Here is a 56,499-nt window from a genome sequence, read left to right as displayed (position 1 = left end):
GAAAGATTCAAGTGCCTTTTTCAGTAATTCTCCTGCATACGGAGCCTTGAGATACTCATCAATGAGCTTCTCTTCATAGGGATAATCATCAAAAAAGAATGGATAAGCCAGATCATAAAGCTGTGAAAGTGTGTTGACCTTTTCTCTGCATATAGATATCACTTTCAGTGCGTACTCTTTCTCTATTTGAGGCACCTTTTTGCCGGTGAACTGAGTCCATTCGACAAACTCTTCCCAAAGTCTCTCAACTTCCATAGTTCTCATGTGCTTACCGTTTACCCACTCGAGTTTCTGAGGATCAAAGACAACTCCCTTGTTGGATATACTCGATGGATCAAAGCTTTCAAGCTTGGTTTTTACATCAAAGATTTCTTCTTCTCCAACACTCCAACCGAGTAGAGCAAGGTAATTCATCAGTCCTTTGTTCAGTATGCCAATGCCTCTGAAATGTTCGACGGAAGTTGCACCGTGTCTTTTGCTCAAAGGTGTTCTGTCAAATCCAAGAATCAGCGGTATGTGCATGAACTTGGGATATTCCCAGCCAAAAGCGTCGTAAAGCATCACCTGCTTTGGAGTGTTAGACAGATGGTCTTCACCCCTGAACACGTGTGTGATACCCATCAAGTGGTCATCGATTACGACAGCGTAGTTGTAAGTTGGAAAACCATCAGACTTTATCATCACAAAATCTTCGATCGTTGAATTCTGAAACTCCATGTCACCTTTTAGAAGATCGTAGAATCTTGTGATTCCCTCTGGCACTTTGAACGAAACAGTTATATCGTGCCCTTGTTCTGCATAAGATTTTGGATACTCAAAGGAGTTTAGAATAGGTTTTTTCCTGTCTACTTTGTCATAAACGGTGTAATAAGCCATCTGTTTTTGTACTAATAGCTGAGCGTAATGATCGTATATGCCTTTTGTCACACGCTCACTTTGTCTGTAGGGCCCGAATTCTCCACCAACATCTGGTCCTTCATCCCAGTCAATGCCAAGCCATTTCAGAGATTCAATGATGGCCATTTCAGATTCTCTTGTCGACCTCTGAAGATCTGTATCTTCTATCCTCAGAATGAACTTTCCGTTCATCTTTCTGGCATACAGCCAGTTGAAAAGAGCAGTTCTTGCACCACCAACGTGAAGATGACCTGTCGGACTTGGTGCAAACCTGAGTCGCACGTCATTCATTTCACTTGCCTCCCAATGTCTCCGATTATTCTGATGGTTTCCTCAACGGTTCTCGCTTTCAAAACAGCTACGTTTCTTCTTGAATCAAGATATTTGTCATCAATGAGAACCTCTGAAAATCTGTCAGTCCAACCACCACTACCAAGCAATAGTATAATCGGTTTAGCCCTTGCATAAGCCATAAGTACTTCTACAGCTGTACCAACTTCACCGCCAACCGAGACGATGACATCACTGCTCTCGATCAACACCAAAGAACGCGTTATATTGTCGAAAGGGGTTTTAATTCTCAAAGAGAGGTGTTCGTTACCACTCTCGTGCACCGGAAGAACCCCTACAACTGTACCACCAGCTTCCCTGACACCCCTTGAAACGAGTTCCATTACACCATCTCTCCCACCACAGAAAACCGTATGGCCATTCGTGGCAAGTGCCTTGCCAAGATTGATACAAAGCTCTGCTATCCTCAAAACGGGTTCGCGCTCAACAGAACCAGAGTATCCAACAACCGCGACATTCATGTGCCGAGATAGACCTCCTTAACCGTTTTATCTTGAAGTACTTCTTGTGGATCTCCTTGTGCGATGATCTTTCCTTTGTGAATTATGTAGAGTCTATCCACCACCTGCGCTAAAGCATCGACCGTGTGATCGGTGACTATGATACCGATGTTCCTCGCCTTCAAGGAACGAATCATATGTTGAATGTCTTTTACTGTCTTTGGATCAATTCCGACGAACGGTTCATCAAGCAATAAGAAAGATGGGTTGAGCGCCATCATGCGTGCAAGTTCCAAGCGTCTTTTCTCTCCACCAGATAGATCGCTCGCGTATTGGTCTTTGAGTTCCCATATACCAAACTCTTTCAGCAGTTCTTCTGTCCTATCTTTTCTCTTCATAGGGTCCTTTACGTAGAATCTCAGAACCAGTTCGACATTCTCAAAGACCTTTATACCACCGAAAACAGAAGTTTCTTGTTGAAGATAAGTGATTCCAAATCTTGCCCTTCGGCTAACAGGAATATTGGTGATATTTGTCCCGGAAAATATTATCTTGCCCTCTGTGGGAATGACGACGCCCAAAATCATGTTGAAGATCGTCGTCTTACCAGCACCGTTTGGACCCAAGAGACCGACGACCTCACCTTGCTCAACTTGCAGATCAACGTGGTCGACGACGATCTTTCTACCAAACCTTTTTACAAGACCATGGCATTCTATCTTGTTCATTGCGATTTCAGGTATTTCACAAGCTGCTCTGTGATATCGTAGGCATCGTCACCATAAACAAGTGCCTGTTTACTCAAGATATAGTCATAACCCATGGCTTTTGCAAATTTGTCTACCTTGTTAGCGATCTCTTCGATCACCTGCTGCATCTTTGGCTGATACTCATTCTGCAAAAGCTGCTCGTACTGCTGTTTTCTTGCAAGTATATCTGCCTGCTTTTTCTCCAGCTCCGCCTGTGAAGCCCCTGCCTTTTGCATACTTTCCAGTTCCTTAGTCAGCTCGTTCAACTTGTTTTGGTAGTACTGGAAGTCCGTCTTGTAACGCTCGTTGAGTTCGATCATCTTTGGGTATTCCTGGGTAATCTTGTTCACGTCCACAAACACAACCCTAAGACCGTTTTGTGTGGCTCCGTACAAGAACAACAAAACCATCGCAAGAAGTACACCAGCCAAGAGTACAGTGGTTTTTTTCACACAAACACCTCCTCAAAATGTTATCATGTCTTTGATCTTCTCGAGTGTTTTTGGACCGATTCCCGGAACCTGGAGAAGATCATCCGGCTTGCTGAAAATCCCTCTTTGTTGCCTGAATTTGATAATCTCGCTTGCCTTAACCTCTCCAATTCCTGGCAGCTGCATCAGTTCTTCCACCGTCGCTTTGTTCACATTTATTTTCTTCGTCCTCTCGGTAATGACTGCACCTTCAACTTTGACATAAGGTGCAATTCTCTGAACGGTAACTCTACCAATGCCAGAGACTTTAGTCAAGTCATCAACTGTGGCAAATGGTCCGTTTTGTTCCCTGAATTGAATTACAGCCTTTGCTTTAGCAGGACCAATCCCAGGTATTTCGAGCAAATCCTCATAAGATGCCGAATTGACGTCTATCGGAAATTCTACGGTCTTTCTCGCCACAACATGTTGGCTTTCCTCAGTCTTACCATAGTTCTTTTCGAGGGCAAAGCCCAAGATGATCAACAAACCAACAAAAGCCAGAAAAATGAGCCTCTTTTCGCTGACCGAAAGCTTCAAGGCGTTACACGCCCCACATATCCAGGCCGCTGGGTGCCAGCGATCCTCATCACTTCTGTCCAATTGAGTTTTGCATTGAAATCTTCCGCACCGTTTACTTCACTGAAGGCTCCAACAACGAGCGAATACCAGTCGCGCCCATCACGCACAAAATGCATCAAATAAGCTGGATAACCAGCACTTCTAAGGGCGAGTGTCCTCTCAAGAGCTGCTTCTTTGTTAACCACCGAGAGTACCAAGACACCATAAAGAGTGCGCATGGGAGTTAGACCTTGAAAACTGTACTCACCGACGATTGCCACGGTGTAAGCGTCTTTGGAAGATTGGCAGATCAAAAAGGGCAGATTCGAACCTCTGATGAGCTTAAGGGCATCATCTGATTGCAGAATATAAACAGACAAAGCTGCCCCTCTTTCAACAACTTCCGTCGCTTGAGTAACCAGTTTTCTGTAGTCAAACTCTTCTATTCTGTAAAGAGCAGGTGTGACATATTCTGTCGACTGGTTCGTAGTACTGGTACTGGTTGGTACCTCAATCTTGGGTGGTGGCAATTCGATTATCTCCACCTGGATCTGCGAACGAGTCTTCAGCACAAAAAATGTTGCGAGCGTAAAGCTGACAAATCCAACACTCAACAAAATGATCAGTATTGCAAGTATTCGAGCTTGAGTTTCGGTCAGTCGAATTTGACCTTTCGGCACCTTTACACTCCCTTCCCCGCGTAATTCAAAAGTAATTCCACGGCATTATGAACATCCTCCAAACAGACGATCTCACTCGGAGAGTGTACATACCTTGTTGGAATCGAAACCGTCGCAGAAGGTATTCCTGCTCTGGTTCTCTGAAGAGCTGCTGCGTTCGTGCCCCCGAAGGTGAGTACTTCCATCTGGTACGGAATCTTTTCCTGTTCTGCAATTTGAACAAGTTTCTCAACGATCTCTCTGTTGCTTATCGAAGCCCTGTCTTTGACCTTTATCGCCGGTCCCTTTCTCAAAGTCATCGAGTGTCTTTTGAAGGATTTCGGGTAATCTGAAGAGTCTGTCACATCAATTGCAATACACACATCAGGCACCAAGGAATAAGCCGCTACAGATGCACCAATCAGTCCAACCTCTTCTTGAACTGTAAAAGATCCTATGATTGTGTTGAGAGGTTTCTTGACTCTTTTGAGAACCTCAACGATCACTGCACAACCTACACGATCATCCATAGCTTTGCTTACGAGTAGATCACCGTTTGTGTAGAAATAAGAATCGTACACACCAAAAGAACCTATTGGTACTATCTTCATCGCTTCATCACGATTTCTTGCTCCTATGTCGACAAACATGTTGTCGAGATTCAAGCTGGTGAAGTTTTTCTTTCTTTCTTCTTCTGTTTCTCCTTCTACGTAGACAACACCAACAGCGTTGGGAAATCGAACCCTGTGTCCAACATAAGCATGAGGTGGTACACCACCAACGCTCTCGACCCTCAAGAAACCCCTATCATCAATATTCGTCACGACAAGACCAATTTCATCTGCATGTGCATCAAGGAGAATCTTCTTTCCACTGGAACCCGATTTCCACACCAACAAGTTTCCAACATTGTCAAATTTGTAACCATCAATGTGACCTTCCAGTTCGCGAAGCAACAGACTGTGAACCTCTTCTTCTCTGCCACTTGGACCATAAGCCTCCGTTAATTCTTTGATCAGGTCTATCATCTTGCAAATGCCTCCCCTTCTTCGAGTATTTTTCTAATCAAAAGAACCGTGTTACTGTAGTCATTCAAATCGATCATCGAGACGGGGCTGTGAATGTACCTCGAAGGAACAGAGACAACTCCAGCCGCAGTACCAGCACCTGTTCTTGCAAAACGCGCGGCATCGGTTCCACCTGCCGTTCTTCTCTTTGCTTGATGAGGTATTGAATGCTTTTGGGCAACTGCTACTATGGATTCATAAACCCTTTTATTCACCACATAACCTCTGTGCATAAAAGTTATTGCAGGACCATCTCCAAGATGAGTTGCCCATTGGTACTCTGGAAGCTCAGGATCATCACCGGCTGTGGTACCTTCTATTACTATAGCTATATCTGGGTGAATCTGTTCTACCACAACTGCGCTACCTCTGAGCCCAACTTCTTCCTGCACAACGAAGGCGAAGTAAAGATCGTCTTCGTAACGCTCGTTCATCTGTGCGATCTCCATCAAAACGGAACAACCAGCACGATCGTCAAAGGCTTTACCAACCGCTCGGTTGTTTTCTTCACTGTAAGCAGTTGTGAAAGAAACATAATCTCCAATCTTCACCAACTTTGACGCTTCCTCTTTTGATTTTGCACCAATGTAGATTCTAAGTTGATCGATCGATGGTGGTTTAAGGATTTGATCTTTCTCTTGTAGATGAATCGCTTTGTAGCCGATCGCACCGAAGATCTTTCCATTGACTCTGACAACCTTTCCGGGCATAACTTGGGTTTCAACACCACCAACTGGGGCAAAGGAAAGAGTGCCATCGTCTTCGATATTCGTTATCATGAAACCAACCTCGTCCATGTGTGCTGCCAAGACTATCTTCCTTTTGCCCTTAGTTCCCTTCTTGAAAGCTATGAGATTACCAAGGACATCTGTCTTCATATCGTCGACTTTATCTTTTATTTTCTCACTTATGAACTCTCTCACCAATCGTTCATTACCAGATACACCGTCCAACTCCGTCAGCTCTTTCAGGTACAAGATGATCCCTCCTTCATTGAATCGTTGTCGCTAAAGCCAACAGCCTTGAAGTTTCTTCAACATCCTTTGGATCCAAAATCTCTACCGGAGTGTGCATGTACATCAACGGAATCGAGATGAGAGCTGTTCTTATGCCACTTCCTGTGAGTTGCACATCGTCTGTGTCGGTTCCAGATCTACCCGGTGCCGGTTCTATTTGAGTTTTGACGTTGTTTTTCTCTGCAATTTCACGCAACTTTGACTGAAACTCCATGTCTATGACAGGACCCACACAAAGAGCGGGTCCTTCACCCATTTTGATCTGAGGTAAACTTGGTATTTTCACATCTGCGTGAGTTACATCGACAACAATTGCTCTGTCGAGTTTCAGCTCGTACGCAATCGAAACAGCCCCAGGACCTGCTACTTCTTCTTGACTTGAGAATATGAAATACACATCTTGATAGTTTCTCAACATTTTCAACAACTCTGCCGCCAAGATTAACGAAGCACATCCGGCTCTGTTGTCCATTGCCTTACCACAGAGCTTTCCGTTCATCTCAACTGGTTTTGTATCGACGAGACAGATATCCCCAACCGAAACATATTTGCCTGCCTCGCTACAAGAAAAATCGACAAAGATTCTGTCAAAACTCGGCACCTTGCTTCGGTGTTCTTCTTTCTGGAGATGTGGTGGAAGTACACCAACTATTCCTTTAGCTACACCATTCCTCGTGTAGATCTTGACTTTCTGGGCAAAGATAACCTTCGGATCAACTCCACCGATCATCTCAATCCTCGCAAAAGATCCATCTTCTATCTTCGCGATAACATACCCAATTTCATCGGCATGTGCAAAGATCCCAAGTTTTCCCTTTCCCGCGCCATCTTTCTGTGCAATCAACGTGCCCACCTTGTTGTACCATACCCTATCAACAAAAGGTTTGATCTGACTTTCTATGAACCTCAATACATCTCTTTCATAACCAGAGGGACCATCCAGGGTTGAAAGCTGTTTTATGAGTTCTTTTGCATCCAACTTCATCACTCCTCTACTGGAATTTTACATCTCTTGCCTTCTCAACGACAACTTTGTTTTCCTTCACGTGTATCACAACAGGTTCGTTGTAAGGCTCCATCTCTCTGAGTATGTGTCCAGAGATTTGAATCAAGGTGGGATATATAGACAGAGCAGCTATAACTGCTTGATCACCTTCGTTCAATCCGGCTCGCAGGATACCTTTTGCCTCGCCGAAGATTGCTATAGAACCACCCGCCATGATCTCAGAGCCAGAGTGAACATTGCCGATTACTATGACATCTCCGGGGTGTATCAGAGCCTGGCCGGATCGAAGATTCTTCTTTATGACCTTCGTCCCCGATTTCGTCTCACCCTCTTGCACCATCTTCATTCTTCCACGAACATTTATACTTTCACCCGCTGTTGCTCCCATCAGTATTTGCGACACTTCCAAGCCCATTTGCTTTATGATGGAAACTATCTTCGGCATATCCTGGGAATGTTTTTCGTTGTTCTCAATCATCAGCATGATCTTGTCACCAGTTGCAAAAAAACCACTCATTTGAGATATGCGCGATGTGAGTTGATGTGCGACTGTTTCAAAATCTTCGTAGTCCTTTATCACCAACACAAGACCTTCTTTTGTCATCTTGAAGTCAACAAAGTCAAATGCCAATACCAATCACCCCCGATGTATCATCTATGATTGTATCACGATATACACTCTTATCAGTATAGGAAAGGGCACCGTTAGTCAATTCTCGCTATGTCCGCCTTTATATTTTCTTGGCGAGCTTGCAAAAGGTTTTAGTTGTTCAGTATAGAGTATAATTAATAAACAGAAATCTTTGACATTTTTGGGAAGTGATCAGTTGATAGACAAAATGAGTGATATACCGCTTTATGTTCAGTTAAAACAGGAATTGAAAGACAAGATACTCGCTGGTCACTGGAAAGAGGAAGAAAAGATCCCTTCAGAATTTGATCTTATGAAAACCTACAAAGTCAGCAGAGCCACCGTTAGAGCGGCTATAGATAGTCTCGTTCTGGAAGGCTTTCTTGTGAAGAAACATGGAACAGGAACCTTTGTGAGGAAAATGAGGCCCTCCATCGGTTTTGAACCACTAATAAGCTTGAGTTATGCTTTGGAAACCTTGAACATTCTCTCAAAAAACGTGGTCTTGCAGAAAAAGCGCATAGACTTGGGCGAGAAACTCAAACGCAAGCTTCGATACAAAGAAACAACAGAATGCCTTTATGTTTCGAGGCTCCGCTATGTTGATGACATACCCATAGCTGTTGAAGATTCCTACCTTCACCCACAGATAGCACCGATCTTCGACGAAAAAGATCTATCAAAATCAATTGCGAAAATACTTATCAATGAAACAGATCTATCAATATCCAAGGTTGAACAAGTAGTAGTCCCTCGGTTGGCACAGGACAACGAAAGAAGACTTCTGATGATCCATAGAGAAACTCAGATTCTGTACATGCAGCGATGGATTTATGTTCAAAATCAAACTGAACCAGCTTATTACTTGGAATTGATCATGAGAAACGATCTGTCTACCTTGAGAAGATAAGTACTCATCTCTTTGAACAAATCTTCATGAAAAGTAGTTCTCGGCAGCGTGTATTGCCGCTATGGCTCCATCTGAGACTGCCGTTATTATCTGTCTCACACTCTTTTTCCTCACATCGCCTATCGCGTATACTCTGGGAAGACTTGTCTGCATCCATTCATCGGTGACTATGTAACCATTTTCATCGGTTTGTACTAAACCCTTCACCAAGTCGGAATTCGGCCTAAGGCCAATCGCAATGAAAACACCATCAACTTTCAGTCTCTTCAAATCACCTGTTACTGTATCTTTCAAGACTATTTCCTGAAGTTTGTTGTCACCTTGGAAACTCTCGACGATCTTGTTGAATTCAAATTTGATCTTTTGATTTGCAAAAGCTTTATCCTGAAGTATCTTGACTGCTCTGAGCTTATCTCGTCTGTGCACCACCGTAACTGATCTTGCTATCTTTGTCAAATACAGAGCATCATTTATGGCTGTATCTCCACCGCCTATAACGGCGACATCTCTGTCTCTGAAAAAATATCCGTCACAAGTAGCACAATACGATATACCTTTGGCTGTGAATCTTTCCTCTCCTGGAACTTGCAGTTTCTTAGGCTCTGCACCGGTTGCGATCATTACCACACCTGCGCTTATCGATTGTCCATCCTCGGTTTTCACAATTCTTTCCCCTTCATTCAGTATCAGTTCTTGTACTTGGGTGCCCAGAAACTCTGCACCAAGCAACTGTGCGTGTTCTTTCATTTTTCTTGCTAGTTCTTGCCCCTCGATCGACGGGAAACCAAGATAGTTGTCTATATAAGTAGTTAGATTGAGCTGGCCACCTTCAACTGTCTTTTCGACAACAAGCACACTCAAACCTGCTCGTTTGGCGTAAACCGCCGCCCCGAGGGCGGCTGGTCCTCCCCCTACTGTGATAACGTCATAATAGTCTCTTATTTCATCTCTTCTACCCAAATCAAACAACATCTCAGTTCTCACCAGCCGTTTTCAACAGTTCTTGAATGAAAGCATTTTCTGGATAAGCTCCTACAAAGTTGTGTTCGTCATTTACAAATGTGTGTGGAACCGAAGAGATTCCATATTTCATACTGAGTTCTGGAAATTCATTCGCTTCTATCATCTCTGCGACTATGTTGGGGTTTATCATCGCGGCACTATGTGCCATGAGCACTGCCTTTGGGCAATAAGGGCATGTTGGCGTGACAAAGACTTTTATATTCAAAGGATTCTTTATTGAACGAATGCTCTCTATCTGCTGGCTGTTGAAGAAAGGTGGTTTTCCTGTCGAAATGGCTATTATGTCTTGTATCAAGCTGGAGAACTCATGACCAGATGGGATCCCGTAAAATCTCACTCTTGTGTCATTTCCATCTTTGTCAAGCAACACAATTGCAGGTGTCAATTCAACCGCGTATTGCTGTGCTATCTCTCTGTCCTTTTTGACATGGTAAGAATACATCTCGATCTTATTGTCGATCGCAGAAAGTTCTTCGAGTACCTGTTTTGTGACGTCACAGTACTCACATTCACTTGCATCATCGACGAAGATCAAAATCTTCACTGGGTCCTTCAGTTGTTCGGAAAAGACCTTTTCCAAATACTTTGCATCCTTCTGATTTATCAATGCCATTGTTGCACCTCCCGATTTTCATCACATTAATATTCTACCATCTTGGTCGGAATTTATTCTTTTCTGTCCAGTAAAGAAGAGGTAAATCCCAAGATAGTGAGCAGAAGGCCCAAAATGAGTTTGCTCAGTTCATGGCTGGGCGAGACTCTGTTCAGAACAAGTACTGCTGTGAACAAACCCCAACAGATCAAAACAGAGGACAAGTTTCTTTTGGTAGATCTTTTCAAAAGATATGTGGTTACATACTCTTTCTTTGTGAAACCCATAGTCAGAAAGAACACCCTGAATCTCTTGTCTTCGTTTTCGAGATATACAGATAGTCTCCCTATGTGAAACAGAAAGGCAATGAGAACACAAACGAAGAAATCTCTAACACCATACTGACCAAAGGTTGATGTGTAGGTGAGCAACACTCCAAGTGTTACGAGTGCATTTATCGACGAAAAGGGAACAAGCGTCATGTTAGCCGTTCCCGAGAAATCAGCCCACACAATTGGCAGGGCAATCCCTATGCCTGTTAATGAATAGATCAACCCCATCACGAAATCCTTTAAAAACTCTTTCACCCTTCTTTTTTCTCCTCTCCCTCAGGCTCTTTCTTCAACACTTCAGCTATGCCTGCCAGACTCGACAAAATGGCAGAAGCTTCCATCGGCAAGAATATCTTTGTTGCCTTGCCGTTTGCAATCTCTTTCAATGCGTCAAGATATCTTATCGCTATGAGGTCACTCGTAGGTGCCCCCTCGTGAATCGCTTTGAAGACATTCATGATAGCCTCTGCTTGCCCCTGCGCCTCTGCGATGAGTTTGAATCTGTTTGCTTCGGCAACCTTCTTGATGGCTTCTGCTTCACCCTCAGCTCTCAGTATTGCTGCGTTTCTTTCTCCTTCAGCCTTTAGAATCTCGGCTTGTTTTACACCCTCTGCTTCGAGAATCGCTGCTCTTTTTGTTCTTTCTGCTTTCATTTGTTTACTCATCGCGTCTGTAATATCTTTGGGTGGATCGATCTTCTTTATCTCGACTCTGGTTATTCTAACACCCCATTTGTCGGTGGCATCATCGAGAACCGTTCTCAGTTTTGTGTTTATCTTCTCTCGCGACGTGAGGGTTTGATCTAATTCCAGTTCTCCGATCACGTTTCTCAAATTCGTCTGAGCGAGCTTCAAAGTCGCAAATTGAAAGTTGTTGACGTTGTACACAACTCTGTATGCATCGGTGACTTCATAGTAGATCACCGCATCGACTGTTACAACAACGTTGTCTTTTGTAATCACTTCCTGGGGAGGAACATCTATGACCATTTCTCTCAAATCAACGCGCGTCATTCTGTCGAAGAATGGTACGATAAAATGTATACCAGGTCCTGCCTCTCGGTGAAACTTTCCCAGTCTTTCTATTAATCCCCGCTGGTAGGGTCTGACTATTCTGATACCGGTTGCAGCAACTATAAGTATCAAAACGGCAATAACACCAAGGGCTATTAACATCATTCTTCACCTCCTTTGAGTTTTTCAACAATCAAATGTGCGCCATCGACCTTTATTATTCTGACCTTCTCACTTTCTGGAACGACTGAGTTGTCGCTTGAATACGCTCTCCAGATATCACCATTCACCTTTACCAAACCTGTGCCTTTGTCGTTATCGATACTTTCAACCACAGTAGCGGTTTTGCCTATTATCTCATAGATGTGTATCTTACGAGGTTCTTGTTTCGTCAAATTCTTCGTCAGGGGCCTTGTCAAGACCACTAAGATACCAGAAGCGACTATGAAAACAATGACCTGAACCAGAGTCCCAAAAACGATGCTAACTGCCGAGGCAACAAAAGCTCCTATGCCAAACCAAAGCAAGAAGAAGGTGGGTGTGAAAATCTCCGCTATCACAAAAAACACACCAAAGATCAGCCAGACCACAAATGGTTCCACAACAACCACCCCTTTCAAAGTGTGAACACCACTTCGGGGTCAACGTAGTGTATCTCGAAATTCACAGATTCTCCCAAATTCTTCAGGTATTTCTCTATTTTGCCGCTGTATCTGGAAGATATGTGATACAAGATCAATCTGCGGACATTGGCTTGGCAAGCTATTTCTATTACCTCTTCAAGTGAAGCGTGTGCATTCATCTTTCTGTCGCTGCTTTTCAGAAATGTGCATTCGTGTACCAAGATTTCACTATCTTGTGCGTCCTTTGGGTCAATGCCGAAGGTATCTCCAGATATCGTCAATATCTTTTTTTCATAGACTTCCGTGATCTCATCTGGCCCAAGAGTTCGTGAAAGCTTGCTTATTTCGTCTTCTGGGAGATCCCTGTACTCACTTTTCAACCTTCTTCGAGTCTCAATTACATTATACCCGAGACTGAAATCCTGTATCGTGTGTTTTACTCTGAATGGCACTATGTATCTTGCGAAACCGCCTGCTTGCCTCAGAAAGACTTTTTCTCCTGCCACAACAGGCAACTGGATCAGTTCAAATCTCAGATCGTTATTCGCTTTATTTATGAACTCAAGCCATTCTTCTATGGCACTATTACCCTTTGGGTAATAGACCATCAACGGCTTTTCTCTGTCACCCATCGAATTGTTGCGTGTGTTGATGATCGTCCATAAACCTGATATATGATCTATATGACCATGAGTTAGAAAGATATGCCTAATTGCGTAGATTCTGTTGGACATCGTGAGTGCAACACCTTCACCTGCGTCGAAAAGAATCCTTTCAGGTGCATAGTAAACCCAAGTTGAGTACAGAGCCTTTGAATATATTTCCAGTAACAGTACACTCACCCTTTCTCTTCGCCCAGCACCTCGATCTTGATTGTTCCTTTGACACCTCCAGGTAAATGCATTTCAACATCGTACAGTCCTACCTCTTTGATGGGTTTTTCAAGATGGATCCACTTCTTGTCTATCTCCAAGGAGGTATTCTTTGAGAGCACCTCCGAAAGACTAACCGAAGTCAATGCACCGAAGAGTTTTCCACCGCCACCAACTTTGACGTAAACTTTGTGCACTTGTCTCTGAAGAGCCTTAAGCATTTCTTCGCTCTTCTTCTTTGTTAGATCTTCTTTGCGAATCTTTGTTGTTTTCTCGTTTTCGATTCTCTTTATCTCACCTTCAGTTGCAGGTATCGCCAGTCCTCTTGGTATGAGATAATTTCTCGCATATCCATCCTTTACTTCTTTCAATTCGCCTGCTTTCCCGACACCCGCTACATCCTTCAAAAATACAACTTTCATTTTCCGACCTCCCTTCAACTTCATTATAGACTATCTTATCGATCGTTTTGAATGATCTTTTGAACAAAAGAGATTGAATTTTCGTGTTAAGATATTTTTGTAAAATGGTGCAATTTTGAGGTGAAACAAATGATTCGAGTCACTTTTGAACACCTCTTGTTGATTAGTTCTTGGATGATAGGCTGGTTGCTCTTTGCAAGAATGAAATTCTTGACAGAACAAAACTCAAGATACACACCCTTTGTTTCTGTGATCATACCAGCAAGAAACGAAGAAGTGAATTTGTCGAAGCTCTTGGCACTTTTGAAAACTCAGAGCTACAGCAACATGGAAATAATAGTGGTCAACGACAATTCCACAGACAGAACAAGGGAATTTGTTCTGCAGCACGAGGGAGTAAGGCTAATAGATCTTCTTGACGAACCGCCAAAAGGGTGGGTTGGTAAATCTTGGGCGTGCTGGAATGGCTATAAGAGTTCTAAAGGACAGATTTTGATCTTCATGGATGCAGATGTGGAACCTGATCAAAACGCGATTCAAACCTTGGTCTCTCTCTATCATGTGAAAGGGGGACTTTTGGCAGTTTGGCCCCATCAAAGGTTTGAAAGGTTTTACGAACATTTGACTTTGCCATTCAATCTTATAGTTATAGCCTCGATTGGCTCCTTTTTCATCTTCAATCGCAGACCAATCGGTGCGTACGGACCTGTCATCGTAACCAGCAGAGAAAACTATGAGAGAACAAAGGGACATTCGGCGGTCAGAGATGGAGTTCTCGAAGACATAAAACTTGGCAGGCTCTTTCTAAAACATGGTCTGAAGGTAAACAATTTTCTCGGAGGAAAAGTTGTTAGGTTTCGTATGTATCCACTTGGTATCAAACAGATGTTTGAAGGTTTTACGAAAAACATGTCGCTCGGCGCGAGATCTTCTGGAGTGCATTTTTTTCTACTCTTCTTTTGGATCGCTGGGTTGTACTCGGCAGCAGTGAACCTTTTCAACTTGAAGATGTTTTTTTATTATTTTCTCTTCGCTCTGCAACTTTTTGTGGTAGGTCGGAGAACGGGTGACTACACATTGTTGGACACTGTCTTTTATCCTATTTCTTACGGTTTCTTTCTTTTTGTATTTTTCTCATCGCTTTTCAAAGCAATTTTCCTAAGAAAGGTCACGTGGAAAGGAAGGAAGATAGATGTTTGATTTCTTGGTGATAGTTCTGCAGTTTCTCTCTGGATCTGTAATGTTTTCCTATATAATTGCCAAGAAACTGGGTGTAGATCTGTCCAAGGTCAGAGATTCAAATCCAGGTTCAACGAATCTCTGGCGTGCCAAAGGTTTCAAATGGGGAATTACTGCACTTGCTCTTGACTATTTTAAAGGAACCTTTCCACTCTTTCTGTTCATTCTGCTGGGCTTGATAAAAAATGAATACACGATAGCCGTTGCCGCTTTGGCTGGTGTGATGGGACATGCCTTCTCCCCTATGCTCAAATTCAAAGGGGGTAAGGCGGTGGCAACAACCTTTGGTGCTTGGTCTGTACTAACCAAATGGCAAGGACCAGTCATCCTTGGCACGGTGTTCAGTTTGTTCAGTCTTTTCAAGAGAAGGACGACCGTTGAAGAAGACTCTTTTAGAGTTTTGATTGGTTTTTTGGTGTTGGGTGTTTTTGTTTTCTACAAAACTTTGAGTGGTGATTTTCACGTATTAGCCTTGTATACTGGGAATTTTGCCGTTGTGAGCTACAAGCATTGGAAAGATTGGCGCAGATTTTTTCTGAAAGTTCGCACTAAACGTAAATCTTCTGGCTTATACTAATCACGGAGGTATAACTCATGGAGTATGATCTTTATCTGAGAATAAACAAAGAAGACGTACACAAATTGGGCTACATACTCGAAGCAGAAGACAACTTGGTGAATCTGAGAAAGTACGAGGACGGCCTTCTGAGAATATTAGTTCCCGGCGATCTCTTGGAAGATCTTTTGAGTTTTCTTGAAACAGTCAAAGATCATATCGATTTCGAGATAGTGAGTTGCAAGAAAAACGATGGGCGTATTTAGAAAACTGCTCCCACAGGAATTTCTGGAGGATCTTTCGTCACTTGATGTGGATAGATTTTTCAACAGCGGCAGAGATGTCTTTATCTTCGATTTCGACAACACACTTGGTTATTGGAGAAGCCAAAAGATAGAAGAGAGATTTCAACTACTTTTGAAGAAGATATTGAGTTCGAATGGCAAGATCATCATAGCGTCAAATGGCAAACCAAGGCAGATCTCCTTAGACGGCGTGGATGTGATCTGGAGGGTGAGAAAACCTTTCACAAAGAAGATAAAGGAGTCTTTGCTGAGTCAAGGTATCGATGTAAAGCGTGTTGTCTTAATAGGTGATCAGATCTTCACCGATGTCTTAGCAGGAAATCTGCTTGGAGCATACACTGTAAAGGTGAAGCCGCTGAGCAAAACTGAATTCTTTGGCACAAAGGTGCTAAGAGTTTTTGAGAGAGTGCTTTTCCTCTTTCTGAGAAAAAGGTGATGACTGTGAAATGCAAGGGCTGTGGCGCACAGATACAACACGATGATGAAAAGAAGCCAGGTTTCATACCACTTGAAGTATTCACAAGAAGAAAAGAGCAAGGTGAAGAGATACTCTGTCAAAGGTGTTTCAGAGCAAGACACTATGGAAAATTGGAGCCAGTCATAATTTCGAAGAGTTTCACCAACTCTCTTTTGAAGATTGTCAAAGATTTCGAGGTAATCGTTTGGGTTGTGGACATAACAGATTTCGAGGGCAGTCATGAGCCAGTACTATCTGAGATTCTGAAAGATTCCAGAAAGATACTCGTCGTGAACAAGATCGATCTTCTACCAAGAGCTGTGACGATACAAGAGATTGAAAATTGGAGTCTGCAGAGAGTTCAAGACGAACGAATCGAGGGAATCTATTTGACCAGTACACTCAGAAAATATGGTATCAGAAGACTTGCCACGAGGTTGAGCGATTTCAACAGAATACTCTTTGTGGGTGTGACGAATGTTGGAAAATCATCTCTTGTACATGCTTTGACGGGTGCAGACATCAGTATCACACCATTTCCTGGAACTACACTTGGTCTGATAAGCGCCAAAATGAATAAAACTGTTATATACGATTCTCCAGGAATTCTGACAAAGCACCGCGTGATCGATCTGTTACCCCCTAATTGCCAAAAACAGATTGTCGCTGAGAAGCACTTGAGTAGAAAGACCTTCAAACCACAGAGAGATACAGTTATCTTTCTGGGTGGAATGTGCAAGCTACAGATTATTTTCTCTACGGAACTCGCACCGATCTTTCAGATCTTCGCAAGCGAAGGTGTGAAGTTTCACTTGACCAATTCTGAAAAAGCCGATGATCTGTGGAAAAGACAATATGGAAGGTTGTTAGTTCCACCTTGTAAACCGAAAGAACCATCTTTTGAATCTCTCAAGTGGAGTGAAAGGGAGTTCGAACTGACTGCAGGAGAAGAGTTAGCAATAGCCGGATTGGGATGGCTCAGTGTGAGAAGGGGTCCTGTTAAAATCAGAGCGGCTGTGCCAGATCAAATAATCGTTCAGAAGAGAACGGCACTGATAAATCCTTACAGAGGAGGTATGGCAGATGAATAGAAAAGAACCAGGCATAGTAGTTGGTGTGAGCAACAGACATGTGCATCTCTCGAGAGAGGACCTTGATCTGTTGTTCGGCAAAGGTTACGAGCTCAAACCCATCAAAGACCTCGGTCAACCAGGACAATACGCAGCAGACGAGAAGGTCATCATCGTAGGTCCAAAAGGTGCGATCGAACAGGTGAGGGTGCTTGGACCTGTGAGAAATCAAACGCAGATTGAGATCTCAAAGACCGATGCTTTCAAATTAGGTGTCAACCCACCTGTGAGAGACTCTGGTGATATAGAGGCTACACCCGGGATAGTCATCGTTGGGCCAAAAGGAACAGTTATAAAGAACAAGGGAGTCATAATCGCAAAAAGGCATATTCACATGCACCCAAAAGACGCAGAACACTACGGTGTCAAGGACAAAGATATCGTAAAAGTCATATGCGAAAAAGAGGGCAGAAAACTTATATTCGATGATGTTTTGATAAGAGTCAGCGAGAAATTTGCTTTGGAATTTCATGTTGACACCGACGAGGCAAATGCCGCGCTTTTGAACAACGGTGATCTGGTGTGGATCATATAACTGTACTTTATCAAGGGAAAATCTATGAATTTGAAAGGTCACTGACAGTTAAAGAGATCTTGAAGAAACTCGGCTTGAATTCCGAAGAACATGTGGTGGTTGTTGACGATGAAATATACACTGAAGACAGAATAGTGAAAACTGGTTCAAGAGTGGTGATACACAAAGTGACCTCTGCCGGCTGAAGATCTTTCAGGAGGGTTAAGATGATAAGCGAAGAAGTTCTTTCTTTAAGAGATGAACTCACCTATCTGAGAAGGGATTTTCACACGTATCCTGAGGTGGGTTTTGAGTTGCACAGAACCTCAAGAAAGGTTCAGGAATATTTGGAAGGCTTAGGTTTGCACGTTGAAAGAGTTGCAAAGACCGGTGTTGTAGCTCTTTTGGAAGGTGCTAAGCCTGGAAGAACGATAATGATCAGGGCAGATATGGACGCTTTGCCCTTGCAAGAGCTGAACGAAGTGCCGTATCGTTCGAAAATAGATGGTGCGATGCACGCCTGCGGCCATGACGGGCATACGGCTATGCTGCTCGTTGCCGCCAAGATCTTGAAATCTCATCAAAGTGAGCTATGCGGGAATGTAAAGTTCGTCTTTCAGCCTTCCGAAGAGAAGTTCCCTCCTGGTGGAGCTTTACCTATGATCGAAGAAGGTGTTCTTGAAAAACCAAAGGTAGACTTCGCTTTTGGGATTCATTTATGGACACCTCTTGAGTGTGGAAAGATAGGTCTGAGATCGGGTGCACTCATGGCTGCTGCAGATGAATTCAGAATTGTGCTCAAGGGCAAGGGTGGACATGGTGCGCTTCCTCATCAGTGTAGAGATCCAATCGTTGCTGCCGCGCAATTGATAATGGCATTGCAGACAGTTGTGAGTAGAAAGATAGATCCATTGAAAGGTGCTGTGATCAGTGTTGGCAAGGTTGAGTCAGGCACTGCCTTTAACATCATTCCTGAAAAAGCAATCATTGAGGGTACAAGCAGATCATTGGATGAAGAGGTTCGAAGGACAATCAGAGAACAGATACAAAAGATCACACAGGGTATAGCTGTTGCAAACGAGATAGACTATGAAATCGATCACAAAAATGGAACGGCAGTTCTTTTCAACGACGAGAGATTGACTGGTTTTGTCAGAAAGGTTGCACAGAGGATTGTAGGGGCAGAAAACGTGATAGAAGTACCACCCACAATGGGCGGCGAAGATATGTCCTTCTTCCTGCAAAGAGTGCCTGGCGTTTTCTACTTTATCGGTGCTTCCAATCCCGATAAGGGCATCGACAAACCCCACCATTCACCTTATTTTGACATAGACGAAGAATCTCTGCTTATAGGTGCTCAAATGCATGTTGAAGTAGCACTTGAGTTGTTGAGGGATGATAATGGTTGTTTTTCAGAAGATCGCTGAAGGCTTTGTCTTGCCACCAGGCGTCTTTGTAACACTCTTTCTGGTAGCGGCGTTGTTTGCAGTGAAAAGACAGAAAAAACTGTCTTTTGTGAGTTTCATTTTGGCTTTTGTTTTCTACTTTCTCAGCACCGGCATAGGAGTTTTGTTCTTGCTCAATCCGATCGAAAAGATCAGCATCTCTTGTGATCAAGAAGTGGCAGATGCCGTGGTTGTACTCGGCGGAGGAGTTGTGAAAACACCATATGGTTATGAACTTTCCCTTCACACCGCATCGAGGTTGTTAAAGGGTTTAGAGATGGCAAAACTTAGGAATTTGCCACTGATCATAACAGGTGGCAAGATACCTCAGACAGATCGTGTGCCAGAAGCCGAGGTGATGAAAGAAAAAGCCCTGAAACTGGGATTTGACGATAAAGATATCATCGTTGAATCCACCGCAAGAACGACATACGAGAACGCCTTGAGAACCCTTGAGATAATCAGAGAGCATGGTTTTGAAAAGGTACTCCTTGTGACTTCGGCAATTCATATGAAAAGAGCAATCTACTCTTTCAAAAGCGTTGGCGTGCAGGTAATACCTTGTCCATCAAACTACTTGTACGATCACGCAGAGTTCAAATGGATCGATTTTGTACCCAACAGAGATGCCCTTGATGCCAATTTGGCAGCGATTCATGAGATCTTCGGAATTATCTGGTACAAGTTGATCGATCTGCTGAGGTGAGTTTGAGCAATCGAGCTTGATTTTTCAGAAGCATCTCTGTATAATTTTATTGCAAAAGATCTTTCGGCGAGCCAGCGTAGCTCAACCGGCAGAGCGGCGCATTCGTAATGCGTAGGTTGGGGGTTCGAGTCCCTTCGCTGGCTCCATATTTTTTCATCAGAAGGTGTTGTTGTGCCCCTTGATGAACTTGAAGTCCAGGTGTTCAAATTCATTGAAAACCACCGGTTGATCTCTCCCAGCTCTAAAGTCTTGGTTGCTATTTCCGGTGGAATAGACTCTATGAGCCTTTTGCACGTACTCTTGAAACTTCAAAGATTTCTTCATATCGAGATCGTTGCAGCTCATATGAATCATCTCATTCGCTCTAACGCGTTCAGAGATGAGGAATTCGTTAGAGAACTCTGTGTTACTCTTGGTATAGAACTTCACGTTGAGAGAGTAGATGTTCCAAGTTTTTGTGCACAGAGAAAGGTTGGTATAGAAGAAGGCGCAAGAATCTTGCGATACGATTTTCTTGAAAGGACAAGAGAGAAAAGCGGCTGTGATTGCATTGCACTTGGTCACAACTTGAATGACCTTGCCGAAACAATTTTATACAGGATGATCAGAGGAACTAGCTTGACGGGCTTGGTTTGTATGTTGCCAAAAGATGGTCATAAGGTTAGACCTTTTCTGTATCTCAAAAGAGATCAAATAGAAGCATACGCGATGAGAAATCAAATACCACACATTGAAGATGAATCCAACTTCGATGTTACCTATGCCAGAAATTACATAAGACACAAGATAATGCCTGCTGTCAGGGCTTTAAACGAAGATGTGGAAAGCACACTCAAACAGGTTCATTTTTCGGCTATCCTGTTTTCAAGGCATGCATGTCAGATTAGAGAAAGGTTCAAAGACAGACTGTGCCATTTCAAGAACAGAGTTATTTTCAGTTCACAGGGAATGGACGAGCTGGAGATCGTAGAGATGCTCAAATTTTGTGTAGAAGAGTATCAGTGTCAGCTTGGCTATCGGCAAATAGAACAGATCGTATCAAAGCTGAAAGAGAGTTCATGGACGATAGATGTATCAGACACGGTAAAAGTGAAAAAGGGTTTTGAGTTCTTCAGTGTTGAAAGGATTAATCGACCAGTTCAGAAAATGATACTCTCTAATGAAGGCGTATACGAATTCAACCAGTGGCTCTTTGAACTATCGAAAGATGTCAAGTCAGATCGTCATGTATTCATCAACGCACGTCAAACGACGATTAGAACTCGCAAGAAAGGTGACAGGATCTCTACAACGAAATTGAAAGATCTCTTTATAGAGGCTAAGATTCCACATTTTCTCAGAGACGAAATGCCTTTGGTTTGTGTCGGCGACGAAGTCATTTGGGTTCCATACGTCTATCTAAACAATAGTTTCAAAGAAAAGAAAAAGGATCTTCTTGTTTTGAATTTGCTGAATGATCCATACAGTTGTATACTTAAAGAGAGAAGTGAAAGGAGGAAAGTGATTTGAACGGAAATCGTCCAAATTATATATCGCTGATATTCGCAGCGCTTGTGATACTCTCGCTTTTCTGGTTGGTCAGATCTTTTTATTTCGAGAGCTCAGCTCCATCAAAGATGAGCTTCAGTGACTTCATACAAATGGCATACGAAGAACCAACTAAGATCGCTGAAGTTGTAGTGAGAGACGACGGGATGCTCAGAGTGACAACCAAGCGAGGAGAATACTACGAGATATATGCACCTTGGTTTCCCCAAGATTCTCAGACGATCAAAGTTTTGAGTGAAAAGGGAGTAAGAGTCACAGGAGAAAAGGGAGTGAGTAGTTCCTTCTGGGTCAACATAATCGGAAATGTTCTGTTCATAGGTTTCCTGTTGTTCATGTTTTTCTTCATGATGCGCACAGTCTCTGGCAGAAACAACCAAGCTTTTACCTTTACCAAGAGCAGGGCACAGATGAGTAAACCCGGTCAAGGTCGCGTTACCTTTAACGATGTCGCTGGTGTAGATGAGGCGATAGAAGAACTGAAGGAAACCGTTTTGTTTTTGAAAGATCCCAATCGCTTTGCTAAGATTGGTGCAAGGATGCCTAAAGGTATTCTTTTGGTTGGACCACCTGGTACCGGTAAGACGCTTTTGGCAAGGGCTGTCGCAGGCGAAGCAAATGTCCCATTCTTTCACATCAGTGGCTCCGATTTCGTAGAACTTTTTGTCGGTGTCGGTGCTGCAAGGGTTCGTGACCTCTTTGGTCAGGCAAAGGCAAATGCTCCTTGTATTGTTTTCATAGACGAAATCGATGCCGTAGGAAGACACAGAGGTGCGGGACTTGGTGGAGGCCACGATGAACGCGAACAGACCCTAAACCAGTTGCTCGTGGAGATGGATGGATTTGACATCAGGCAAGGTATTGTGGTGATGGCTGCAACCAACAGACCTGATATACTTGACCCCGCATTGTTGCGTCCTGGGAGATTCGACAAGAAGGTTGTTTTGGACACCCCAGATGTAAAGGGCAGAGAAGCAATACTCAAGATTCACATCAGGAATAAACCACTTGGTGATGACGTGGATGTAAAAGTCTTGGCACAGCGTACAACGGGGTTCGTTGGGGCAGACCTTGAAAATCTGGTGAATGAAGCAGCATTGCTTGCTGCAAGAGATGGCAGAGATAAGATAAAGATGGCAGATTTTGAAGAAGCTATTGATAGAGTTATAGCTGGACCAGCAAGAAAATCTCGTGTGATCAGTCCAAAAGAAAAACGTGTAGTCGCTTATCACGAAGTCGGACATGCAATCGTTTCGAGTTTGCTTCCAAATGCCGACCCTGTTCACAGAATCTCGATCATTCCAAGAGGTTACAGAGCCCTTGGATACACGCTCCAGTTGCCCTCAGAAGACCGTTACTTAGTGACGAAACAGGAACTGTTGGATCAAATCACAAGCCTTTTGGGCGGAAGAGCCGCGGAAGAACTTATATTCCAAGAAGTCACAACAGGTGCTGCATCAGACATAGAGAGAGCAACCGAACTTGCCCGCAGAATGGTTTGCCAGTTTGGTATGAGCGAAAGGTTAGGACCACTGTCGTGGGGTAAGACGGAACAAGAGATATTCTTGGGTAAAGAACTGACGAGGATGAGAAACTACAGCGAAGATGTGGCGAGTGAGATCGATGAAGAAGTTAGAAAGATCGTCACCGAATGCTATGATAAAGCAAAAGAACTATTAACGAAGTATCACGCACAGCTTGATAAATTGGTCGAGTTGCTCTTGGAACGTGAGGTTCTTGAAGGTGAGGAGCTCAGGAGGATCTTGAAAAGCGAACTGGGGGAGGAAATGATGAACCATGATGAACTTGGAGCAGCTTCGAGGAAAGAGCAGAACAGTTGATGTAGTAGTCGAAGAATCCTGTCATTGGGATGAAGATCAAGAAATGAGATTACTCTCCTTTGCAAGCACCTCTGGACTGAGTGCCTTGGTTTTTCACGTTGCTTACGATCTCATTCAACCCCTTTTGGATGAATCACATATCTCCGTTGTAATCGAAGCAAATATCAGGCACCTCTTGCCTGTACACCTCTCGGAGCGAGTTGCAGTTGGTGTAAAAGTAATCGATGTCACAGACAACAAAATCAAGCTACGTGGGATCGTGATGAAGGGCGAATCTAAGATTTTAGAGATGGAGTTTGTCAGAGCAGTTGTTTCAAGAAACTACCTCAGGAGGACCTCTGTTGAGAAGTCCTCGTGACAAAAGGTCTTTCGATGAATTTCAGACCATTAAACAACTCAAATCAAGCGAAAGAACAGTAGAAGAAATTGATCTTGAGGGCGACCTAAGGGTTGCCCTCATTTTTCCCAACACCTATGAAGTCGCATCTTCATCCCTTGGTTTCAATCTGGTCTGGAAGCTTTTCAATAGATTGCACAGAGTGAGATGTGAAAGGTTTTTCATTCAAAGAGGTTTTCAGAAATTCTACTCACTTGACAGTCTCACACCGCTTGATGAATTTTCCATCTGGGCTTTCGCTATGAACTTTGAGAACGATCTAATGAATGTTCTTTGGCTGCTCAACAAAAAAGGCATACCGCTTTTCAATACAGAAAGGAGACGTTTTGATCCTCTTATCATCTTTGGAGGCGCTCTCACGTACACCGATCTCCCAATATTCAAGACCATAGCCGATGTTGTTCTGCACGGTGATTTTGAAGCGATGTTGCAAGATCTCGATGAAGTCTTTGTATGTCAAGATCGAGAAAAAATATTAGAGAAAATCTCGCAGATAGACTTTGCAACAGTCCCCACAAGACGGAAAACTGCAACGAAAAACGCGTTTTTTCAAGACATCAATCTGTTAGTTCCCATGAATCCGGTGATTTCAACGAAAGGTGAATTTTCAGACAGAATGCTTATTGAGATAGAACGCGGTTGTCTTTGGAACTGCAGTTTTTGCATGATGGGTGCGTTGAAAAAACCTGTGAGGTTTGTTGAACCTCAAGTTTTGAAGAACATGCTGCAGAACTTTAGGTTCGTTGGGTTAATTGCATCCAATGTGACAGACTATCCTTGGCTTGATCAGTTATTACCTTGGTTTGAGGAAAAAAAGATAAAGGTTTCCTTCTCATCACTCAGACTCGACAGACTCAACGAGAGATTCCTGAAGTTTCTCAGGTTGAATCAACAGAGTCTTACGATAGCGCCGGAGTCATTCAACGAAAAGATACGAATGAAACTCGAAAAGAGATTCACAAACCAACAGATAGAAGATGCCCTACTGCTGGGTAAGAAGGTTGGTTTTGATTCAATCAAGTTGTACATGATATATGGTTTCGAAGAAGAGACCGAAGAAGACTTCAAGCAAATCTCAGAGTATGCCAAACAGATGAAGAAGATGGGATACAAGCAGGTGAAGTTTTCCTTCAACCCCCTCGTGCCCAAGCGTGGCACAAAGATGCAATCTTCAAGAATGCAAGACATAGATCTTCTCAAGAAAAAGGCAAGAATCATCAAGAAATTCATTGGTGAAAATGCAAAGGTTGTTTTCGAGGACATCGGGTCATCTTACATACAGTTTTTGATAAACAGCGCCACTGAGAGCAATTCTTTCGAGCTTTTGAGAAAACTCTCGGAGTATGCAATCTTCGGAGAGTATCGATCGACAAAATCTCTACTGGATCAAGTCCTCTAAACCCTTTTTCTTGCTGTTCTTGTATAGAAAGATCAGAAAATCTATCAGCCTCTGGTATTTAGTTTTGTATCTGAGGTTTTCAAGAAAACCTACTGGTGAAGATGCGTGAACGATCGCTCCAAGCAATTCATGGCTACTGTACAGTCTAAGCCTTTCCACTTTGAGAAACCGTGCGACATCTTCGAGCAACTTTCTACTAACGACCTGCGGTTGGGCAAAAAAGGAGAGTGTTTCCAACCTCAGTCGAGGCAAGATGTATTCCTCATACTGAACTTTCACAGGTAAGGCAGATGGCATATGAATTCCGAGTAATGAGGCCGCTATGTCTCTTTCAACACTTCCCATTTTGGTAAAGAGCTCCCAAATCAAGTCGATATCGTCACTGATGTAGTAATGATCACCAAAGATCTTGCCGAAATGAGCAAGTGTGTCGAGATAGCCCTCGGTCATGTACTTTTTCAACACCTCTGGATCAAAATTCAGAAGACTTCCAAAGTGTTCTCTTGGTCTTATGTACTCTATCTTCCCTTGACTGCTGAAGATCTTTATGTACTCAAGTATATCAGCGATGCCAACCGTACCTATGTCAACCACAACAATGTTCTCGTAACCCTTTTCGACAGCCATTTTGAGTGGTATATTGCTATACACCCCACCATCGATGAAGAGCTTACCACCAATTTCTTCTCGCTTGAAAAGTGGAAAGTTAGCGCTTGAGAGTATGTAATCAGCCAACATACCGTATGGTATATCCTCAATGTAGAGCATATAGGGTTTCAGTTCGGAGATGGAATAGGCAACCAAACCGTAGTGAACCTTGGAAGCCCGTATCTTGTCTTCTGGCAGAAGTTCTCTCAGTTTTTGGCGCAGAGGAGTCACATCAACGCCACCTTCACTTATCAGTTGTTTGGCTGCGTCTATTGCCTCTGGTACACTGAGGTCTTTGAATCTACCACTGAGGATCTTCTGCACACTCTCTGGTATGTTCATGACGTCTTCAAAGGTTACCTCAAGCCAGCTCTTTTCTGCGAATTCGAGATCTCCGAGTGCGACCATGGCACCGTTTATCGCACCTACTGAGGTACCATAGACGCCCGCGATGCTGAAGCCAAGTTCATTCAACGCCTTCCAAACACCTATTTGGTATGCACCTCTCGCACCACCGCCAGAAAGGACCAAGGCTATACTCGTCGCCGCAGCCAAAAAAGTACTCACGTCTCTCACCCAAGTTGATTATAAACTCTGTTGTTTCAAGAAACAGCAAACTACTCTTGAAACGTAACAACATTCTCGTGTCTTTAGACATGAGTAACTTATACGTGTCAAAACAGATGATAGCATAAGCGTTTTCCAACTTGATTTATTCTGTGATTTATGTTACAATAAATACGTAGGGTTGGGACGATCCGAGCCTAATAGACTGGGTCTCTACTGCTGAAAAGTCAAAGTTTATCTTTTCAGCGGCAAGCTCAGTCAATGAAGCAGGAAGCCCGTGATTTTAGTCATGGGTAGTTCACAAGAAAATGCATTTCTGATATACTGACAGTGTAAGCAGGCGTAGCTTCAAGAGGTGGAGCGCCGCCTTGGTAAGGCGGAGGGTGTGGGTTCGAGTCCCACCGCCTGCTCCATTCTATCTCTGCCAGACCAGTTCACCAGAAAGATAAACTGCCACTGGATCATCTTCGAGTTTTAATGGATTTCTATCGTAAACAGCGAAATCAGCGAAATAACCTTCGCAAATTTTTCCAACCTTATCGACACCTGCTGCCTTTGCTCCCGCTGTTGTGTACAACTCAACTGCGTTGGCAAGATCGAACCCCATCCTCAAAGCGCTCTGCATTATGTATTTTGGATCCTCTGGTGAGACCGGTGCGTCTGATGAAAAAGACAGCTCGAAACCCTCTTTGAAGAATCTCAGAAAATCGTATTTGAGTACCTTTGAGTGTTTGGGTATTCTCTGCTGAATGAGTTCTTGATCTTCAAAAGCAAAGTGCGGTTGAACGCTGAAGTGTGTTTGTCTCAGCAGTGGCAAATCTTCTTCGTTGACAAGTTGGGCGTGAATTATTCTGTTGCGTGGATATCTCTGAAATGCCTTTGCCACCTCGTGAACGGCACCATCGCCTATAGCGTGAACACAAAGTTGAACTCGCTTCTGATAGCAGATTTTCGCAAATTCCTCTATCGTTTTGGAGTCAAGCAACTTCATGCCACGGTACTCTCTCTCATCAGCATAGGGTTCACTGAGATATGCCGTCTTGCCACCTAAGGAACCGTCGGCAAAGAGCTTCACACCACCTATGAAAACATTCTCTGTGAGAGTGCCAAATTCGTCGAACTCTTCAAGATCTTCTAAATTTGAGAAATAGAGCTTTTCGAAGATCCTGATCCTTGCTTTCAGCAGAAGTTTTCTCAGATCTTGCCAGGTTATTCCGTGAAGATCATCAGAGTGAACGAAGGTTACTCCGTGTTTGAGAAACTGCTCTTGGCCTATGGTAAAGTATCTTTCTGGATTCTCATCTTTTATTCTTTCTCTCACTATATCAAGTTCTTTCTCTCTGAAGATGCCGTCTTCTTTGTAAAGACCTACTATCTTCATTGCGGCGTTGTTCAAGACTGCTATATGACCGCATCTTCTCGTCAGCACGATGGGCTTTTCTATCTTATCGAGCAGAGATTTGTTTGGATAACCACCAAGCTTTTCCTCACTCCAACCTCTTCCCCTTATGACAAGATCTGTACAATCTTTTACCAATGCGATCAATTCCTCTTGCGAGTAAACCTTCTCCAAGTTGAGATAGCCATACTTGTGGCCAACACCGAGTACATGAGCGTGTGAATCGACAAATCCCGATATAACGTACATACCAGATAGATCGAGAACAGGACCATCTGACTTGGAAACAAAGATCTTTCCCTCAATGAAGAGATCTTTCTTTTCAAATCTTCCGTTGTTATACACGAGAGCGTTCTTCAGAATCATTCGCTCATCTCCTAAAAGAGTCTTTTCTCTATTCCCTTGATCTCTTCTTCATTACTATGATAGCCGTCCTCTCTCGTACACCAAGCTGGCAATGGAAAACGGACAGTTATCGGTATTCTCATGAAAGGTTGGTCGACTATCATTTCCCCTTGTTGCAGAAGTGCAGCTCGTTCTTTTTGCTCCGAGGTCAGGTGTGAGTACTCTGGTTTTTCCAGCTCGGCACCTTTTTGCCTTCCAACGACAGTCGTTGAGGATTGTGTTATTATTCGGTAATCTACCTCAGACGCTGTTTGCTCTGCGCCTATCATGATGATTCTGAAAGATCTTCCTCTTTCTGCGATGTCTCTGAACAGATTGCCAAGAGGTCCTCCACCGTGTCGTGGTGCATATTTGTTCAATTCATCAAGAAAGATGAAGACAGGATCTTGATCGGTCTTCTCTTCGCGGGAACGCATTACCTCGACCAGCACTGCACCAACGACAAAGGACTGGATTCTGGGACGAAGTTTTGAAATATCGATGACGGTTACCTGACCAGGTTGATCCCAGTCTATTCGATGCTCTTCTTTGATCCCAAGTTCATTCGACAGAAAACTCGTCGGAACCCAAATGAGGTCCATACCGATGTTCTTAATAGATTTTAGTCTTCTTATCAACGCCATAATCGTCGATTTCCCGCGCAGTTCCTCTTCCATCTTTTTTGAAAACTCAATATCTGTCGTGAACATCTTCAGCAAGTCATCTATTTTCTCAGGCAGTCCTGCTCGTGTAACTACATCAAAACCGTGGGCAATTGCCGTTCTCAGTATGATCTCATCGTTAGACGTTGATGGTAAACAAGCATCGTCTTCGCAATATTTAGCCGCATCTTGAACTGCTCTTTCCAACCTTTCGTAAAAGAATTCCTGTATTGTCGTCACAGCCAGCTGAAGATTTTGGTTCAGCTCGAGTTCCTCTGGATCGAAAATCAGTTCGAATAAACCCATACTGAATATGTCTATGCAATCCCAACCATATGAGAAGATCTTATCGTACCTTTTATTAGACCATGGTTGCATGTTCTTCGTCGATCTCCTCGGAGCGTAGAATTTGACTTTCTCAAAAGGCTGGGGATTGATCATCATAGAATCATACATCTTCTTCCATTGTTTCCAGGTCTCTTCCTTCTCGAGATTTTTCCAGTCTTTTGACCATTTATCCAAGAAGAGCAATCCTTCGCCTTTAACGTTGAAGATGATGAATCTCGAACGTGACAGATATGCCATGAGCTCGTTCTTTTCCTTGAGTCTTTTGCCTGTATCCAGAAAGGATCTCACCAAGAAGGTTGCATAAGAGGTTTTCGAAGCAACACCTGATTGTCCAGAGATGTTTATGTGTGCACCGTTTTCGCCAAGTATGTATCTCACATCGACATATGCCGGTCTTCCGTTTTTGAAAACCCCAACTGGCACAGCTGTGTCTTGTTTGATCAATTCGTCAAAACCAAGCGCAACATCAACTTCTTGATCTTTTGCCATGAAAACCTCAGTCCCAGGTGGCGGGGGAACCTGTGGGGCATCGCTTGTGATCTTGCCATCTTCAACCTTCAGCATACGAGTTGTGGTAATAGTGGCGATGTAAACTGGGAAAGTAGGAAGCAAACCCTTGAGTGCCACTTCTTCTTCGTAACCCGAGTTAACCCCAAAATCCCATCTTGCATTTATCTCTGTCACAATACCGTAGTAGATCATCTCACCGTAAGGTCTGTAAGAGAAGACAACCTTCACTACATCGTCTATTTGCACCATGTGCACGGGACGGTTCTTTTCCTGATGAAGCCTCACAAAGAAACTATAGGGACTCGCGCTGTTTGTCCCAGTGACAACACCAATACTCACAGCGAATCACCCTCCTCGCGCTCCAATAGAACTATCTCAACGATGCTGCCTTGAGCGGGTCGAAAACCTTCTGCTTCGAAAAGTATTCCATCTGCAAATCTCACAACACCAGTTGTTCTGGAATACTCTTCTCTCGATTTGAAGGTTCCTTTCTCAGGAACAACGAGCTTATCTTCCAAACCAACGACAGCAGTGTTATGCGGTTTCTCAAGTACTCGTTCTACGAAACCGTGAATAGAAAAATCTCTGCCCAGAAGCTCAGTTGCCTTTTCAATCTGACCGTCTTTGATATACCTTCTTATCACAGAACTACTGATTCGCATCTTTGTGGAATCGACTATGTCCTCAACGACTTCAAGCTCTATTCTCTCTCTTTGACACATTTCGGCAAGTTTATGAACATCGGCTAAAGCCCCCTTACCAAATCTGAAATCCTCACCGACTATCAAAGCAGAACACTCTCTTGAAAAGTACCTTTCAAAGAAATCTTCTGCCAGCAGATCTTTGACTTGCAACAAATCGATAACTTCAACCTCATCGACGAATTTTGCAAGTTCTACAGCTCTTGTTTCAACTGTCATTATCAAACCATCGAAATTCTCAAGAAAATACTCAAATGGATACGAAATCACAAAGACTTTGCTCTTTTTTCCCTGATCTTTTGACAACTGCCTCACACGCTCAAGCAATCTCTGATGTCCTATGTGTACGCCATCAAAGACTCCTATTGTGGCAACATAATTCCTCATCTTGTTCAAGCGCAAGAATCCTGAAACTTACGTGCGCCTTTTCCTCCTTTTGAAGACTTTTACAACTATCAAAGAGAACATGTCGCTTGAACTTGCCGGCTTTTAAGGTTGCTTTTCTTTGAGTACCTTCACAGGTTTTAGAAGTGGTTCATTTCGGTTCTCATCGATCAGAGTCTTTACAAAGCTCGAGGCTCTTTCGGTTTTTGCTATGCACAGTAGCTGATCTTTATAGATCACCTGTACCAAGCAGTTCTTTGAAAACTTTTCGAATCTCTCTACATCGTAAACTCTTAATGTGTTACCGTTGATCGCTTTTTCATAGCCATCAGTTCTCAGATAGACCTTAGGCATATCCAAAACCTCTGAAAGTGGTTTCAGATGAGATAGTATAGTTCTTTCGTCGCTCTCAAAGACATTTATGGCTTTAACTACTTCAAATGGTCCTATCGAAAGTCTTCTGAGTTTTACTGCAGTCGCACCGCAACCAAGCGCATAGCCTACGTCCATGCAGAGCGATCTGATATAAGTACCAGCGGAGACCTCTGTGACGAAGGTGACATCATTGCCTTCTATGGCGATTTCTTCTATGCGATATACAGTCACTTGCCTTGGTGGTAATCTTACGATCTTACCCTCTCTTGCCAACTCATAAAGCCTTTCGCCCTTGTACTTTCTGGCAGAATAAGCCGGTGGAACTTGCATATAGCTCCCGACGAAGGACTTCAAGGTTTGCAGTATCTTCTCAGTCGAAAGATTCACAGCCCTTTCTTCAACAACCCGTCCTGTTATGTCAAAGGTCTCTGTAATGGTACCAAGTCTCATCGTCACAAGGTACACTTTGTTATGATTCATCAAGTATTCTAAGATTCTCGTGCCGCTGCCAATTCCAAGAATGAGTAATCCAGATGCAAAGGGATCGAGTGTGCCAGCATGCCCGACTTTCTTAATCCTCAGCTTCTTTCTGACTTCATCGACGACATCATGTGAGGTGGGTCCCTCTGGCTTGTCCGTCAACAAGATCCCCGCTTGAGTCACTCACTTTTCCTCCTTGATTTTGTTCAACAGCTCTTGTATTCTTACACTGGCTTCGATTCCAGGATCTTCTTTGAATTTCACTTGTGGGGCACTGTAAAGATCCAAGTTGTTTGCGAGATATGTTCTGAAATATCCCTTGATCTTGTTCAGATGTTCGACGATCTTTGCCCTTTCTTCTCTATCACCCATCACACTCACGTAGAGATCGGCAAACTTCTTGTCCTTTGAAAGTTCACAACGAGAGATTGTTATCAACGCATCTTTTAATCTTGGATCCTTTGCCTCCCGAAGCGCTTGAGTGACGAGTTTTGTTATCTCTGACTCCAGCATGGCTTTTCTGTAATCAGGTCTCATATTACGACACCTCCTCTTCTATTCTCAGGAAATCTTCTGCTTCTTGCAAACGGAGTTTCAACTTTTCTGCGAGGTTCGTCAAGAAATGTGGTTTTATACTCAGTACATTCAGTGCAAAGGAAGATAAAGTCAGACCTCCGTAGGTGTACGAGTCTCCATATTTCATGAGATTCACCAAAAAGTCGACAACGTGAACAATTGCAACTACATCTGAGTAGACTGAATCAGAAAAATTGTTTGGCGAATGATGACCGCTTGCTGACTGAACCACAAGCTCAGGAAGGTTCCATTTTTCTATCATCTTGCCACTGATAACAGAGTGGTTAGGTAGATTCAGCTTCTCCTCGGCTTGCATGAAAGAAATCTTAAGGCTTTTCGTGAGCTTGGTAACAGCTCCAAATGCCTCTGGAAAAATGTAATCGAGCGCAACCTTGCCTATATCATGAAGCAACCCTGATATGAACAACTCTTCTTTGTTTGGATAACCAATCATCTGTGCCAACAATTCACTGCCCACAGCAGTACCAAGAAAGTGTTTCCAAAGTTGATAGTGATCAACAGTAGATCTTCTATTGTTCCTCAGGACAGAACTGTAAGTGAATATGCTGAGGGCTATGTTCCTAACGGTTTTGAAGCCGAGGATCATTATAGCTTCGTTCAGTGCGACAATCTTTCTGGGCAAGCCGTAGTACGCAGAATTCACGAGTTTGAGTATGCGCACAGTCAAACTCGCGTCTAACTTTATAACCTCTGCCAAATCCTTAGCAGAAGCATCAGGGTCTGAAGCCACGGAAACAATCCTCTGAACGATTGGATCAGGTGTTGGAAGTTCATCAATTCTCGTCAAAATCTCTTCAAGCTGCATATCTCATTCTCCTAAGGGCAACTGTACGTAAAAGATGCTGCCTTCGTTCACCTTGCTCTCAAGCCAGATTCTCCCACCGTGTAATTCTACGATCTCTTTGGTTATTGTCAATCCGATACCAGCACCATCTGTTCTGTAATCCAAAGCAGATCCCACTCTGAAGAATTTTTCAAAAACCTTTTGGTGAAACTCCTCTGGTATCCCGACACCGTTGTCGATCACTGAGATCAAAATAAACTGCCCGTCTTTTTTTGCAGAGATCCTCACAAATTTGTTCTCTGAATTTTCTTTGCTGTATTTAACACCGTTGCTCAAAAGGTTTAGCAAAACCTGCTTGATTCTCTTCTTGTCTGCTGTTATATAAAGAGGTTCATTTATTTCGTATTCGAGCCTTACACCCTTACTTTTCGCAAACTCAGTCATTGATTGAACGACCTCTTTAACGAGCTCTGCTAAGTCAAACTTTGTCTTTTCGAGTGACAACGCCTTCTGTTCGATCTTTGCAAAATCCAAAAGTTCGTCCAAGAGACTCTCCAGGTGCAAGCTCTCCTTGTATACAACCTGCAGAAAGTCGTTCAAAAGATTTTTGTCAAGATCCTCCAAGGTTGTCAGCATTGTTTCAGAATAAGCCTTGATCGCTGCTAGAGGAGTCCTCAGTTCGTGAGACACGCTGGCAACGAAATCTGTTTTCAACCTGTCGATCGCTTTCAAGCGTTCCAGCTCTTTTGTATTCGTGACATCTGTTATGGTGATCAAAACCTGAGGTTCATTCTCGTACTCTATAGCCTCGGCAATTATAGAATAAAAGGTTCCTTCTGACTCAACTTCGCTCACCTGTCGTGATCTGCTCGTGATAATCGCTCGAGCTGTCTTGTGCACAACTTCTGTGAGCTTCGGTTCGCCTTCATGTTGTAAGTACTGTATATTGGCAAAAACTTGTTGAAGTTCTGAATTGAAGACGACGACCATTTGCGGAAAGGAATTGAATATCTGCTGCATGTATTTCATGGTCTCCTCAACTATTTCGTGCTGCTTTTCAAGTGAGTCATAAAGTTCAAGGTTCTCTAACACCACAGCTGAAAGAAAGGCTAAAGTACGTATGACCTCTAATATCTCGAAGACAGGTTCTTCATTTGTGGCAGCGATCAAGACACCGAGGATTCTGTCGGTCTTAACAAGTGGAAATATGAGAATTGTCATTCCATCTTGTGTTATTGAGGTGGGTGAGAGTTTTTCGACAGACCATTTTGCCATCTCGAGTAGCTCAGTTGTCATGGAAATTTCAGGTGTGTCAGATTTCCTCACTTTGAGACTCTTGTCCAGTATAGCGACCCACCTACAGTTGATGAACTTCTGAACAATTCTTATTAAAGAGGCTAAGAGTGATTCTGGATCTTTTGCATTGCTCGACTCTCTTATAAAACTCGAGATAAAAGTATAGATCCTACCTGAGGATGTCTGCAGCGGCATTGTGGATAATCATCCTCCTCATCGTTGGATAGAAGTCATTAATCCAAATAAATTATATCTCAAAATATCGATCAAATTTGATGGCAGACAATCTGTAGTAAAATCTACACGTGAAAGGAGGAGAGCGATGTCAAAAGAACTGGTCCTTAAGATCATTCAAACTGCTTTATTGCTGACTATCTCTTATACTGTCTATCGGCTCCTATGCAGATTCATCATCAAGAGTATCCAAAAGGTGAGCAAAGAATTCAGAATGAAAAATACTGTCAGATTGGTGATCGGGACAATAGTCTTATTAATTGGTTTGATGGTCTTTCTGAACATTTGGGAGATAAGTTTGATACCGTACCTGACTGCCTTTGGAGTGAGTGGTCTTGTAATTGGTTTGGCTTTTCAAGAACCATTATCAAATTTTGTGTCTGGCATTTTAGTTTTGTTGACTGGGAAGCTTAGAGAAGGAGATGTTGTCGAAATAGACGGTACGAGTGGTACGATTGAGATTGTCAATTACAACCACACTGTTCTAAGAACTTTTGACGGCAAAAAGGTGCTCATTCCCAACAAACAGGTTTGGGGAACCAAGATAACCAACTACTGGCCTGGACCAGTGAGAAGATTGACTATGAAAATCTCTGTATCGTACGATTCTGATCTGTCAAAGGTGCTTGAGATACTCAAGAGATGTATTGATGAAGAACCACTCGTTGAGAAGCAAGATGTGAGTAATTTCATCGCCTTCAACAGTTTTGCCAGTTCTTCTATAGACTTCGATGTATTGTTTTGGGTAAAAAGAGAAAACTACTTTGATGCGATCAACTCGCTTTCTCAAAGAATAAAGCGAGAGTTTGAAAAAGCGGGAATAAAGATTCCTTTCCCACAGATCGATGTTCACATGAAAGGAAGGTTATCTTGATATCAGATGAAAGACTCTTTTGCGTCATGGACACTGAAACTACGGGCACAGATCCCTTAGCGGGCGATCGAATAGTTGAGGTCGCAATAGTTCCCGTTTACAAAAACAAGATTCTCTACAAATCTATCTACAGCTCTCTTGTAAATCCAAAGATAAGAATACCTGCTATCGTCGAAAAGGTTCACAGAATAAGTAATGAAGACATCGAAAGCGCACCAACGATCGACGAAGTATTCGAGAAGATAAGATCTTTCATGAGAAGATCTATAATGGTCTTTCACCGCGCTGAATTCGATTTAACCTTCATTGATATTTCAGCCAAAGAAATAGGCGTTTTCCCACCAACGGTGAATTACCTCGATACTCGAGAGATTTCAAAGGAATTATTCGGTGAAGGTAAGACTCTGAGTTGGCTTGCACAGAGATACGGTCTTGAAAAACCAAAACATCGTGCTTTGGACGATGCACTTGTGACTGCAAAGGCATTCATAAAGATGTGTCGACAACTGACCGAGGCACAACTTGCAGAGCTTCTCCACACTTGGAGGGGAAAAGAATGGTGAAGAACTATGTTCTCGATACAAATGTACTGATTCACGATCCTGAGTCAATTTATTCTTTTGAGGACAACAACATCGTTTTGCCATTACCGGTGTTAGAAGAACTGGACAAATTGAAGAGAAGAACAGACTCTGTTGGAAGATCAGCACGAGAAGTGATAAGAGAACTCGATAAATTGAGAGCATCTGGAGATCTTTCAAAGGGTGTGAGATTGCAGAGCGGTGGTGTGTTAAGCGTAATGAGCATAACAGACGGTCGAAGAGAGGCTCCAGAATTCTTGTTTGAGAAATACATCGACAACTGGATTTTAGCTTATGTCTTGAGGCTTAAGCGTACCTCCTCTGTACCAACAATCTTGGTGAGCAAAGACATAAGCTTGAGGGTAAAGGCAGCAGCACTTGGTATCAGCACTCAAGATTATCTGACAGATAGATCAGATCTTGCATCTCTACCTCCTGGTTATGTAGAACTCGACCAAGAGATCGAGGAAGATCAAACTTTAGAAATGCCAGAAAATCAATACATCAAGGCGAAAAATGGATACTTCAAAATCAAAAACAAAGTCGTGAAGAAACTTCTGCTGGATCGATCAGATATTGTTTGGGGAATAAGTCCTCTGAACAACCAACAGCTTTTTGCGATGGATGCTTTGCTCGATGACGATGTAAATTTGGTGACAGTTGTTGGAATAGCAGGTACCGGCAAGACTCTGATAGCACTCGCGTGTGGGCTTGAAAAGACTCTGAAAGAGAAAAAGTACAAGCGAGTTATAGTCACGCGTGCCTTGATACCAGTTGGAAAAGACGTTGGGTACCTCCCAGGTTCGTTGGAAGAAAAACTTGAACCTTGGATGCAACCAATCATGGACAATTTAGAGTTTTTGTTCGACCGCGTTCAGATGAATTTGAAGGAGTTCTTGAAGAAAGATCTGATGGAGCTGAGTGCTCTGAGTTTCATTAGAGGAAGGAGCATACCAGGTCAATATATGATTGTAGACGAAGCACAGAATCTGACACCACACGAGATCAAGACAATTCTCACACGCGCCGGAGATGACACAAAGGTTATTCTTTTAGGAGATCCATACCAGATCGATACCCCCTATCTTGATAAAGACAGCAATGGCCTTGTCTATGCCGCTTCGAGATTGATAGGAAATCCCTTGGTGGCACATATCACACTGACAAAGGGTGAAAGATCAAAACTTGCCAGTCTTGCGGCGGAAAAACTTTGAGATTTTCAGTAGGGGAGGTATTCGTGTGAAAGTCATAGAGGCAAGAAATCTGGTGAAAGATTTCGGCAATTTCAGGGCGGTGAAGGGTGTTAACCTCTTTGTTGAACAAGGAGAAATCTACGGTTTTCTGGGACCGAATGGTGCCGGAAAGACAACTACTATAAGGATGTTGACGGGAACTTTGAAACCTACTACTGGAGAAGTGAAAATACTCGGTCTTGATCTGAAAAACGATGAACTGGAAATAAAGAGACGTATCGGTGTAGTCCCCGACGAACCGAAGATGTATGCAAACTTGAAAGGTTTCGAATTTCTCGATTTCGTGATTGAAATCTACAGAGTCGATAGAAAAAAGACTAAAGAAAGAATTGAAGAACTCTGTGAGGCTTTCGGAGTGAACTATCTGGATAAAGCGATCTCTGATATGTCACACGGTATGAAGCAAAAGCTTTACCTTGTGAGCGTTCTGATGAGAAAGCCTGAGGTCTTATTCCTCGATGAACCAACGGTTGGGCTCGATGCAAGATCAGCGAAGATCTTGAAGATGCTTTTGCAGAAATACGCCTCTGAAGGCAGTACGATCTTCATGACAACCCATGTCTTAGAGATTGCAGAAAAGATGTGTACGCGAATAGGGATAATCAACCAAGGAACATTGGTTTCAGAAGGAACACTTAGTGAACTGAAGAACTCTGTCAAAAGTAACTACGCGAGTCTTGAAGATGTCTTTTTACAACTAACTGCCAATGGAGAAGACATAGAAGCGATAATAAAGGAGTTGTGAAAAATGAAAGAGTTACTGACGCTCCTGAAATATGGCTTGAGATCACCTGTGATTTCTCCAAAGAAGACCAATAGAAAACGCATTTCCAACCTACTTTTTCCCATATTGGCTGTGAGTGTCTATGGCATACCACTTTCAATGCTCTTCTACGAAACCTTCAAATCTATTGCGCAGATTCATATCGGCAAATACAACTTGGCAAGCATAATAGTCGTCCAATGGTCTGCACTCATGGCATTGATGTTTGTACTTTCATTCTTTCCAAGTCTCGTTAGTACCTTCGTTAAGAACGATGAAATTCGACTTCTTCTGACGATGCCCATAAGACGTTCAACGATAGTTTTGTACCAAGCTATTTTGACTTTGATCACGCAGTCGATAGTGGTCGTGATGTACCTTTTCGTTGTACCTTCGTACGCCCTCAGCACCGGTAAGAGTCTCGTATTGGCGGTTGTCTCATCTGTGCTGATGTGTCTTGTTCTTCTATTTCTTTCGATTCTCCTCGCATCGATCTTTGGCTTGTGGATGAGCAGATCCAGTGCAAAGAAGATGAACATACTGAGTTTGATTTTGACAGTCGCCGTATTCGTTTTGGTCACCCAATTGTTACCCAATCTGGTGTCAAAAACTAATACAGGGACATTACCTGGTTTGATCAACATCGGTGAGAGACTGCTTTCTCCCTTTAATCCAGTTGCTTGGCCCATCATTGGTTTAGAAAATCCCATATACATAGTTTTTCTGCTCACTTCATTAATCATGTTGTGGTTCGCATCGCTTAAAGTCTCAGAAGGACTTGAATTTGAAGAAAAAGGAATTAAACAAAAGAGAAAGTCTGTAACAACTCAGTCTCACGGCGGCATCTTCTTCAAAGATCTGAGACTGATGATCAGACACGAACGAGGAATCTTCATGCTCATATATCCAGTCGTCTTCAGCGTGATCTTTGTATTCACCACAAACTCGTTCACCACACCATTGTTCATCACCATCATCATCAGTACGATGTATGTTTCTCTGAACACGGCGATTCTGATGAAGCAAGAGTTCCTCAGTTGGCCATTCATGAAGTTGCTGCCGATAGATTGTTCGAAGGTTCTCATGCCAAAATTGATCATTCCTGCCGGTCTGTATTCAGTTATTTCTTCAGGACTTGTGGTTTTCTTGCAGATCTACTTCAAGGTTCCTTGGATGGTTTATCTTCTCATTCCGCTGATCTTTGTGATGTATACCTTTGCAGCTGTGTTCGGTCTGAATTTGCTACTCAAAGAGAGGGAAAAAACCGAGATGGAAAATCCCGCAAAGATTTTGAGCACAGGTCATGTCTTTCTCATTGAGGGTGTTGTCATCGCCTTGGCTCTCGGTATGGTTTTACCCGTAACACTGTATATCTACGCAAGACAGCAGTTGTTTTCTCTGTTCAAAACCAACTTTTTGGTGATTCTCCTCGGTATCGGTCTTCCGGTTCTATTGTGTCTTATCTTGATCTTCATAATCTTCAAATACGTGAAAAAGCTTTCTCTCTTGATCGATAGAATTGAATAAAGGTTCCATATACGAACGATTTGCTATAATACTCCTGAGGTGAGTTCATGAAGGAGAATCTCATACAAGAACTTGTCGAGTTCTGCAAGATTCAAGGCATCTCTGGTAGAGAAGAGAGAATAAGAGAACTCTTGATTTCGAGTCTTCCCAACGGTGTTGAATATCAAGTTGACAACTTGGGGAACTTGATCGTTGAGGTTGGCGATGGTGAAAGAGCAGTAGCTTTGATGGCTCATATGGATGAAATCGGTCTTGTGATCACTGGTGTCAATTCTGACGGAACTTTGAACTTCAGAAAGGTGGGAGGCTTCGACGACAGATTGCTGCTCGGGGCTCATCTTGATGTTGTAACTCAGAACGGTATCATAGACGGCGTCATTGGTATTAATCCACCTCATCTTGGGGGTAATCAATCAACGGAAAATCTGAGAATCGATATTGGTGCGAGTAATAAGAAAGAGGCACAAGAGATAGGTGTAAATGTTATGGACTACGCTGTCTTCAAAAAGCACGTCAGTTTACTCAATAGAAAGTTTTTGTCTATCAGATCGTTAGATGACAGATTTGGTTGTGTAGCACTCCTGCATGTCTTGAGAAATACTATAGGTGAGCACATCGATCAAAAGATCTTCTTTGTCTGGACCGTTCAGGAAGAGATAGGTCTGAAGGGTGCAAAGGCATTCCTTTCAAGACATAAGGTTGATCTGTGTTATGCGATCGATTCATTTGCCTGCTGTTCTTCCCTCACCGGAGATGTTCAATGTGGTAATGGGCCAGTTTTGAGAATGGTAGACAACAGCGCCATTGCCAGCTACGATGAGATGAAGAAAATACTCTCGGTGGCACAGAAACATACTATCCCAGTCCAGATCGGTATCACCGGAGGCGGCACCGACGGATCGGTGGCTATGGAAAGTGGCGCGAAGATGGTACCGATAACACTCGCCGTTCGGTACTTACACTCCCAGGCAGAGTACATCTCACTTGATGACTTTGAGAATCTCGTTCAACTCTTGTCGATCTTGACAAAGATCAGGTGAGGGTATGCTACTTTTCCTTGTCTTCCTTTCTGGTATTGCTTCTGGCTTTCTGAATGTTGTAGCCGGTGGTGGCAGTCTTTTGACTCTACCATTGCTGACACTCCTGGGAATGGGTATCGATGTCGCAAATGGGACAAACAGAATTGCGATACTCTTGCAAAACATAGTTGCAGTGAGAAATTTTCAAAAAGGAAAGGCGTTGCCTCTGAAACTTTCTCTGCTCTGTGGAATTCCAGCGGTTATAGGTTCGATCGTCGGAACTTTGATCGTGATCGATCTAAATCAAGAACTCCTCAAAAAAGTGGTTGGCATCCTACTCTTGATCATGGGCATCTTTCTCTTCGTGAAACCGAAGATGTGGGCTGGCCAGTCAGACAAGAAGAGGAACATTTTTCTCGTAACTGTTGCCTTTTTTGGCATAGGGGTCTATGGTGGCTTTATTCAAGCCGGTGTGGGCTTTTTCTTCATATTTTTCACCGCAGCGTTGTTGGGCTTAGATCTGGTCAAAAACAACGCCCTGAAGGTTTTCATAGTACTTCTTTACACTCCCGTGTCTCTTATAATTTTCTTGCTGAATGGCAAAGTCATGTTCTTCGAGGGGTTTATCCTCGGCTTAGGTAGTATGATAGGTGCATACTTAGGTGTCAAATTCGCTTTGAAGAAGGGCATAAATTGGTTGAGGTATATTGTCTTTGCCACGATTTTGATCAGCGCTGTGAGCTACTTGATCTGAGTTTCTCAGGATGACTGATCAGGTATCTTTTGATCACGAAATAACCAATCATAGCAACACCAAGGATTGTGTAAGAACTCTTTATACCAATAGCATTACCGAGTAAACCGAAGAGAAATGTCCCTGTTGGAGAGCCTCCGTTGTTTATCAAAGCATAAACAGACATAACTCTACCGCGCATGTTGGCAGGAGATAGATATTGCGTCCTACTGTTGCTTATGTTGAAAAAGATCGTCTGACCCGCACCATTCACAAAAGACATAACATACGCTGCTTCAGGATAGACAGAAGTTATGAACGTACTCATGCCAATGAGAAGGATCAAGTACTCCTCTTTGACTGTAGTAACTTGCTCGGGTTGCATGCTCCCAGCGAGTAAGGCTCCTAAGAACGCCCCAAGGCCCATAGAGCCCATGATTAACCCATAACCCACTAATCCTGTTCTCACAGCGCTTTTTGCAAAAGCTTGCATCAACATACTATAAGGCATGCCAAAGATCGCATAGACAGTCAAAGACGCGAAGGTGAGCATCAGTGTTCTGTCCTTCATGACAAATCCAAGACCTGCTGAAAGATCTTTGAAAAAGGCTCTTTCTGATCGTGAAATCCTTTCGTGCTTTGACGGTATCGTTGGAAGAATTATTAAGAGTGGCACAAAGGACAGTGCGTTCACCAAGAATCCAAAGCTCAGACCATAGTACTTCACTATGAACCCTGCTATCGATGGTCCTACCATTCTCGCCATGTTGAAGATCATTGCGTGCAAAGCCAGTGCGTTGGGAAGATGGTTCTTGGGAACTATGCTGCCAATGAAGGTATTTCTCGATGGAAGATAAAAAGAGCCAGAAACACCCATCAAAACACTGAGTATGAGTAATTGTGCAGGTGTTAAAATACCTCTGTAGACAAGGTATGCCATTATGCACGCATTTATTGTATCGGCGAGCTGTGTGAAGAACAGAACTTCCCTTGGGCCAAACCAATCGATGAGAACTCCACTGGCAGGTGAAAGGACAACGGTCGGAAAGCCCTTCAAAAAAGCTATTAACCCTATGAACCCTGCGGCTTTATCTTCAGGGTAAAGATTGACTCCTACCCAGCCACGCAAAGTAGTGTCGATCCAGGTACCGATCAACGACACAGTCTGTGGAATCCAAAAAAGAAGATAGTTTCTGTTTCTGAGTGCCCTGAACGGGTTTGAATATTTCGCCATACAAACTTTTTATACACTTGGCCTGTTAACTGTGCTTGGGCAATTGTTTGAAAAATCTTTAACAACCATAGCAAAAAGTGGGGAACTCGACAACCAGTTCCCCACTTTCATTGTGCTGATGTCTTTGAAAATCACTGTGTGACTAAAATCTCTTTCACACCGTTGATAGCAATCGACTTGATTTCATTTAGACCTTCATCAAACGCTGTGATTTGATTTTCACTGACAACATACAGAATATTTCCTTTCGCAGCAAGAGAAGTAGCTACCAAGTCCACTTCTTCGATCTCGGAGAAACTATCGTCTAATTGCACCAGCTTTTCGTTGTTGATCGCGTAGACAAAACCGTTGTTAAAGCAAATGCGTCTTCCATTCTGAAAATCAAAGAAACCGATCTCAGAGAGATCTTCTCGTTTCAACTTCAAGATCTTTGAGTCTGTTAGAAGATAGACCATATTGTCAATGACATAGACATCTTTTGCATTACATGAGTATGTTCTTTCTAATATTGGATCATACGGATTTGCGGCGTTGATCTCTTTCAATCCATCTTGATCACACACATAGATGTATTCACCACAGACGAACAACGAACTCGGTTCGTTCAGTGCCAAAGAAGCCACTGCACTCGCCTTGTTATCGGAAATTTCGAGAATTGTTAAAGTACTCTGATCGATTGTGCACGCGTTGATGGTGCCTGCAATAATCCTTTGAACAGGTTTAAGAACGCCAACCCATATTCTGTCGCCTGAAATTGCAGAAGTTGCCAGCTGTGAATCCTTTAAGATAGACAACTCATCACCAATGACGTAGATACCCTGATCATAATAGTAAAAATCATTGCCTGTCAAAGTTGATACTTCAAAGACAGAAACAGGTTGTGCTGTGAAATCAATAGAATAGATTCCTTCGTTTTTCAAAGCCAGTAGCTTGTTGAGCACAGATTGAGTTCCAACGTAAAAGGTCCAAACAGCTCCTTCACTTTCACTGTTGCCATCCTTTGCAACTACCTTCCAGTAATACCTTTTACCGGGCTCAAGGTTTTGCATTAAAACAGCCGCCGTCTGTAGGTTAGTACGTATGACAGCCACATCGGAACTTTCACCGAAGTAAAGGTCGTAGAAGAGTGTGTCATCATCTGGATCTGAACATTCCCAGTTCAGCGTGACTTCGGTACTGTAGACCGTGGATTTATCCTCAGGTTTTGGATTCTTAGGCGCAGTTGGGGGCGTGTTGGAAATGCCTTTTGTTGTGAAGGTCCACGTTGGACCAGTTGTGGTGTTAGTGCCATCACTTGCCACAACATACCATTGATAGGTTGTATTTGGTGTTAAATTATCCAAAATGTACTGCGTTTGTGTTGTAGTTTGCTTCTTTTGATTGTTTAAGTACAAATCGTAGCTAAGAGGATCTCCATCAGGATCAGAACAACTCCACTGCAACATCACGGGTATGTTCACAGACTGTGCGCCATCTGGAGGCGAGACAACCTGCGGAACGTTTGGAGCTCTGTTCTCACCAACAGAAGCAGTTGTGAAGGTTGAACTTTGGCTTATCTGAGAATACTCTGCATCCAAGGCTTTAACATACCAACTGTATGTCTTTCCTGGCTGAAGATTATTTATAGTGTAGTCGTACCGAGTCGTTGTCGCCACAAATGAGCCGTCAAGATACAACTCGAACTTCAAGGGATCTTGGTCTGGATCGGTGCATCTCCACTGGAAGAATACGGACTTATAATCAACGTTCTGCGCAGAGTTGATTGGAGAAATGAGTTCAGGTGCGTTTGGCTTTCTGTTGACCTTCACCGTTGAAAAACTCAGCAAGCCGGAATCTACTGTGTTACCGTGCCCATCGTTGGCGATGATTCTCCAGTAGTAAGTCTTAGATGGTTCAAGAACTCGCTGAGTCGAGTTTTGGCTGCCTTTGTAGATCGAGGGCGTATTGCTCTTGTTTTCACCGAAGAACACTTCATAGTTTAGTGTGTCATTCTCCGGATCGGTGAAGGTCCAACTCAGAGAGGTACTGGTTGATACATCGGTTGCTCCATTCGCCGGAGACGAACTGACAAACTGTGGAGCTTTGTTTATGGCAGTTGGTGCACCACACGATATGAGGATCATTATGAGAGCAACTATCATCGCTGCAATTGCCTTTGGTTTCATAAGATCCCCTCCTTGAGGATGAGGTAAAAGATTAGTGAATTTGTCACACTTTAATGTTATTATATACCATGAACGAAACCAGTCTCTGGGAGGCATCGCTTATGGATGAAAGAGAAGAACTCATGAAAAGAATCAAGATCCTTGAAGATCAGCTTGAATACTATCGCATGCGTGATGAGCAGATGGAACAAATGCTTCAAGAGTACAATCAGTTTATCAAAAAGCAGTTCGAAATGTACGACGATTTCGTTAAGGACATAGGAACGAGCAGAATAATAGACTCTTTGACACGAGTTTACTCATCTGAGCACATGAGCCGCTTGATCGCCTATTACCATCAGAAAGCCTTTGAAGAAAACAGAGGGTACGCCATTGTCATGGTGAAGTTGCGTCAACAAAACGACTGTTTCGAAAGAAATCTTGTCTCCGTTGCAAAACTTCTGAAGAATGTTGTTCGTGTTCCGATGGACAGTGTGGGTAGATTCTCCAACGACAGTTTTGTGGTATTGCTCACCGATGTGAACAAAGAAAACGCACAGAAAGTTGTTGACAGAATTAAAGATTCTCTCAAAAGGACCGTTGAAACTGACACAAGAGTTGCTTTGAGAGTCTATCCAAACGATGGTGAAGACTTGGAAAAGTTGATCGGGGAACTTCTATCGGAGGTAGCATAGGTGGGGAGACTCATCGTCCAAGGACAAGCAAGGTTGGTTGGTTCTATCAAGGTCTCTGGTTCCAAGAACTCTGCCCTACCGGTATTTGCAGCTGCGCTGCTCTGCGATGAAAAGGTGATACTCCAGAATGTACCGGATTTGATGGACGTCAGAACGATGATGGAGATACTGGTTTCAGCGGGGTACAGAGTAGATTTTGAGAACGGGACCGCAACGGTGAATCCAGCGACTACTCCCAATACAGTGATTCCTTACGAACTGGTGAGAAAGATGAGGGCATCCTTCAACGTACTCGGACCGCTCGCCGCAAAATACGGCACAGCCTCCGTCTCTCTGCCGGGTGGTTGCTCGATAGGGGTTAGACCTGTCGATTATCATCTCGAGGGCTTACAGAAACTCGGTTTTTCGATCCAAGTAGAACGCGGAATAGTTACAGCACATTTGGAAAGTAAGATAGATCATGTGATCATATCTCTTCCTTTTCCAAGTGTTGGTGCTACCGAACACCTCATGACAACAGCAGCAATCTTGGATGGAACTCATGTAATTATCGAGAACGCTGCAATGGAACCAGAGATAGAAGACTTGGCTGACTTTTTGAACAAGATTGGTTGCAGGGTCTTCGGAGCTGGAACAAGACGCATCGAGATCTTTGGAACTAAGAGGACTACAGGTTGTAGCCACAGAATCATACCAGACAGAATCGAAGCCGGCACCTACATAATCGCGATTGCAGCCACAAGAGGAGATGCTGTGGTGGAGAATCTCAATATCTCTCACCTGACTGCACTTTTCGATGTGCTGAAAACCTCGGGAGTGATTTTTTCACAAGTGCGCCAAGACTGCGTGAGAGTTACGATGAGCGAAAGTCCAAGACCTGTTAAGATTCAAGTGACTCCTTACCCAGGTTTTCCCACCGATCTACAGCCGCAGATCATAGCATTTCTTTCAAAGGCACAAGGTACTTCAACGGTGATTGAGACTGTTTTCAAATCGCGTTTTCAACATGTTGATGAGCTCAGAAGATTCGGGGCAAAGATTGAAGTTACCGATGGAACAGCAATCATTCACGGCGTTGAAAAACTCAGCGGTGTCCAGGTCAACGCCACAGATCTCAGAGCAGCGGCAGCATTGGTGATTGCAGGCTTGATGGCAGAAGGTATTACGGTGATCAACGAAGTTGATCAAATCTTTAGAGGTTATGAAAACATAGTTGAGAAACTTTCGAAGCTCTCGGCGGTGATAGAGTATCAAGAATGAATTTTCAGAAGTCATTGCCAAGATCACTGAAAAAATGTACCGTTGTGATCTGTGTCCTGTTAAGTGTGGTGTCAATCGATATCAACAGGTAGGAAAATGTGGTATAGGCGCCGCCCCGAAATTGATGGCTGCTCTTTTGCATTTCGGTGAGGAACCGCCTATCAGTGGAGAAAGTGGTGCTGGCACGATCTTTTTCAGCGGGTGTAACCTCCGTTGTACGTATTGTCAGAATATGAACTTCAGTCAACGGGCAAACGGTGTGGAAGTAACGGTTGAACAACTTGCTGAAATCTTCTTAAATTTGCAGAACCATGGTGCCAAGACTCTAAATCTCGTGACACCAACACCACATCTTTTGCCGATAATCAAAGCCCTTTCAATAGCCAAAGATGAGGGGTTTAATCTACCGATTGTTTATAACACCAGTAGTTATGAATCAGTGGAGACTCTGAAGTTGATCGATGGCATAGTCGATGTGTATTTGGCAGACTTGAAGTATGCGGACAACGAGACAGGTTATCGCTATTCAGGTGTGAAGGACTATTACACAGTCGCAAGCGCAGCACTCATAGAGATGTACCGACAGGTTGGGGCTTTCAAAGAATTCGACGGAAGACCAAAGGGCTTGATAGTCAGACATCTGGTGCTCCCAAACAATGTGGGCGGCTCGGAAAAAGTCCTTGATTTTGTCTTCTACTGTCTGTCACCTAAGGTCCCGATTTCACTCATGTCTCAGTACAACCCACTCTTTGATGCGAAATCAGATGAGCTGATCGGTAGAAAGATCACCAAAGAGGAATACGAGATGGTCATAAACCTTGTGACCAAACTCGATATGGACGGTTGGATTCAAACCGACGAAAAGAAAAAAGTCACAGTCAAAGCCGTTCCTTGGACTTACAAGATCATTGAGCTGCTGAGATCAAGAACATGAACAGTAGTGCTCCGAGAGCTATTGCGGTTGTCGTTAAGATTATTTCTTTCGTGCTCGTGTAATGCGTTCTGTCGATCTTAACAAATCCACTTGTCACAAAAACCTCTTTTTCTGTTTGAGCTCTTACCTTAACCGTGTATTCACCATCTGCCACACCTTTTCCATCCCAAACAATCTGGTTTGAACCCGCTTTGCCATTCCCACTCCACTGCCAAAGAATCTTTTGATCGCTGTCAACAACGCTAATCGTCAACTGGGCTGGTTTAGAAAGATAGATGTAAAAAGTTGTATTGTCTCTGTACCAATCTCCGTTCGGTGAAAACTCACTTGGCTCCACCTTCAGATTGATCGAGAGAACTTCTTCTATAAGATCTATGTTCACGCTCGTTTCTTTTAAATACGAGAAACTCAAAAGTCGAGTTTCTGGTATAAAACCAGCTGCTTTGAAGGTGATGTATTGACTACCCTCGGGTACGCTGATTGTGTCTCTAACACTTTCGACTCTACCAAGAAATTTGTCTTCACTGTAGACTTCAACGGGATACACATTCGAGTAAACTCTCAAACTTCCAGCCCTTCTGAGTGGAGCGTAGAAAATTATCTGTCCAGGCTGTGACAAGTAGACAAAACCATCAAAGACCACGTACCAACTCTTGCTCACCGTTATTCTGTGCTGCCCTGAAGAACTCAGCGTAATCTGCAGAACGCCGTTTATGTCAGCAATACCGGCGTATATCCCATTCACGTAGACATTGGCAAAAGGCTCGGTGTTCACCACAACAACATAACTTGCGCCCACTAAGACGGCAGCTAACAAAAACGCAAAGACACAGAGTTTCTTCATGAAGATATCCCTCCATCTACCAATTGGTCGTAGTGTACCAGTCGACTATGTTTTCAATGATCCAGATTTCACCACCTTGATAGTACTCTACACCAATCACTATAGGTTCAGTAGACCTGATGTCAACAACACCGGTTGTTTGACTGGAAAGCTCCTTTGCCAGATCAACGTAGACGGCTGACTTAGGTGAAACACTACCAGACAGTTCTCTTATGACGTTCCCTGCATAATCGTAAACCCAAAGGTACAAATCATTGGTTTTGTTCGATGTGTTAATTATAGAGAAAGCAGTTTCAGAATTGCCAAAGTTGGTGTAGTTCACACCATACCAATAGTACTTAGCGTCCGAAGACGTTTGAACCGGTTCGATCACGTGATTCCTGCAAAAGAGCATATCTCCATCTCTGTATAGCACAGAGAGGTAGAGAAGTTGGTCTGATTGGAAGAAAACCAAGCCCCAATTCCTATCACTCTGCGGGAATTTCTGAGATAGATCGACCAGAATCGTTTCGTACGGTTTGGACTTGAAGGTTTCTTTCCACAATTCCTTACCCTCGTAATCATAAACGATCATTCTGAAATACGCGCTTTCGTCACTGAGGTTCGATACCAACACAGCTGTATTTCTGCCAGGTGTCGAGTCGTGGTACAAACCGTAATTTGCTGCAATACAAATCACAGACAGAAGGATCAACAGAACACCAAGTGTTTTCTTCATACCTCTCACCTCTCTTCAAGAACAGGATATGAGACTATCTGCGTTCCCGAAGCGTATACCGTCATCAAATACGGTTTGCCTTCTATCAAGAGCATCGGACAAGAATGTGTCAGCACCTTTTCATCAGTTTTCAACAGCAAACTCAATACATAGACCTTTTCAACCCATCTCGGTGGATTTTCAAGATAAGATTTCAAGCCACTGTCACCGTAGCTGACCAGACTCACTTCACTCGCATTTTCATCGAAAAAACTCAAGAACTTGCTTCCGAAGAATCTTGCATCTGTTATTGTTGCAGGAACACCTATGTGGACAAACCTTTCTATGAATGTTTCTGAGGTTATTTGCCCTTGCAGATAATCGTTTAAATCCTTGACAAGCTTTTCAGAAAGGTCACCTATATTGGGTTCTAAGAGTGATAGACAAGCACTCAGTGAAAAAATAACTGCTACTGTCAACAGAAACAAAACCTTGTGCATCTTTTCCCCCCTCTCAACTTAACGTTTATAGTTCATTTTGTATGCCTGTGAGCAATTTTGGTTGCAGCGAACGCCCATGGTTTCAACTTGTAACTGTACCCCATGCCTTTGACATATCCAACAACTGCAGGAAGAACTTCCTTGCTCAAACCGTCGTACCCAACGTCTATGTGTATTTCAGGACTGGCTAATTCTAACATCTGTTTTGCGAAGGATGCCATCTGCAAACTCAAATACGTTTCCTGGAAGATTCTGCTGAACATGTCGTAATGTTTGTATTCCTTTTTCAATGTGTACAAGTATGTTGCTCCTACTCCAGGTTTGTAGACTATCAAAACAGTCGCAAAGATAACCACACCATCACGTGCATCGCTGTCGGTGCCAATATAAACTTTGGACGGGCTTTGCCCTTTGAAGTTATAGATTATTTCCTTTGCCGTTGCCACATCAACTACTCCATAGGTTGGACTCTTGAGTAAGAATCGATCACCTCCTAAACACAACAATAGGGATCATCAACTCTTCGAGACTCAAACCACCGTGCTTCGACTTGAGGCTTTCTTCTCTGCCAGTGAATTTGAAATAGAAGGAATAGTTAGACTTCGCTATCAGTATTACGTCACCAATTCTGTCCAAACTTTTTTTCGATGCCTGTGAATCACCAAACAACCGCAACTGAATGGACTGTTCTTTTGTCAAGGCAAGAATTTGATCATGGTACATCTCTTGTATGTATTTTACCACTTTTTGTGGCTCACGGGTGTAAATATGCATCATTCTCATCTCTCCACCAGGAGGTACGAGAAAGAACGAAGAAACCTCGTCTTTCCAAGACCACCAGATCTCCTTTTCCCATGGTGTGTATATCTGTCCGTGATCACCCATTACCAAGAGTAAAACGTTCTCTTGAAGATTTGAGAGAACTTCCTTTTGGATCATTTTCAACAGCCAGTAAAGTTCACTTTGAAAAGCTGGGGAATTGACACCAATCTTGTGTCCAATTGAATCAAGCAACCCCCAGTAGACGAAGGCGAAAAGCCTTCCTTCTTGTTCCAAGATCTCGTTCAGTTTGAAAAAGAGATCCCCAAAGCTCTGATAACTCTTTATCGAAGCCCCCACGTGAACCAGATTTGAGAAACCAGAGCCTCTTATGTTTTTCGAGGTGAGCACGTACCCCTTCACACCGACGTCTACAAGTCTTTCAAAAATAGTCCTCGTAAAGAGAAGATCTCTCGATTGCACCGTCGATGGCACCTTACCCAGTGTTGGTGAAGAAAGTTCAATCATGTTCACCAACGCTCCGAGTTCTCTCAAGTACAACGTGTACCCCAAGATGCCGTGTTCTATCGGCTCACTTGCTGTGAGAAGTGATGCAATAGAAGCGCTCGTCGTTGTTGGAAATACGGAGGTTGCTGTGAGAATGTTCTGTTGTTCAAAAAGAGGTTCTCTTTGCAAAATTATCTTCAAGCTCTCTAAACCAAGCGCATCTATCAAGAACAAAATCACTTTGTCTGCCCTTTCAAATAAACCGGGTTTCAAATCGTCAAAGGGATACTCAGAGTGTGAGGTCTCACAACCAAAATGCTTCAGGATAGAATTCGCGATGTTCACAACCGAGAATCTGTCGTAACTGGGTTTGAAGATATCCTCGGTGATCTTCTGAACGTCCATTTTCATCACCACCTAAAGTATATGACGAAAAGGAAATCTTTGGAGGATTGAATTTCTCTGTTAAGGAAATGATATACTTTAAAGTGTATACATTTATCTTGCGTGGGTCGAAGATCTTCGCCCTTTCAGATTGTAAAATAAGTACACGGTAAGATTCATCTTGGGGTCAAATTAATAATCGCTGTCTTATACCGAACAAGACGCCCGCCAAGAGGGCAGAACTCTGAACCTTAGAGAATTAGGAGGGAATCAAAATGCAGAAGTACAGATGTATCATTTGTGGGTATGTCTACGATCCAGCTGAAGGGGATCCAGACAACGACATACCAGCAGGAACACCATTTGAAGATCTACCTGATGATTGGGTTTGCCCTGTTTGTGGAGCATCTAAGGAAGACTTTGAACCCGTTGAGGAGTAAAGGTGAACCCCAGGTGGGGTTCACTTTGAACTTCTCTTGTAAACAGAATACACACCCGCCGCAAGGAGAATTTTGATCAAATCACCAGGAATAAACGGTAAAAAGCCCATAGAGAGAAGCTTGTGTAAGTTCAGCGTTGCTCCCTTCAGTGCAAACCACGAATGAAGTTGTAGTAAGCCAATAGGGTAGATCAGTGCAAAATTGACCACGGTGAGCCATATAAAGACTTGCTTCGTTGACAGAGTTTTGTATTTCTTCACGATTCTTCCCAGCAGAAAAGAAGCAGCTATGAAACCGAGTAGATAACCACCTGTAGGACCAAGCAGAACTTGAATACCTGCTCTGTGATCGGAAAACCATGGAACTCCTAAAACACCGAGCAACACATAAAAAACCTGACTGTAACCAGCCAATTGATCGATCAAAAGAGGGGCAAATAAGATTACGAAGGTCTGTCCAGTAACGGGCACAGGGCTAAACGGCAGTGGGATTCTGATCTGTGCTGCAACACCTGTCAAGACTGCAAAAATCGAGACTGTCAAGAATTTCTGCAAAAGGATACTCCTTGTCGATACCTTTGTCTCTGTATGCATGATCTCACCTCTATTGATATTGTAAAAGAGGAAATTTTACCGGTAAAGTGAAGAACAGTTACAACTGAATATGAGTAAGCTCAAGAACGATTTATACCAAGCACCAAATGATGAAAAAACCGATTATTTGCTCGTTGTTACTATATCTTTCTTCAACATAGATACACCAACATAGACAATCCAAGTGTCGATGTAATCCAACACGAATTCAACAACAGTTGTGGTGATGTATATGTTCAGGAGCGTTTTCAAGTCATACACACCGAAAAAGGCTACGCTCACAAAGATCAGATTGTCAGTGATCTGTCCTAACTTTGTGGCGATGTTGTTTCTCATCCACAGCTTTGTTCTATTCTTGAGCTTGTCGTGTAACCACACTGCGAAGTACCCTGAGATAATGTAGGCTGTCCAACTTGCAAAGGCAATTCTTGGCGTCAAGGAAAAAACACTTTTCAGGTAAGATTGTGCTATATCATTCGGTGATGGAAGATAACCAACGTACACAAGTCCAAGCAAGACGAAAGCAAACTGTGCGAAAAACCCTATCCATACTGCCTTTCTGCCTTCTCTTTGTCCCAAGACTTCGGTGACGATCGAATAAACAGCGAAAGCCATACCCATGCTCATGTTTGCTGCGGTGACTTCCAAGCCAAAGAGAACAAACAACTTTGCAACACCCAGATTAGACGCGATTATGAGTGTTGCAAGTGCGATGTACAAACCCTCTTTTTTCAGGTATTTCGTTGCGAAAAGTACTACGACACATGACAAAAAGTATTCTGCTAACAAAAACAAGAGATTCGTCAAACTTGTTCACCTCTTTTTGGTTTGCTTATCGATCCTCAGAATCTGAACTTTGACCTAATGGAGATTCTATAACACTCTTTTTGCAGATGACTGAAAGAACCCTTTCGAAAATTCTAAAGCAACTTTCAGCCCTTTTTCTTTCAGCGGTTGTGTGGTTGTTGCAAGATTTTTTACTTTCAGAACACAGAAGTGTAATTTTGTCATAGATATAATGTTCAAAACGGAGGTTGTTCTTGTGTTAACTTCAACGTTTCTTGCTCGGAAGATCGATCAAAAAGTTATGATAATGCGCAGTCAAGCCCCTGGAGGAACTCTGGGCGTTTGATGGTGCTTGGAGTTGCTAAAGGGGCGTTTCCATAAAAGGGAACGCCCCTTTTTTAAGGGAGGTTGTTGAGCAATGTCAAAGGTTGAGATCTACTATCCAAATAGAGTTGATTGTATGCCGGACAAAAAGATCTTTCTTGCCAGAGCAGGAGCAAGATATGGCAGAATAGAGGAAACTCTGATACATCGAGTTAACGAGTTATTTTTAAAGGCACTTGAGAGGATTGAACCAGCTGTCTATTACACCACCGAAGAGATCACCTCGTTACCAGAAGAGGTTATCCCATCGATCTTCGAAGCTGTGAATCAGGTCACGATCTTTCTTTCCACGCTTGGTTCTTCAATAGATCTGTTGATTTCTCAACTTGCCGAGAATGGAAAAACCTTCGATGCCCTCATAGTAGATTCTTGGGCTTCCGAGGCACTTGAAGCTTTGAATGAACACTTCGACAGATCACTGAGGGAGAAATTTGGTAAAGGGACGATGCGATTTTCACCAGGCTATGGGAATATCGATCTAAGGGTGAATACTTACATAGTCAAAGAGCTCCTGAAGGTTGATCAGGTTCAAGTGCTCTCAAGCGGAGTGATGATTCCAAGAAAAACAACAACTTGCATGATAGGGTGGTGCTATGAGAAGAGATGAATTCACAAAACTTTTGAATGAAAAAGTTATCTTCCTCGACGGTGCATATGGTACTGAGTTTTTCAAAAGAGGTTTCAGAGGCGTGATAGAGTTACTCAATATAACTGCTCCAAACACTGTGAGAGACCTTCAAAAGGAATACATCAAAGCAGGGTCTAATATACTGTTGACGAACACCTTCAGTGCAAACAGATCGAAATTACGTGCACACGGTGCCGAAGATGATTTTGAAAAGATAAACCGCAAAGCCGTCGAAATAGCAAGATCAGTCTGTGGTAATCAACTTGTCTTCGGTGACATATCTTCCACGGGAAATCTGATAAAGCCTCTTGGACCAATCGGTTTTGATGAGGCTTATGAGATCTTCAAAGAACAAGTCTCTATCTTGATAGATGCAGGAGTTGATGGCATCATCATTGAAACTATGATAGATCTTAAAGAACTCAAAGCAGCAATCCTTGCCGTGAGAGATCTCTCCACAGAGATTCCTTTGATTGCCCACATGACCTTTGAAGAAGATGGGAAATCTGTAACAGGTACTTCTGTGGAAATCTTCGCTACACTCATGAATGATCTCGATGTCGATGTAGTTGGTATGAACTGCACCCTCGAGCCAAAGCAAATGTTATCGGTTTTTTCAAGATTGGCTAAATACTGTAAGAAACCTTTGAGTGTCGAACCAAATGCAGGTAAGCCATTCTTGGAGAACGGGAAGGTTGTTTATCGAACAAAACCAGAAGAATTTGCGATCTACATGGCTGACTTTGTAGAACTGGGAGCGAATATCGTGGGTGGTTGCTGTGGTACAGGACCTGAGCACATCGAGGTCATGACGAAGTACATAGGTGAGCAAAGACCACGGAAGCGAGAGATTATATCCACTCAGTATCTTTCGACCAGAACCATCATCAAACCTGTGGACACCTTTCTTGTCATAGGAGAACGAATAAACGCAAGCGGAAAGAAAAAATTACAGGCGAATATTCAACAGATGGACTTTTCAGGCGTGATCACTCTCGCTCAAGAACAAGAGCGGGAAGGCTGCACTGCAATCGATGTCAATCTCGGTATAGAGAAGCTTCTAAATGAGGATCATTTTCGCCAGGTGATAATCGAACTTGACAAACACTCTTGTTTGCCTGTTTCTTTTGACGTGCAAAATGCGAATTTCTTGGAGACTGCGATGAGAGAATACGTTGGCAGAGGGCTCATAAACTCTGCCTTTTCAAGACGAGAGCATTTGATCGAGAGAATAGATCTCATGAAAAAGTACGGTGGTATTTTGATGGTTCTCGCCATGAAAAGTGATATTCCAAAGACCGCTCAGGAGAGATTTGAAGTGGTCCTTGACGCAGTCAAAATCCTCGAGGAAAACAGTGTAGATCTTGAGAGAGTGTATTTCGACCCCTTGGTTCTTCCCGTCGGTGCGAAAAATGATTACCACGTGACCCTGGAAACCATAAAGCTAATAAGTCAAGCAGGTTTGAAGTCTTCTATAGGACTTTCAAACCTGAGTTTTGGCATGCCCAGCAGAGAAAACATAAACGCTGCCTTTCTGACGTTGGCAATAGAAAATGGTCTGAATGCAGCCATATTGAACAGCAAGGAAACTATCACAATGAGCGCGCTTCAAGGCATTCTGGCTTTGAAAGGAAAGGGATTGATAAGGACCGAAGAAATCAATGAAGATCCTCTTCTTGGTTACATAATAAAAGGGCAAAAAGAATCACTGATGAGTGCGGTTCAAGAATTTCTCAAGAGCCATGATCCGCTTTACGTGAGTCAACAAATTCTGGGAAAGGTCATGGAACAAATAGGCGTACTGTATGCAACTGGAAAGATCTACTTGCCGCATTTGGTGCTTGCTGCAGAGACCGTTCAGCCTGCTTTCGATCATCTGAATGGTCTTCTCAAAGGCTCACAGGTAAAGGAAGGAAAAGTACTTCTTGCTACTGTTCAAGGCGATATACATGATATAGGCAAGAAGATCGTCGCGACTGTCCTGAGGAGCGGTGGTTTTGAAGTCTATGACGTGGGTAAGGACATCTCGGCAGCGACAATCCTTCAAGAATGCAAGAAGTACAAGCCGGATATAGTTGGTCTTTCCGCCATGATGACCACAACCGTTGGTCAGGTGAAAGAAGTTGCCGATCTGCTGAGATCACATGGAGTGAATGTCTTTTTGATAGCAGGCGGCGCGTCTATGAATCAGCAACTCGCAGATCAATTCAATGTCCTTTACGCAAAAGATGCAGTTCAGGCACTTGAACTGTGCAAGAAATTAATGAAAGGAGGAGAAAGATGAAGCCAATAGTCATCAAATTTGGAGGTTCAAACCTGAAAGACAAATCAGACCTTTCAAAGATCTTGAATGTGGTGAGAATGTACGATAAACCGTTGGTCGTAGTAGTCTCGGCTGCCAACGGGGTCACGAACAAGTTGAT

Annotated in this window: 62 protein-coding genes and 2 tRNA genes (2 of these 64 running past the window's edge); 30 read left to right on the top strand and 34 right to left on the bottom strand. The window is 43.1% G+C overall.

Translation table 11 applies throughout. The features are described from left to right. The 10 genes in view from gltX to minC are tightly spaced (at most 13 nt apart) and all read right to left on the bottom strand, a layout consistent with a single transcriptional unit that may run on beyond the window. A protein-coding gene (gene gltX, locus ACSFC1_RS02345) for a glutamate--tRNA ligase (protein ID WP_435564518.1) crosses the window boundary here: on the bottom strand, positions 1 to 1,188 show its 5' portion. Its footprint begins 216 nt before the window's first position; 1,188 of the gene's 1,404 nt are visible here — the first part of the coding sequence; its start codon is at positions 1,186 to 1,188; its stop codon lies off the left edge, out of view. After that, positions 1,185 to 1,709 carry a TIGR00725 family protein gene (locus tag ACSFC1_RS02340; protein ID WP_435564517.1) on the bottom strand — a complete coding sequence of 175 codons (525 nt, stop codon included), beginning with the start codon at positions 1,707 to 1,709 and terminating at the stop codon, positions 1,185 to 1,187. The genes gltX and ACSFC1_RS02340 overlap by 4 nt, the downstream gene beginning before the upstream one ends. Next, positions 1,706 to 2,416: an LPS export ABC transporter ATP-binding protein gene (gene lptB / locus ACSFC1_RS02335; protein WP_435564516.1), complete on the bottom strand. Its 711-nt coding sequence runs from the start codon at positions 2,414 to 2,416 to the stop codon at positions 1,706 to 1,708. The genes ACSFC1_RS02340 and lptB overlap by 4 nt, the downstream gene beginning before the upstream one ends. Beyond that, on the bottom strand, positions 2,413 to 2,889 hold the full coding sequence (locus tag ACSFC1_RS02330; protein ID WP_435564515.1) for an OmpH family outer membrane protein: 477 nt from the start codon (positions 2,887 to 2,889) through the stop codon (positions 2,413 to 2,415). The genes lptB and ACSFC1_RS02330 overlap by 4 nt, the downstream gene beginning before the upstream one ends. A gap of 12 nt (positions 2,890 to 2,901) precedes the next feature. Next, a complete protein-coding gene (locus tag ACSFC1_RS02325) occupies positions 2,902 to 3,447 on the bottom strand; it encodes a ComEA family DNA-binding protein (protein WP_435564514.1) in 546 nt (181 codons plus the stop codon). Further along, positions 3,444 to 4,148, bottom strand: coding sequence for an SPOR domain-containing protein (locus ACSFC1_RS02320; RefSeq protein ID WP_435564513.1), 705 nt, complete (start codon positions 4,146 to 4,148; stop codon positions 3,444 to 3,446). Before ACSFC1_RS02320 ends, ACSFC1_RS02325 begins: the two co-directional genes overlap by 4 nt. Before the next feature lie 2 nt (positions 4,149 to 4,150). Beyond that, positions 4,151 to 5,155: a M42 family metallopeptidase gene (locus ACSFC1_RS02315; RefSeq protein WP_435564512.1), complete on the bottom strand. Its 1,005-nt coding sequence runs from the start codon at positions 5,153 to 5,155 to the stop codon at positions 4,151 to 4,153. Next, positions 5,152 to 6,171 carry a M42 family metallopeptidase gene (locus tag ACSFC1_RS02310; RefSeq protein ID WP_435564511.1) on the bottom strand — a complete coding sequence of 340 codons (1,020 nt, stop codon included), beginning with the start codon at positions 6,169 to 6,171 and terminating at the stop codon, positions 5,152 to 5,154. The genes ACSFC1_RS02315 and ACSFC1_RS02310 overlap by 4 nt, the downstream gene beginning before the upstream one ends. A 13-nt stretch (positions 6,172 to 6,184) precedes the next feature. Beyond that, positions 6,185 to 7,195, bottom strand: coding sequence for a M42 family peptidase (locus ACSFC1_RS02305; protein ID WP_435564510.1), 1,011 nt, complete (start codon positions 7,193 to 7,195; stop codon positions 6,185 to 6,187). A 7-nt stretch (positions 7,196 to 7,202) separates the two neighbouring features. Next, positions 7,203 to 7,820: a septum site-determining protein MinC gene (gene minC, locus ACSFC1_RS02300; RefSeq protein ID WP_435565970.1), complete on the bottom strand. Its 618-nt coding sequence runs from the start codon at positions 7,818 to 7,820 to the stop codon at positions 7,203 to 7,205. A 223-nt stretch (positions 7,821 to 8,043) separates the two neighbouring features. On the opposite strand from minC, the gene ACSFC1_RS02295 reads away from it, so the two are divergent. After that, a complete protein-coding gene (locus ACSFC1_RS02295; protein WP_435564509.1) occupies positions 8,044 to 8,757 on the top strand; it encodes a GntR family transcriptional regulator in 714 nt (237 codons plus the stop codon). A gap of 24 nt (positions 8,758 to 8,781) precedes the next feature. Here the strand turns inward: ACSFC1_RS02295 and trxB are convergent, their stop codons facing one another. From trxB to rplI, 7 genes are read right to left on the bottom strand one after another with little or no spacing between them, the layout of a single operon-like run. After that, positions 8,782 to 9,729, bottom strand: a complete 948-nt coding sequence (trxB, locus tag ACSFC1_RS02290) for a thioredoxin-disulfide reductase (RefSeq protein WP_435564508.1) — start codon at positions 9,727 to 9,729, stop codon at positions 8,782 to 8,784. A gap of 1 nt (position 9,730) precedes the next feature. Further along, positions 9,731 to 10,393 carry a protein disulfide oxidoreductase gene (gene pdo / locus ACSFC1_RS02285; protein ID WP_435564507.1) on the bottom strand — a complete coding sequence of 221 codons (663 nt, stop codon included), beginning with the start codon at positions 10,391 to 10,393 and terminating at the stop codon, positions 9,731 to 9,733. A 53-nt stretch (positions 10,394 to 10,446) separates the two neighbouring features. After that, entirely contained in the window at positions 10,447 to 10,959 is a 513-nt protein-coding gene (locus ACSFC1_RS02280; RefSeq protein WP_435564506.1) for a hypothetical protein, read from the bottom strand. After that, positions 10,956 to 11,879 (bottom strand): SPFH domain-containing protein, encoded by a 924-nt coding sequence (locus tag ACSFC1_RS02275; RefSeq protein ID WP_435565969.1) that lies wholly within the window; start codon positions 11,877 to 11,879, stop codon positions 10,956 to 10,958. Before ACSFC1_RS02275 ends, ACSFC1_RS02280 begins: the two co-directional genes overlap by 4 nt. Continuing rightward, positions 11,879 to 12,328, bottom strand: a complete 450-nt coding sequence (locus ACSFC1_RS02270) for an NfeD family protein (RefSeq protein WP_435565968.1) — start codon at positions 12,326 to 12,328, stop codon at positions 11,879 to 11,881. Before ACSFC1_RS02270 ends, ACSFC1_RS02275 begins: the two co-directional genes overlap by 1 nt. 5 nt (positions 12,329 to 12,333) lie before the next feature. Then, positions 12,334 to 13,173, bottom strand: a complete 840-nt coding sequence (locus ACSFC1_RS02265) for an MBL fold metallo-hydrolase (protein ID WP_435565967.1) — start codon at positions 13,171 to 13,173, stop codon at positions 12,334 to 12,336. A 5-nt stretch (positions 13,174 to 13,178) separates the two neighbouring features. Further along, a complete protein-coding gene (gene rplI / locus ACSFC1_RS02260; protein ID WP_435564505.1) occupies positions 13,179 to 13,634 on the bottom strand; it encodes a 50S ribosomal protein L9 in 456 nt (151 codons plus the stop codon). 129 nt (positions 13,635 to 13,763) lie between these two features. Between rplI and ACSFC1_RS02255 the strand changes: the two genes are divergently transcribed. The 14 genes from ACSFC1_RS02255 to ACSFC1_RS02190 all read left to right on the top strand — a co-directional run bounded on the left by ACSFC1_RS02255 (position 13,764) and on the right by ACSFC1_RS02190 (position 25,168). Beyond that, complete coding sequence (locus tag ACSFC1_RS02255; RefSeq protein ID WP_435564504.1) at positions 13,764 to 14,834, top strand: glycosyltransferase; 1,071 nt, start codon at positions 13,764 to 13,766, stop codon at positions 14,832 to 14,834. After that, positions 14,827 to 15,450 (top strand): glycerol-3-phosphate acyltransferase, encoded by a 624-nt coding sequence (locus ACSFC1_RS02250; RefSeq protein ID WP_435564503.1) that lies wholly within the window; start codon positions 14,827 to 14,829, stop codon positions 15,448 to 15,450. Before ACSFC1_RS02255 ends, ACSFC1_RS02250 begins: the two co-directional genes overlap by 8 nt. A 17-nt stretch (positions 15,451 to 15,467) precedes the next feature. Next, positions 15,468 to 15,695 (top strand): DUF4911 domain-containing protein, encoded by a 228-nt coding sequence (locus ACSFC1_RS02245; RefSeq protein WP_435564502.1) that lies wholly within the window; start codon positions 15,468 to 15,470, stop codon positions 15,693 to 15,695. Further along, positions 15,682 to 16,170, top strand: a complete 489-nt coding sequence (locus tag ACSFC1_RS02240) for a YqeG family HAD IIIA-type phosphatase (RefSeq protein WP_435564501.1) — start codon at positions 15,682 to 15,684, stop codon at positions 16,168 to 16,170. The genes ACSFC1_RS02245 and ACSFC1_RS02240 overlap by 14 nt, the downstream gene beginning before the upstream one ends. Then, the gene (gene yqeH / locus ACSFC1_RS02235) at positions 16,170 to 17,282 is read left to right on the top strand and encodes a ribosome biogenesis GTPase YqeH (RefSeq protein ID WP_435564500.1); all 1,113 of its coding nucleotides are present in this window, start codon (positions 16,170 to 16,172) and stop codon (positions 17,280 to 17,282) included. The genes ACSFC1_RS02240 and yqeH overlap by 1 nt, the downstream gene beginning before the upstream one ends. Next, positions 17,275 to 17,856: a phosphate propanoyltransferase gene (locus ACSFC1_RS02230; RefSeq protein ID WP_435564499.1), complete on the top strand. Its 582-nt coding sequence runs from the start codon at positions 17,275 to 17,277 to the stop codon at positions 17,854 to 17,856. Before yqeH ends, ACSFC1_RS02230 begins: the two co-directional genes overlap by 8 nt. Then, positions 17,844 to 18,041: a MoaD/ThiS family protein gene (locus ACSFC1_RS02225; RefSeq protein WP_435564498.1), complete on the top strand. Its 198-nt coding sequence runs from the start codon at positions 17,844 to 17,846 to the stop codon at positions 18,039 to 18,041. The genes ACSFC1_RS02230 and ACSFC1_RS02225 overlap by 13 nt, the downstream gene beginning before the upstream one ends. 21 nt (positions 18,042 to 18,062) lie before the next feature. Next, positions 18,063 to 19,262 carry a M20 metallopeptidase family protein gene (locus tag ACSFC1_RS02220; RefSeq protein WP_435564497.1) on the top strand — a complete coding sequence of 400 codons (1,200 nt, stop codon included), beginning with the start codon at positions 18,063 to 18,065 and terminating at the stop codon, positions 19,260 to 19,262. Then, positions 19,237 to 19,986: a YdcF family protein gene (locus ACSFC1_RS02215; protein WP_435564496.1), complete on the top strand. Its 750-nt coding sequence runs from the start codon at positions 19,237 to 19,239 to the stop codon at positions 19,984 to 19,986. Before ACSFC1_RS02220 ends, ACSFC1_RS02215 begins: the two co-directional genes overlap by 26 nt. A 70-nt stretch (positions 19,987 to 20,056) precedes the next feature. Next, positions 20,057 to 20,132, top strand: a tRNA-Thr gene (locus tag ACSFC1_RS02210). A 25-nt stretch (positions 20,133 to 20,157) separates the two neighbouring features. Next, entirely contained in the window at positions 20,158 to 21,495 is a 1,338-nt protein-coding gene (gene tilS / locus ACSFC1_RS02205) for a tRNA lysidine(34) synthetase TilS (RefSeq protein WP_435564495.1), read from the top strand. Then, entirely contained in the window at positions 21,492 to 23,372 is a 1,881-nt protein-coding gene (gene ftsH, locus ACSFC1_RS02200) for an ATP-dependent zinc metalloprotease FtsH (RefSeq protein WP_435564494.1), read from the top strand. Before tilS ends, ftsH begins: the two co-directional genes overlap by 4 nt. Beyond that, positions 23,329 to 23,730: a thioesterase family protein gene (locus ACSFC1_RS02195; RefSeq protein ID WP_435564493.1), complete on the top strand. Its 402-nt coding sequence runs from the start codon at positions 23,329 to 23,331 to the stop codon at positions 23,728 to 23,730. The genes ftsH and ACSFC1_RS02195 overlap by 44 nt, the downstream gene beginning before the upstream one ends. Continuing rightward, entirely contained in the window at positions 23,714 to 25,168 is a 1,455-nt protein-coding gene (locus tag ACSFC1_RS02190) for a B12-binding domain-containing radical SAM protein (RefSeq protein ID WP_435564492.1), read from the top strand. The genes ACSFC1_RS02195 and ACSFC1_RS02190 overlap by 17 nt, the downstream gene beginning before the upstream one ends. Here ACSFC1_RS02190 and ACSFC1_RS02185 read toward each other — a convergent pair. Next, a complete protein-coding gene (locus tag ACSFC1_RS02185; protein WP_435564491.1) occupies positions 25,148 to 26,383 on the bottom strand; it encodes a patatin-like phospholipase family protein in 1,236 nt (411 codons plus the stop codon). The two genes, ACSFC1_RS02190 and ACSFC1_RS02185, sit on opposite strands and share 21 nt — an antisense overlap. 336 nt (positions 26,384 to 26,719) lie before the next feature. Here ACSFC1_RS02185 and ACSFC1_RS02180 point away from each other — a divergent pair. Then, positions 26,720 to 26,796 (top strand) — tRNA-Thr (locus tag ACSFC1_RS02180). A 2-nt stretch (positions 26,797 to 26,798) separates the two neighbouring features. Here ACSFC1_RS02180 and ACSFC1_RS02175 read toward each other — a convergent pair. From ACSFC1_RS02175 to ACSFC1_RS02145, 7 genes are all read right to left on the bottom strand, one after another. Next, the gene (locus ACSFC1_RS02175) at positions 26,799 to 28,148 is read right to left on the bottom strand and encodes an amidohydrolase family protein (RefSeq protein ID WP_435564490.1); all 1,350 of its coding nucleotides are present in this window, start codon (positions 28,146 to 28,148) and stop codon (positions 26,799 to 26,801) included. Positions 28,149 to 28,159: 11 nt separating this feature from the next. Beyond that, complete coding sequence (locus tag ACSFC1_RS02170; protein ID WP_435564489.1) at positions 28,160 to 30,025, bottom strand: ATP-binding protein; 1,866 nt, start codon at positions 30,023 to 30,025, stop codon at positions 28,160 to 28,162. Continuing rightward, a complete protein-coding gene (locus ACSFC1_RS02165) occupies positions 30,022 to 30,774 on the bottom strand; it encodes a hypothetical protein (RefSeq protein WP_435565966.1) in 753 nt (250 codons plus the stop codon). Before ACSFC1_RS02165 ends, ACSFC1_RS02170 begins: the two co-directional genes overlap by 4 nt. A gap of 102 nt (positions 30,775 to 30,876) precedes the next feature. Beyond that, positions 30,877 to 31,809, bottom strand: a complete 933-nt coding sequence (gene truB / locus ACSFC1_RS02160; protein ID WP_435564488.1) for a tRNA pseudouridine(55) synthase TruB — start codon at positions 31,807 to 31,809, stop codon at positions 30,877 to 30,879. Beyond that, complete coding sequence (rbfA, locus tag ACSFC1_RS02155) at positions 31,810 to 32,163, bottom strand: 30S ribosome-binding factor RbfA (protein WP_435564487.1); 354 nt, start codon at positions 32,161 to 32,163, stop codon at positions 31,810 to 31,812. Between the two features lies 1 nt (position 32,164). Then, positions 32,165 to 33,028 (bottom strand): HDOD domain-containing protein, encoded by an 864-nt coding sequence (locus ACSFC1_RS02150; RefSeq protein ID WP_435564486.1) that lies wholly within the window; start codon positions 33,026 to 33,028, stop codon positions 32,165 to 32,167. Between the two features lie 3 nt (positions 33,029 to 33,031). Further along, positions 33,032 to 34,498 (bottom strand): sensor histidine kinase, encoded by a 1,467-nt coding sequence (locus ACSFC1_RS02145; protein ID WP_435564485.1) that lies wholly within the window; start codon positions 34,496 to 34,498, stop codon positions 33,032 to 33,034. 127 nt (positions 34,499 to 34,625) lie between these two features. Between ACSFC1_RS02145 and ACSFC1_RS02140 the strand changes: the two genes are divergently transcribed. The 7 genes from ACSFC1_RS02140 to ACSFC1_RS02110 are packed head-to-tail and all read left to right on the top strand — an operon-like array spanning position 34,626 to position 41,308. Next, positions 34,626 to 35,411: a mechanosensitive ion channel family protein gene (locus tag ACSFC1_RS02140; protein WP_435564484.1), complete on the top strand. Its 786-nt coding sequence runs from the start codon at positions 34,626 to 34,628 to the stop codon at positions 35,409 to 35,411. Further along, positions 35,408 to 35,974 carry a 3'-5' exonuclease gene (locus ACSFC1_RS02135; protein ID WP_435564483.1) on the top strand — a complete coding sequence of 189 codons (567 nt, stop codon included), beginning with the start codon at positions 35,408 to 35,410 and terminating at the stop codon, positions 35,972 to 35,974. The genes ACSFC1_RS02140 and ACSFC1_RS02135 overlap by 4 nt, the downstream gene beginning before the upstream one ends. Next, positions 35,968 to 37,206: a PhoH family protein gene (locus tag ACSFC1_RS02130; protein ID WP_435564482.1), complete on the top strand. Its 1,239-nt coding sequence runs from the start codon at positions 35,968 to 35,970 to the stop codon at positions 37,204 to 37,206. The genes ACSFC1_RS02135 and ACSFC1_RS02130 overlap by 7 nt, the downstream gene beginning before the upstream one ends. A gap of 25 nt (positions 37,207 to 37,231) precedes the next feature. Then, positions 37,232 to 37,990 (top strand): ABC transporter ATP-binding protein, encoded by a 759-nt coding sequence (locus ACSFC1_RS02125; RefSeq protein WP_435564481.1) that lies wholly within the window; start codon positions 37,232 to 37,234, stop codon positions 37,988 to 37,990. A gap of 3 nt (positions 37,991 to 37,993) precedes the next feature. Further along, positions 37,994 to 39,535 carry a hypothetical protein gene (locus ACSFC1_RS02120; RefSeq protein ID WP_435564480.1) on the top strand — a complete coding sequence of 514 codons (1,542 nt, stop codon included), beginning with the start codon at positions 37,994 to 37,996 and terminating at the stop codon, positions 39,533 to 39,535. 47 nt (positions 39,536 to 39,582) lie between these two features. After that, entirely contained in the window at positions 39,583 to 40,575 is a 993-nt protein-coding gene (locus ACSFC1_RS02115) for a M42 family metallopeptidase (protein ID WP_435564479.1), read from the top strand. Positions 40,576 to 40,579: 4 nt separating this feature from the next. Beyond that, positions 40,580 to 41,308: a sulfite exporter TauE/SafE family protein gene (locus tag ACSFC1_RS02110; RefSeq protein ID WP_435564478.1), complete on the top strand. Its 729-nt coding sequence runs from the start codon at positions 40,580 to 40,582 to the stop codon at positions 41,306 to 41,308. On the opposite strand, the gene ACSFC1_RS02105 is transcribed toward ACSFC1_RS02110, so the two are convergent. Then, positions 41,283 to 42,521, bottom strand: a complete 1,239-nt coding sequence (locus tag ACSFC1_RS02105; RefSeq protein WP_435564477.1) for an MFS transporter — start codon at positions 42,519 to 42,521, stop codon at positions 41,283 to 41,285. The two genes, ACSFC1_RS02110 and ACSFC1_RS02105, sit on opposite strands and share 26 nt — an antisense overlap. A 131-nt stretch (positions 42,522 to 42,652) precedes the next feature. After that, positions 42,653 to 44,686, bottom strand: coding sequence for an Ig-like domain-containing protein (locus tag ACSFC1_RS02100; RefSeq protein ID WP_435564476.1), 2,034 nt, complete (start codon positions 44,684 to 44,686; stop codon positions 42,653 to 42,655). A 101-nt stretch (positions 44,687 to 44,787) separates the two neighbouring features. Here ACSFC1_RS02100 and ACSFC1_RS02095 point away from each other — a divergent pair, with 101 nt between their 5' ends. Genes ACSFC1_RS02095 through ACSFC1_RS02085 form a run of 3 tightly spaced genes read left to right on the top strand, consistent with a single transcriptional unit; the run spans position 44,788 to position 47,554 of the window. Beyond that, positions 44,788 to 45,360, top strand: a complete 573-nt coding sequence (locus ACSFC1_RS02095) for a GGDEF domain-containing protein (protein WP_435564475.1) — start codon at positions 44,788 to 44,790, stop codon at positions 45,358 to 45,360. Next, positions 45,361 to 46,620 carry a UDP-N-acetylglucosamine 1-carboxyvinyltransferase gene (murA, locus tag ACSFC1_RS02090; RefSeq protein WP_435564474.1) on the top strand — a complete coding sequence of 420 codons (1,260 nt, stop codon included), beginning with the start codon at positions 45,361 to 45,363 and terminating at the stop codon, positions 46,618 to 46,620. It abuts the gene before it with no gap. Between the two features lie 34 nt (positions 46,621 to 46,654). Next, a complete protein-coding gene (locus tag ACSFC1_RS02085) occupies positions 46,655 to 47,554 on the top strand; it encodes a radical SAM protein (protein WP_435564473.1) in 900 nt (299 codons plus the stop codon). Here ACSFC1_RS02085 and ACSFC1_RS02080 read toward each other — a convergent pair. Genes ACSFC1_RS02080 through ACSFC1_RS02060 form a run of 5 tightly spaced genes read right to left on the bottom strand, consistent with a single transcriptional unit; the run spans position 47,526 to position 51,266 of the window. Then, complete coding sequence (locus tag ACSFC1_RS02080) at positions 47,526 to 48,398, bottom strand: hypothetical protein (protein ID WP_435564472.1); 873 nt, start codon at positions 48,396 to 48,398, stop codon at positions 47,526 to 47,528. The genes ACSFC1_RS02085 and ACSFC1_RS02080 overlap by 29 nt on opposite strands. Before the next feature lie 16 nt (positions 48,399 to 48,414). Beyond that, positions 48,415 to 49,116: a hypothetical protein gene (locus tag ACSFC1_RS02075; RefSeq protein WP_435564471.1), complete on the bottom strand. Its 702-nt coding sequence runs from the start codon at positions 49,114 to 49,116 to the stop codon at positions 48,415 to 48,417. A 5-nt stretch (positions 49,117 to 49,121) separates the two neighbouring features. Then, positions 49,122 to 49,595, bottom strand: a complete 474-nt coding sequence (locus ACSFC1_RS02070; RefSeq protein ID WP_435564470.1) for a hypothetical protein — start codon at positions 49,593 to 49,595, stop codon at positions 49,122 to 49,124. A gap of 32 nt (positions 49,596 to 49,627) precedes the next feature. Further along, positions 49,628 to 50,041 carry a ribonuclease H-like YkuK family protein gene (locus ACSFC1_RS02065; RefSeq protein ID WP_435564469.1) on the bottom strand — a complete coding sequence of 138 codons (414 nt, stop codon included), beginning with the start codon at positions 50,039 to 50,041 and terminating at the stop codon, positions 49,628 to 49,630. Between the two features lie 40 nt (positions 50,042 to 50,081). Further along, positions 50,082 to 51,266 carry an alkaline phosphatase family protein gene (locus ACSFC1_RS02060; protein WP_435564468.1) on the bottom strand — a complete coding sequence of 395 codons (1,185 nt, stop codon included), beginning with the start codon at positions 51,264 to 51,266 and terminating at the stop codon, positions 50,082 to 50,084. 254 nt (positions 51,267 to 51,520) lie between these two features. On the opposite strand from ACSFC1_RS02060, the gene rd reads away from it, so the two are divergent. After that, a complete protein-coding gene (rd, locus tag ACSFC1_RS02055; RefSeq protein WP_041081867.1) occupies positions 51,521 to 51,685 on the top strand; it encodes a rubredoxin in 165 nt (54 codons plus the stop codon). A 20-nt stretch (positions 51,686 to 51,705) separates the two neighbouring features. Here the strand turns inward: rd and ACSFC1_RS02050 are convergent, their stop codons facing one another. Together ACSFC1_RS02050 and ACSFC1_RS02045 are read right to left on the bottom strand one after the other, a co-directional pair. Further along, positions 51,706 to 52,278 carry a biotin transporter BioY gene (locus tag ACSFC1_RS02050; RefSeq protein WP_435564467.1) on the bottom strand — a complete coding sequence of 191 codons (573 nt, stop codon included), beginning with the start codon at positions 52,276 to 52,278 and terminating at the stop codon, positions 51,706 to 51,708. A gap of 123 nt (positions 52,279 to 52,401) precedes the next feature. Beyond that, a complete protein-coding gene (locus ACSFC1_RS02045) occupies positions 52,402 to 53,085 on the bottom strand; it encodes a queuosine precursor transporter (protein ID WP_435564466.1) in 684 nt (227 codons plus the stop codon). Between the two features lie 397 nt (positions 53,086 to 53,482). Here ACSFC1_RS02045 and ACSFC1_RS02040 point away from each other — a divergent pair, with 397 nt between their 5' ends. The 3 genes in view from ACSFC1_RS02040 to ACSFC1_RS02030 are tightly spaced (each overlapping or abutting the next) and all read left to right on the top strand, a layout consistent with a single transcriptional unit that may run on beyond the window. Next, positions 53,483 to 54,055: a methionine synthase gene (locus tag ACSFC1_RS02040; RefSeq protein WP_435564465.1), complete on the top strand. Its 573-nt coding sequence runs from the start codon at positions 53,483 to 53,485 to the stop codon at positions 54,053 to 54,055. Next, complete coding sequence (locus tag ACSFC1_RS02035) at positions 54,042 to 56,360, top strand: homocysteine S-methyltransferase family protein (protein ID WP_435564464.1); 2,319 nt, start codon at positions 54,042 to 54,044, stop codon at positions 56,358 to 56,360. The genes ACSFC1_RS02040 and ACSFC1_RS02035 overlap by 14 nt, the downstream gene beginning before the upstream one ends. Beyond that, positions 56,357 to 56,499, top strand: partial view of an aspartate kinase gene (locus ACSFC1_RS02030; RefSeq protein WP_435564463.1) — the 5' end (the start) only. Its footprint extends 1,198 nt past the window's final position; the window shows 143 of its 1,341 coding nt (coding positions 1-143); its start codon is at positions 56,357 to 56,359; its stop codon lies off the right edge, out of view. The genes ACSFC1_RS02035 and ACSFC1_RS02030 overlap by 4 nt, the downstream gene beginning before the upstream one ends.

This window comes from Pseudothermotoga sp. U03pept (assembly GCF_051235805.1).
Lineage (GTDB): Bacteria > Thermotogota > Thermotogae > Thermotogales > DSM-5069 > Pseudothermotoga_B.
This window is presented reverse-complemented; position numbering and strand designations above follow the sequence as displayed.

What these genes read in the sequence shown, in the direction of transcription:
- ACSFC1_RS02340 (WP_435564517.1), bottom strand. Translation starts at nt 1,709, where the DNA reads ATGAATGTCGCGGTTGTTGGATACTCTGGTTCTGTTGAGCGCGAACCC.
- lptB (WP_435564516.1), bottom strand. Translation starts at nt 2,416, where the DNA reads ATGAACAAGATAGAATGCCATGGTCTTGTAAAAAGGTTTGGTAGAAAG.
- ACSFC1_RS02315 (WP_435564512.1), bottom strand. Translation starts at nt 5,155, where the DNA reads ATGATAGACCTGATCAAAGAATTAACGGAGGCTTATGGTCCAAGTGGC.
- ACSFC1_RS02305 (WP_435564510.1), bottom strand. Translation starts at nt 7,195, where the DNA reads ATGAAGTTGGATGCAAAAGAACTCATAAAACAGCTTTCAACCCTGGAT.
- minC (WP_435565970.1), bottom strand. Translation starts at nt 7,820, where the DNA reads ATGACAAAAGAAGGTCTTGTGTTGGTGATAAAGGACTACGAAGATTTT.
- trxB (WP_435564508.1), bottom strand. Translation starts at nt 9,729, where the DNA reads ATGTTGTTTGATTTGGGTAGAAGAGATGAAATAAGAGACTATTATGAC.
- pdo (WP_435564507.1), bottom strand. Translation starts at nt 10,393, where the DNA reads ATGGCATTGATAAATCAGAAGGATGCAAAGTATTTGGAAAAGGTCTTT.
- ACSFC1_RS02275 (WP_435565969.1), bottom strand. Translation starts at nt 11,879, where the DNA reads ATGTTAATAGCCCTTGGTGTTATTGCCGTTTTGATACTTATAGTTGCT.
- rplI (WP_435564505.1), bottom strand. Translation starts at nt 13,634, where the DNA reads ATGAAAGTTGTATTTTTGAAGGATGTAGCGGGTGTCGGGAAAGCAGGC.
- ACSFC1_RS02255 (WP_435564504.1), top strand. Translation starts at nt 13,764, where the DNA reads ATGATTCGAGTCACTTTTGAACACCTCTTGTTGATTAGTTCTTGGATG.
- ACSFC1_RS02250 (WP_435564503.1), top strand. Translation starts at nt 14,827, where the DNA reads ATGTTTGATTTCTTGGTGATAGTTCTGCAGTTTCTCTCTGGATCTGTA.
- ACSFC1_RS02245 (WP_435564502.1), top strand. Translation starts at nt 15,468, where the DNA reads ATGGAGTATGATCTTTATCTGAGAATAAACAAAGAAGACGTACACAAA.
- ACSFC1_RS02240 (WP_435564501.1), top strand. Translation starts at nt 15,682, where the DNA reads ATGGGCGTATTTAGAAAACTGCTCCCACAGGAATTTCTGGAGGATCTT.
- yqeH (WP_435564500.1), top strand. Translation starts at nt 16,170, where the DNA reads ATGACTGTGAAATGCAAGGGCTGTGGCGCACAGATACAACACGATGAT.
- ACSFC1_RS02230 (WP_435564499.1), top strand. Translation starts at nt 17,275, where the DNA reads ATGAATAGAAAAGAACCAGGCATAGTAGTTGGTGTGAGCAACAGACAT.
- ACSFC1_RS02220 (WP_435564497.1), top strand. Translation starts at nt 18,063, where the DNA reads ATGATAAGCGAAGAAGTTCTTTCTTTAAGAGATGAACTCACCTATCTG.
- ACSFC1_RS02215 (WP_435564496.1), top strand. Translation starts at nt 19,237, where the DNA reads ATGGTTGTTTTTCAGAAGATCGCTGAAGGCTTTGTCTTGCCACCAGGC.
- ACSFC1_RS02195 (WP_435564493.1), top strand. Translation starts at nt 23,329, where the DNA reads ATGATGAACTTGGAGCAGCTTCGAGGAAAGAGCAGAACAGTTGATGTA.
- ACSFC1_RS02175 (WP_435564490.1), bottom strand. Translation starts at nt 28,148, where the DNA reads ATGATTCTGAAGAACGCTCTCGTGTATAACAACGGAAGATTTGAAAAG.
- ACSFC1_RS02165 (WP_435565966.1), bottom strand. Translation starts at nt 30,774, where the DNA reads ATGAGGAATTATGTTGCCACAATAGGAGTCTTTGATGGCGTACACATA.
- rbfA (WP_435564487.1), bottom strand. Translation starts at nt 32,163, where the DNA reads ATGAGACCTGATTACAGAAAAGCCATGCTGGAGTCAGAGATAACAAAA.
- ACSFC1_RS02150 (WP_435564486.1), bottom strand. Translation starts at nt 33,028, where the DNA reads ATGCAGCTTGAAGAGATTTTGACGAGAATTGATGAACTTCCAACACCT.
- ACSFC1_RS02145 (WP_435564485.1), bottom strand. Translation starts at nt 34,498, where the DNA reads ATGCCGCTGCAGACATCCTCAGGTAGGATCTATACTTTTATCTCGAGT.
- ACSFC1_RS02140 (WP_435564484.1), top strand. Translation starts at nt 34,626, where the DNA reads ATGTCAAAAGAACTGGTCCTTAAGATCATTCAAACTGCTTTATTGCTG.
- ACSFC1_RS02130 (WP_435564482.1), top strand. Translation starts at nt 35,968, where the DNA reads ATGGTGAAGAACTATGTTCTCGATACAAATGTACTGATTCACGATCCT.
- ACSFC1_RS02120 (WP_435564480.1), top strand. Translation starts at nt 37,994, where the DNA reads ATGAAAGAGTTACTGACGCTCCTGAAATATGGCTTGAGATCACCTGTG.
- ACSFC1_RS02115 (WP_435564479.1), top strand. Translation starts at nt 39,583, where the DNA reads ATGAAGGAGAATCTCATACAAGAACTTGTCGAGTTCTGCAAGATTCAA.
- ACSFC1_RS02110 (WP_435564478.1), top strand. Translation starts at nt 40,580, where the DNA reads ATGCTACTTTTCCTTGTCTTCCTTTCTGGTATTGCTTCTGGCTTTCTG.
- ACSFC1_RS02105 (WP_435564477.1), bottom strand. Translation starts at nt 42,521, where the DNA reads ATGGCGAAATATTCAAACCCGTTCAGGGCACTCAGAAACAGAAACTAT.
- ACSFC1_RS02100 (WP_435564476.1), bottom strand. Translation starts at nt 44,686, where the DNA reads ATGAAACCAAAGGCAATTGCAGCGATGATAGTTGCTCTCATAATGATC.
- ACSFC1_RS02095 (WP_435564475.1), top strand. Translation starts at nt 44,788, where the DNA reads ATGGATGAAAGAGAAGAACTCATGAAAAGAATCAAGATCCTTGAAGAT.
- ACSFC1_RS02085 (WP_435564473.1), top strand. Translation starts at nt 46,655, where the DNA reads ATGTACCGTTGTGATCTGTGTCCTGTTAAGTGTGGTGTCAATCGATAT.
- ACSFC1_RS02080 (WP_435564472.1), bottom strand. Translation starts at nt 48,398, where the DNA reads ATGAAGAAACTCTGTGTCTTTGCGTTTTTGTTAGCTGCCGTCTTAGTG.
- ACSFC1_RS02075 (WP_435564471.1), bottom strand. Translation starts at nt 49,116, where the DNA reads ATGAAGAAAACACTTGGTGTTCTGTTGATCCTTCTGTCTGTGATTTGT.
- ACSFC1_RS02070 (WP_435564470.1), bottom strand. Translation starts at nt 49,595, where the DNA reads ATGCACAAGGTTTTGTTTCTGTTGACAGTAGCAGTTATTTTTTCACTG.
- ACSFC1_RS02060 (WP_435564468.1), bottom strand. Translation starts at nt 51,266, where the DNA reads ATGGACGTTCAGAAGATCACCGAGGATATCTTCAAACCCAGTTACGAC.
- rd (WP_041081867.1), top strand. Translation starts at nt 51,521, where the DNA reads ATGCAGAAGTACAGATGTATCATTTGTGGGTATGTCTACGATCCAGCT.
- ACSFC1_RS02050 (WP_435564467.1), bottom strand. Translation starts at nt 52,278, where the DNA reads ATGCATACAGAGACAAAGGTATCGACAAGGAGTATCCTTTTGCAGAAA.
- ACSFC1_RS02040 (WP_435564465.1), top strand. Translation starts at nt 53,483, where the DNA reads ATGTCAAAGGTTGAGATCTACTATCCAAATAGAGTTGATTGTATGCCG.
- ACSFC1_RS02035 (WP_435564464.1), top strand. Translation starts at nt 54,042, where the DNA reads ATGAGAAGAGATGAATTCACAAAACTTTTGAATGAAAAAGTTATCTTC.